The organism is Bacillus sp. AFS041924 (assembly GCF_002577195.1).
In the GTDB taxonomy this organism is placed as follows: domain Bacteria; phylum Bacillota; class Bacilli; order Bacillales; family Bacillaceae_G; genus Gottfriedia.
On record NZ_NULG01000015.1, the window covers coordinates 57,672 to 114,811 of the forward strand.

Here is a 57,140-nt window from a genome sequence, read left to right on the forward strand (position 1 = left end):
GCAAATGTTATTTCAGCAAGTTGTAGTCTTGAAAGTAGACTAAAGGCTATTCAGGAAGGTCCATATGGTCGCTGTGTATATCATTGTGACAATGATGTAGTTGACCATCAAGTAGTTAATTTATTATTTGAAAACGATGTAACAGTTGCATTCACAATGACAGCCTTTACAAACGAAACCTTCCGTAACTTTAAAATTATGGGAACAAAAGGCGAAATAATAGGAAACGATACTAAAAATGAAATTGAAATTAATTATTTTTCAGGTAAAAAGGAATTAATTAAACCTTCAACAGTAGATGGTGGCCATATGGGAGCTGATACAAGCATAATGGCTGATTTTATACAATGTGTAAATAAGAAGGATAAAGGAAGCTTAACATCAGCTATTGTATCTGCTAAAAGTCATATGATCGCTTATGCCGCGGAGGAATCAAGAGTTTCAGGAGCAATGGTTTCAATCAGCGATTATATAAAGAATTTAAAAATGACAAAAGAGGGAGTTTCGTAAAAAAATTCTGTTGCGACATAATGTGGTAACCTTTTCAATATTATGTATAATATATTTATATTAAACTGGTTATGACAAAGATACCACCTAAAGGAGCTAATCATGGTAGAAAAGGATTCCCGACTTCCTCTTTATTATCAATTAATGGATATTTTATTAGAAAAAATTGAATCAGGTGAGCTTGCTGAAAACGATCAGCTCCCATCTGAACGAGAACTATGCGATACGTATCAAGTTAGTCGAACAACGGTAAGACAGACGATGCAGGAACTTGAAAAACAAGGTTATATTTATAAAGTTCATGGTAAAGGGACATATGTTTCAGCAAGAACGTATAACCAAAGTCTTGTAAAATTTTATAGTTTTACAGAAGAAATGAAAAAAGCAGGTAAAATCCCAACTACAACGGTCGTTTCTTTTGAAAAAATCTACTGTAATAGTAAAGTAGCAAAGGTTATGGAAATCCCTGTGGAAGAAGAGGTATTTGAGATTGTTCGGTTAAGGCTCGCAGATGAGGAACCAATGTTATATGAAACATCTTATGTACCAGTAAAGGATTTTGAAAATCTTTCCAGCGAAGAATTACAACACACGCCGATGTATGAAATCTTCAAAACCCAGTACAATGTGAATATTTCTAGCGCTTTAGAAAGTTTTATGGCCGTTAGTGCAAATAAATTGGAAGCAGAAATGTTGAACATAAACGAAGGCGCACCATGTCTAATGCTTAAACGTGTTACTTATGATCAAAGTAAAGTAATTGAGTATACAATTTCAATTGCAAGAGGAGATAAATTTACTTATACAGTAGAGTTGAAATAGATTTTTTAGACTGCTAGCCAAACATCTCAATCAGTCTAAAAATCAGGTTTTTAGGGTTTTATCTACAAAATGAAATAGATACATCAGGTATCTATTTCAATTCTAACTGGTAATGATGACATTAACAGTTAATTAGGAGGAAATGGTATGGAACTATTAAAATCAAATGAATATGAAAGAATGAATGTTGGCGCTAGCCACACTGCAAAAGAAATAGCTCAGCAACCTAGACTATGGAATGAAACGAAAGATATCCTTTTATTTAATAGAGATCGAATTCTTACATTTTTAAAGAGCATTGAAAATAAACACGAGCAGTTACGAATCATTTTAACTGGTGCAGGTACATCTGCATTTGTTGGTGATACGGTCCTTCCTCATTTAAAACAAATCATTAGTAACAAAAAAATAGTAGTAGAAAGTATTGCTACGACAAATATTGTTTCAAATCCGTACTCTTATTTAAACAAGAACCTTCCAACAATTATGATTTCATTTGCTCGTTCAGGAAACAGTCCAGAAAGTTTAGCCGCTGTTCATTTAGGCGAACAAATCATTGATGATTTTTATGGGGTCATTTTTACATGTAACCAAGATGGACTATTGGCTCTAAAGAAAAAAAATGATACAAATCATTTAGTCATCTATATGCCTGAAGAAGCAAATGATCAAGGATTTGCAATGACGAGTAGCTTTACGACTATGCTGCTCTCGGCACTATTGTTTTTCAATATAGAACAAATTCATAAATGGGAGAAAAAACTGGATGAACTTATTCACGCTGGTCATTCGATTATAAATGGAAGTGAGCAAAGTATTAAACAACTGGCAAGTTCGCCTTTTCAAAAAGTTGTTTACTTAGGCTCAGGAGTTTTTGAAGGGTTAGCAAGAGAGGCCTCACTAAAGTTATTAGAGTTAACAGGAGGAACAATTCCTTCTACTTTTGATACCTCGCTAGGCTTTAGACATGGTCCTAAGTCCATTTTAGATAAAGATACCATCGTATTTGTATTTTTATCCTGTAACCCTTACACAAGGCAGTACGACATTGACATTTTAGAAGAGATTTATAAAGAAACAAATCGTGGGAAAGTAGTGGCGATTTCATCTTTAAAGGATCAAGTGGCTGAGGAGTATAGTGATTATTTCTATCATGTAGATCTTCCAAAAATTAGCGATGATATTTTTCTAACCTTTCCTTTTATCTTATATGCACAAACTTTTGCAATGTATAAATCTATTAATCTTGGCTTTTCTCCAGATAACCCATCTCCTTTAGGAGTAGTTAACAGGGTTGTCAAAGGAGTTACAATCCATTCTTTTACGAATGAGTTGAAAAACGGAGGAGATTTATCATGATAACTTCAAGAAGTTCAATTCTCTTAGATGCACAATCTAAAGGTTATGCAGTTCCCGCATTTAATATCCATAACCTAGAAACGATGAAGACAGTTTTAGAAACGGCCCAAGAATTACGTTCTCCAGTAATGATTGCAGCTACACCAAGCACGGTGAGTTATATGGGGAAAGAATTTTTAATTGGTATGATGGAGGCTTCAAAAAAAAGTTATGATATTCCAATCTGTTTTCACTTAGATCATCATGAAAATTTAGTAGATATTCGAGCTTTAATTAAAAACGGAATTCCTTCAGTTATGATTGATGCTTCTCATTATGATTTTGAGGAAAATATTCGAATCGTTCGTGAAGTTGTCGAGTATGCTTCCTCATTTGGAGTGAGCGTGGAGGCAGAACTTGGTCGACTAAGTGGAATTGAAGATGACCTAGAAGTAGATGAAAAGGATCAAATTTATACAAATCCAGCACAAGCTAAAGAGTTTGTTTCTAGAACAGGAATTGATTCATTAGCTGTTGCCATTGGAACGGCCCACGGTCTATATAAAGGAGAGCCTAAATTAGATATTGAACGATTAGCAGCGATCCAAAGAGAGGTCGATATCCCACTCGTTCTTCACGGAGCTTCAGGTTTATCAGATGAATTAGTTCAAAAAACAATTAAAAGTGGAATATGCAAAGTAAATATTGCTACCGAATTAAAAATGGCTTTTGTTAAAGGATTACGTAGGTACTTAAAAGAAAACCCAGATGCTAATGACCCTAGATATTATTTTAAAGATGCAGTAAGAGAAATGAAATTAGTAGTAGCTGATAAAATTAAAATGTGCGGTAGCATGAATCGGGGTTAAGAAATGATTGCTACAATTACATTAAACCCGGCTATTGATATACGGTATAGTCTACCTACTCTTTATTTAGATGAAGTTAATCGCGTTTCCTCCGTAGATAAAACTGCCGGTGGAAAAGGACTAAATGTTTCTCGCGTATTATCGCAACTAGGAGCTATTGTTACTTGCACTGGTTTCTTGGGAGGGAAAAGTGGTGAGTGGATAGCTGAACAGCTTCTTAATAGTAATTTAACTAATCACTTTGTAAAAATAAAAGGTGAGACTAGATTTTGTCTAGCAGTCAAATCAAAAGAAGGTCATACAGAAATTCTTGAACAAGGGCCCGAGATATTGGAGAATGAAAGAGAAGAATTTTTGAAAAATTTCGATACTATTCTAGATTCAAACAACTATATTGTCGCTTCTGGAAGTTTACCAAATGGGGTTGAATCCGATTTATATAGGCATCTAATCGAAAAAACAAATCTAAGGGGAAAGTATTTCCTTTTAGATTCAAGTGGGCAGTCTTTAGCACACAGTATAAAAGGAAAGCCCTTTCTAATCAAGCCAAATAAAGAGGAGTTTTGTAAGTTAATTGGATTAGACGAAATATCATTAGAGGATATGATTAAGTACGCCCAAGATATATGTCAGAAGGGCATTGAATACGTTTTACTTTCTTTAGGAAAAGAAGGTGCCTTATTAATAAGTAAAAATAAAATACTCCAGGCAATTATTCCGACTTTGACAGCAGTGAACCAGGTTGGATCAGGGGATAGCATGCTTGCGGGATTTACTTTTGCTCATTCGAAAGGTTATTCAATTGAAGAGGTATTCAAGTGGTCATGTGCCTGCGGTATGTCAAACGCTGCCACAGAACAGACTGGATCAATCGAGTTATCTCAGGTTCAATATTACTTTAATCTCATTAAGGTGAGGCAATTAGCAGGGGGTTAACAGGTGGAAAATATAGTTTGTTTTGACATTGGCGGTACATTTATCAAATACGGACTAATAAATCGGAGTGGACAGCTGGTCTTCAAAGATAAAGTACCTACTCCAAAGAGTGATATACAAAAGCTACTTCCTGAAGTTCTAGTTGAGAAAATAAAAGGGCTTCAAAGAGATTTTTTAATAGCGGGAATCGGAATCTCCTCTTGTGGTCTTGTAAATCATGAAACAGGCGAAATTTTATTTTCTAATAATATACCTGGTTACTCAGGAATGATGCTGGGCGATATACTCTTCAATTTATTTAACATACCGGTTAGCGTTGAAAATGATGTGAAAAGTGCTTGTATAGGTGAAATGTGGAAGGGTGCGATTCAAGGGAAGAAAAATGTAGTTTTTTTAACATTAGGAACCGGAATTGGAAGCACCATTATTATAGATGGTAACATCGTGAACGGGTCTCGTCATTTAGCTGGAGAACTAGGGCATACCGTGATTGTTAATAATGGACGTTCTTGCGGATGCGGTCGTAGAGGTTGCTTTGAAAGATACGCTGCAACTTCAGCTTTAGTGAACGATTTTATTCATGAAAAGAAAAGAAATGGCGAAGTTGTAGAAAAAATCTCTGGGGAAGAGATTTTAGCTCTAGTAAAAGAAGGAGATTCAATCGCAACAGCTGTATATAAAAAATTTATCCAATATATTAGCGTTGGTCTATCCAATATAGTGCATCTACTAAATCCAGAGGCAATAATAATTGGTGGAGGAATTGCTGAGCAGGAAGATGGGTTTATTCAGGATATAAACTGTGAGATTAATAAGGAAATCATGTCAATTTATCATCAAGAACCAATCGTACTCCCATCAATTCTAGGGAATGATGCTGGGTTGTATGGGGCATGTTATCTATCTTTAAAACAATTAAATGACTTACAGGTATAAGTTGTAAAGCTGACGGGGCGGCATCCTAGTAGGTGTTGCCTATTGTTTTTCTAAAGAAATATTCCTGCAAACAAATGAGGGGGAAGCATGATGAAGGCAATTAAGATAGAAAAAGTTTACACACCGGATAAAGTAATTGAAGCTGGTTATATACTGATTGAATACGGAAAAATAAATGAGATAACAACGAACAGACCCTCCTGTGAAATTTTGGACTTTTCAAGCTTAGTAGCCATTCCAGGTATGATTGATCTGCATGTTCATGGACTTGCGGGGAATGACACGATGGATGGGAAAATCCATTCATTGCAAGAGATGTCCATGTCGCTTGCACGCCATGGCGTTACTGGATTTTTACCAACAACATTGACTCATGATTTCGAAAAAATAAAAAAAGCTGTAACGATTGTAAGCGAATCGATTGGAAAGACGAGAGGAGCAGAAATTATTGGCTCATATGTCGAAGGTCCATACATTACAACAGAGCATCGCGGGGCACACCCGATTAAATATATTCGTGAACTAAATATGGATGAATTAATTGAGCTTATAAAAGTGTCCAATCATACGATTAAAGTAATCACAATAGCTCCTGAAAAAGAGCTTGCAGAGGAAGCTATTAAGCTTTTAACAGGAAAGGGAATTCACGTATCAATGGGACATACGAATGCAGACTATGATACAACGAATAATGCAATTGAACACGGGGCAAGGATTTCTGTTCACACTTTCAATGGTATGAGAGGATTCAATCATCGTGATCCAGGATGTCTTGGTGCTGTTCTAACGAACGATCAGTGTTACTGCGAATGTATAGCCGACTTACAGCATGTCCATCCTGGAGCGATCAAACTACTTTATAGAACCAAGGGGAATGATCGAATGATATTAATAAGCGATTCAATGGCTGCTGCTGATTTACCAGATGGATCCTATACTCTAGGTGCATTAGAAGTTAAAGTGGAAAATAAAATTGCCCGAACGGTAGAAACTGGTTCGTTAGCAGGTAGTACGACTAATTTGATGGAGTGTTTAAAAAATATAAAAGAAGTTTTAGACATACCTTTAGAAAAAATAGTACCGATGGTCAGTCTCAACCAAGCAAGATTGCTTAATATTGACAATGAAGTTGGAAGCATAGAGTGTGGAAAAAAAGCGAATATCGTCTTAATTGATCGCGAATTTAATGTTCACGCTACAATTGTTAATGGAGAATTTGTATATAGGAATGAGCATAAATAATAATTGAACATTTGGATTAAAGATGAAGTTTTAAAGAAGTAACTGATAGAAGTATATACAAAAGAAAATCATAAATAATAATGATGACCTTACTAAGTGATTCAAACATCATTTTTGGTAGGTCATTTTATTTTTAAGGTAAGAAGTTATTAATTGAGAAGAAATCAAAATGATTTTATACGAGGACTATTGCTTAAAATAAAAAAACATGATAGATTAGTACAGTATATATAATTAATTTTAATTAGAGGTCATATTTTCCCTATTTTAATTTTACTATACAAATCCTCTTGAGTCAACCCCCATTTTTATCTTTAAAAGGAGTGTATGATATGAACACCGAACTTCAAAAAGAACAAGAAAGAGTCAATGTTGTACTAGATCTAGTTAATGATAAAATCGATAAATTAACAGACGAAACAACCCAACGCAAAAACGAAGTAATCAATGTTCGTAAAAACTTTTGGGATGAGGTTAAAGTTAATACTGATAGCTTCGATGACTATTTAGAAACGATTATTAGTTTAAGACAACAGTCGCAACTTTTAGCAGTCGGCCAAATCAATCATAAGCAAGCCTCCAACCGATTGGCTGCGCTTCGTCGAATGAAAGAGGTCCCTTATTTTGGACGAATTGACTTTACAGAAGAAGGTATGACTGAATCAGAACGGATTTATGTAGGTGTTTCAACGCTAATGGATGATAGTGGAGAAAATATTTATGTCTATGATTGGAGGGCCCCGGTTTCGAGTGTTTACTATGATTATCCACCAGGTCCTGCAGAATATGATACACCTGGGGGAAAAGTGAGTGGGGTATTAGACCAAAAATGGCAATATATTATCCGCAACGGTGTGATTGAATCGATGTTTGATACTAGTCTCACAATAGGTGATGAGATTTTGCAGCATGTGCTTGGTAAAGGAACAAACAAGCATATGAGAAGCATTGTGGCTAGTATTCAAAAAGAGCAAAATCAGATTATTCGTTATGACAAAGGAAGGTTACTTATAGTTCAAGGGGCAGCTGGTAGCGGAAAGACGTCTGCTGCTTTACAAAGAATTGCATACTTACTCTATAAATATAGAAATTGGATAAAGGCAGATCAAATCATTTTATTTTCGCCTAACGCAATGTTTAACAATTACGTTTCAAGAGTTTTACCTGAACTAGGTGAAGAAAATATGCAACAAGTTACCTTTCAAGAATACTTAGTTCATAGGCTTAGCGATGCATTCCAGGTCGAGGATAATTATGAGCAATTAGAATATGTACTAACAGCAATGAAGGATACTTCCTACAAAACTAGAACCTCGAGCATTCGATTTAAAGCATCAACTAGCTTCTTCGAGACGATGAAAGAATACAGAAAATCACTGGAATTATCCGGATTGGTTTTTAGGGGATTTAAGTTTAGAGGTAAATCAGTTGTTACTGCTAAACAAATTTATGAAAGATTTTATAACACCGACACTTCACTAAAATTTAACAATAGATTAGAGAACCTGACGGAATGGCTAAACAAACAAATCGATGCAATGGAAAAGCTGGAATTGAAAAAAACATGGGTACAAGATGAAATTGAACTACTAAGCAAAGATGATTATCAAAAAGCATATAAGTTTTTACAGAAAAAAAGAGGATCGAAAGAAGACTCCTTTGATGATTACGAACAAGAAACTAAAATATTAAGTAAAATGATTGTGCGTAAAAAACTTAAACCTCTACGTGAATGGGTTCGTGAATTACGTTTCATTGATATAAAGGGAGTCTATAAACAGTTATTTTCTAGTCCGACTCAAATTGAACAGTGGATTGTAGGGGACACCCCTAAGGAGTGGGAAGAAATATGTCAGTTAACAGTTAATATGTTAGAGGAAGGTAAACTGTTTTATGAAGATGCAACGCCATATTTGCTTCTAAAAGAACTGATTCAAGGCTTTCAATCGAATGTTTCAATTAAATTTGTTCTTGTAGATGAAGCGCAAGATTATTCTCCTTTCCAATTTGAGTTTTTGAAGAACCTGTTTCCAGCTGCTAGGATGACTGTACTAGGTGACTTTAATCAAGCAATTTTTGCACATGCTAGTGAAATGATAGATTTCAATGTGCTTAAAGGATTATATGGATCAGATGAAACAATGGTGATTAATCTAACTCAAAGTTACAGATCGACAAAACCAATTGTTGAATTTACACGAAGACTCATCCCAGGAGGGAATTTAATTACTGCTTTTGAACGAGATGGGGATAAGCCTGCATTAACACAATTATCCAATCGAGAAGAATTGCACAGCCATATTGCTTCAAAAGTCGAGGATTTAAGGAAAAGTGAATTGAATACGATTGCTATTATCTGTAAATCTGCTGAGGAAAGTTTGGCAGCGTATGAAGCATTAAAAGATATCGAAGGAATTAAGCATGTGAAGAGAAGCTCGGTGGAGTATGAACAAGGCATCGTAATTATTCCTGCATACTTGGCAAAAGGTATTGAATTCGATGCAGTTATTATTTATGATGCGTCAGCAAAAGTATATGGAGATGAGCGTCTCCGAAGATTATTCTACACTGGATGTACACGAGCAATGCACCAATTACATTTATATAGTTTAGGTGAGGCGTCTCCTTTTTTGCAGGACATTACTTCAGAATTTCTACTACTAAATCCGACTATTGTTCACGATTAACTAAAAAAAGGGGTACACCATATGTCAGACCAACTGACACTTGGTTGTCCCTTTTTATTTTTCATAAACATTGTAAAGCTTAAGTTAGGGCTAGGGTATCCCTGCGCTGTTTTTCATTTGTTGGTAACTTTAACAATGGTTTTAATAGAAAATTAGCCGATTTAACCCGTTTTTTTACCTTATTAAATAATATTAATGTAATTCTGCAGTTCTTCTTTTTGAGAGTCCTTATTTTTAAGTCTTAGTACCTTAACGAGTATGGGTACTTCTTGATGTTATTTGCGATTTTTAGGGTTTTAATTGCTATTTAGCTAATATTATTTGCGATTCACAGATTTTAATTGCTGTTTGGCTATTTTTAATTGCGATTTTCTAATTTTATTTGCGGTTTGCGGCTTATTTGCAACTGTTTCTCTAATACTTGCACATATAAACGCCTTTATTGCGATTCTCTCATACTTATTTGCCATTCAACTCATCCCAAACTAGACTCACAGACTCAATTTTCCACTACGCTGCCTTTAAATTCACTTCACAGATTTTAATTTTCAACCAAGTAGACTTTAGACATACACACTTCGAAATTCGTAAATATTCGTAAAGAAAATTTTTATTTAAAGTTCATACTTAATTCATAATTTATCGATATATTCAACTTGTAATAAGTTGTAAAGGAGGAAATAAATTGGAAATTTTAAATAAAAAAATCATTACCCCTAATAATGGAGATTTGGCTGTAGAAGCACGTGGTTTAGTTAAAACATTTGGCGATAACCGTGCTGTCGATGGGGTAGATTTAGACGTTCGTGCAGGAAGTATTTACGGTGTACTTGGACCTAACGGTGCTGGGAAAACAACAACAATTAGAATGCTAGCTACATTACTTAGACAAGATGCAGGTACTGCGCGTATATTCGGACATGATGTATTAAAAGAGGCTAATATTGTACGTCAGTTAATTGGAGTCACTGGTCAGTATGCCTCTGTAGACGAATCGCTAAGTGCGACAGAGAATCTTATTATTTTCTCGAGATTATTAGGTCTAGGTAGAGTTGAAGCGCGAAAGAAATCAGCTGATTTATTAGAGGAATTTGGATTAACGGAAGCTGCAAAACGCCCTTTGAAAAATTTCTCAGGTGGGATGCGCCGTAGATTAGATTTGGCTGCAAGTTTAATTGCTCAGCCACCTCTTATTTTCTTAGATGAGCCGACGACAGGATTGGATCCTCGTACAAGAAATCAAATGTGGGATACGATTCGCCGTTTAGTAAATAGTGGATCAACAGTGTTATTAACAACACAATATCTTCAGGAGGCAGATGAATTAGCTGATCGAATTGCAGTAATAGACCGAGGTCACGTAGTTGCTGAAGGTACTGTAGATGAATTAAAAGCTTCAGTAGGTAGTTCATCATTGCAATTAAAAATCCAAGATGTTAGGGATGTTCAAAAGGCTCGTCAGACAGTTGAACATGTTCTAAAAGTAAAATCTAATATTGCGCCAGAAGAAGGTAAAATTACTGCTCCTATGGCGGATGCTGATCGAGTAACTGATCTACTAATCGCATTACGTGATGCGGGTATTCATTTAGCTGAAATGAGCGTACAAAAACCGACACTTGATGAAGTATTCCTTACTATTACCGGTAATAGCGTAGACGATGATGGTTCAAAGGAGATTGATAATTCAAAAGAAATGGAGGGAGTAAGGGCATGAGTACTTCAATAAAGGCAGCTGCTTATCGTGAGTTGAAAAATAAAACTAGTTTTAGTCAATCAGTCAGAAACTCATTTACAATGGCCTATCGTGGTCTACTGAAAATTAAACGTACACCTGAGCAACTATTTGATGTTACACTACAACCGATTATTTTTACGTTAATGTTCACTTATATCTTTGGTGGAGCAATCTCTGGGGATGTAAAGAGTTATTTGCCAGTAATCATACCAGGTATTTTAGTGCAGACAGTAATTACTACTTCGATCGTTACAGGTGTTCAATTGCGGGAGGATATGGATAAAGGGGTCTTCGATCGATTCAAGTCTCTACCGATTGCTCGTATTGCTCCATTGGCCGGAGCATTATTAGCAGATACTATTCGATATACGATTGCTACGGTACTTACTTTTTCTATGGGATATATTATGGGATATCGCCCTGACGGTGGTTTAGGTTATGTAGTGTTAGCTGGACTACTTGTTATCGTATGTTCTTGGGCTATTAGTTGGATTTTTGCCTTTTTTGGAGTCATTGCTCGTACTGCTTCAAGTGTACAAGGGATTTCAATGCTTGCACTATTTCCATTAACATTCCTTTCAAATGCCTTTGTACCGGTAGATACGATGCCAAACTGGCTTCAATGGTTTGTAAAAATAAACCCAATCTCACATTTGATAACTGCGGTAAGAAATCTAACAAACTTAGGAACTGCAGGATCAGATTTAATAATCTCACTTATTGGAGCTGCTGTAATCGTAGCAGTATTTGCTCCGCTAACTGTTAAAGCATATATGCGAAGAACATAAATAGAAGGTGCTCCATTAGCTTTTTAAAGTGGGGCACTTCTTTTTTAGTACTTTCTACTTGAAAATATTGAGTAGCCTGTGTAACATAATTTAGGTACAAATATATATGACTCATATAATCATGGGGATATGGCCCATAAGTTTCTACCGGACGACCATTATAATCGACCGACTATGAGTGAAGGCACATCTAGGGTTCCGCATATTATAGTATATATGGCTGGTCCGAGCGATGTGGGCACAACCCGTGCTACACCATTAGGGATAAAAACCCAGAAGGACAGGTTTCACTTGAGAGAAACATACTCAAGCGGAACCTGTCCTTTTTGTTTTATAAAAGGGTAAGCATTGTACGCGAATAAAAATAGATAGGCTATAGAGGGAGAGAATCAGATTGTTAAGTAAACAAAAAGCATTTACATTAGGTTTCCAGCACGTAATGGCCATGTATGCGGGGGCAGTTGTAGTTCCTCTAATTATAGGTGGAGCCTTGAAACTGACTCCAACTCAGATCGCTTATCTGATTGCAGCGGATTTATTTACTTGTGGAATAGCAACAATCCTACAAAGCATGGGAACAAAATACTTTGGTAGTAGATTACCAGTTGTTTTAGGTTGTACCTTTACAGCAGTAGGACCAATTATTGCAATAACGTCCTCATCAAATTTACCGACAGCTTATGGAGCAATTATTATATCTGGTTTTTTCGTTATTTTAGCTGCACCTTTCTATGGAAAACTTTTAAAATTTTTCCCTACAATCGTAACAGGATCAGTCGTAACGATTATCGGACTTTCATTAATACCAGTAGCTATGAATAATGCGGCAGGTGGGCAAGGGAGTACAGACTTTGGTCAAATACACAATTTATTGCTAGCACTTCTTACACTTGTAGTCATTTTAGTGATTAACCGATTTGCGAAAGGATTTTTACGTACGATTTCCGTACTTGTTGGTTTAGTAGTAGGAACAATAGCAGGTTATGCTATGGGAATGGTTCATTTCTCAAGTGTATCTGAAGCATCATGGTTTAGCATTGCTCAACCATTTTATTTCGGAGCTCCGAAAATTAACATGACCGCTATTATCACAATGATTATCGTATGTATAGTTAGTATGGTTGAATCGACTGGAGTATATTTTGCAGTCGGAAAAGCAACTAACCAAAAGGTTAATCAAGATCAGATTGTAAACGGCTTACGTTCAGAAGGTCTTGCAATTATGCTAGGTGGTATTTTTAATGCATTTCCATACACTGCATTTTCACAAAACGTCGGTTTAATCTCACTTACAAAAGTTAAATCTCGCGAAGTTATTTACGCTGCGGGAGGAATAATGATTGTCCTTGGATTGTTACCTAAATTAGCAGCGTTAACGACTGTTATTCCAAATGCAGTTCTTGGTGGAGCTATGATTGTAATGTTTGGATCTGTTGCGGCAGCCGGTATTTCAATACTTTCAGAAGTTGATTTAGGTAAGGGGGAAAACCTTCTAATTGCAGCTTGCAGTATTGCTGTAGGTTTAGGATCAGCAACACTTCCTCAAATGTTTGACCAGTTACCTGACTTTTTAAAAATGCTAATGCAAAATGGTATCGTAACAGGTTCGTTAACTGCGATTATTTTAAATTTATTTTTAACGAAGCGAAATGTAGCAAACGAAATTCACGCTGTTAAAAAAATCTCATAATTTTTGCCTAAAAATCAAATTTTTGGACTTTGTCTACACACTAGACCCCAACGGAAAATGTAGGGGTCTTTTGACATGCTAACTTAATTTGGTTTTTACAAATTATTATACTTATTACTAATAAACTTGGACTTTAACTAATGATAAATCATATACGAACTAACAACTAGCCTAGCTGTGCTTCCATAAATACTAATAAATTTGCTCTGTATTGCAGGAATTTGGAAACTAAATTGTATACGCTTCGTATATCGATCCCAACAGCCAAGCAATATGACCGTAAGAAAACCGATTTGTGGAGAGAAAACTGGCTCATCAAATACCCCTGTAAACAAAATAATTGGTAAGCCGAGTAAAAAACTGTTAAAAAAGCACTTTTGATTACGCAAAAAGAATAAATGAATACACTTTACAAAATTTATACTAACAAGTGTTATAAAAGCTAATCCGCCTAATGTTCCGTACTCTGCAAATATACCGAGCAATAAATTATGTGCATGGGCGATAAAGTGATTATATTGTATGGCATATTCTTGACCAAAGCCGATTGGAGCCACGCCAAAGTATGGGTGACTTTTCCATATAATATAGGCATTTTTCCAAATGTCCAATCTTTTTTGACCTTCCTGAATCATTGAGTCGGCCCTTGGCATTATATAGAGCAACCATTTTGAAAAGAACAATCCAGTAATTGTAAACACAAAGAAAAAAATTCGATTAAGTTTATAGATAAATAGTAAATAGATCTAAATCATAATTGCAAAGCCAGCTCTTGATTCGGTTAGAATGACTCCATAGCTTAGGAGGAACAAAATTGGAAATTGCCACGCTAAACGCATATAAGTTTTCCTTTCCATAGTAGAAAGGAGGCTAGCGAAGAGAAATGAAACAGCGATTAATAAAATAAAAACTGTAAAATTCGGATTGTACGCACAGCCAATTAGACGGTTAAAATTTTTAGGTTCAACTTCACCAAAGAGCACTGTCCCCAGTAAATAACCTACAATTTTAGGAAAGTTAACCCAAGTAGAGATCCACCCAAATACACAACTATAAATGCCTCCAAAAATAATAATCAAACGAAAATGTTGAAATAATTGACCTTTCTCTGTTACTAAAATCCTATAATACATGCCCCAGTAACCAAGAATCATGATACTGACTAATAAAAATAATACATTTCTAAATAAAAGTGCAGAACCAATTGAAGAGATAAGAAGACATAGAAAAAAGTACGAACTAAACGAATAAATGAATCGTTTTTTTATAAACCAGTGACGATAGAGTGTGTGTAGCCCAATTATTAATAGTAAAAAAAACCTAATGGAGGTAAGAGAAAACAGAGAAGTATGCTTTTTTCTACATACGAGAAATTTTTATAAAACTGTAAAAACTTTTTCATTGTATACCCTTAGTTAAGTGACATAAATATCCTTAATCATATGGAGGGTGCTTTTTTCATCTTTAGAATGAAATGTATTTTGAAATAAGTTGTGATCAAAATAACATGATTTTTTTAAATACATAGGTTTAAAATACCACATTCGTTTAATAATTATGTTTTGAAATTGTAAATTGAATCTAAACTTTTACGCCTATCAAATAAATATGTAGATAATAGATTTGTGCATATTACTTATAAAAAATAAAAAATGATGAGCACTGAATGTGACAGATCTGTTAACGGATTGTGAAAATAAATATGAAATTTCTTCCTTATAAACTTTCAGTGTTGAAATTTTATTTCAAAAATAGTTATAATATGTATGAAATAAAATTTACTTTATGAAATTACTTGAGGTGAAAGATACATGCTTGAGAATTTAACAACTGAAACAAGAAATGAAAAAACAATGAATTTAGATGAAATGTCTATAACGGAATTTTTAACAGTAATGAATGAAGAGGATGCAAAAGTTGCAGCTGCTGTTCGAAATGAAATTCCTAATATATCTAAAGCTGTTGAAAAGATTGTAACTGCTTTCAAAAGTGGGGGCCGCCTGATTTATATAGGTGCAGGAACAAGTGGACGTATAGGGTTGTTAGACGCAGTTGAATGTCCTCCTACATTTGGAACAAGCCCAGAAGAGGTAGTAGGGTTAATTGCAGGTGGAGAAAAAGCTTTTATAAAAGCTGTTGAAGGCGCAGAGGATAGTGAAGAACTTGCAGTTGAGGATTTAAAGGAGATTAAGTTGAGCAATAATGATATTGTAGTCGGAATTGCAGCAAGTGGACGTACACCTTATGTTATTGGTGGATTGAAATACGCTAAAGAAATTGGTGCCTCTACTGTAGCGGTTAGTTGTAACAAAGGTTCAAAGATTGGACAAGAGGCAGAAATAGCGATCGAAGTAGTTAATGGACCTGAAGTATTAACTGGGTCAACTAGATTAAAAGCTGGTACTTCTCAAAAGTTAATTTGCAATATGTTATCAACGGCATCCATGGTTGGTATTGGAAAAGTATATGGTAACTTAATGGTTGATGTTCAATCGACAAATGAGAAATTAGTTGAGCGTTCAAAACGTATTGTAATGGAAGCAACTTCTTGTACGTATGAAGTAGCAGAAGAGTTTTTAACGAAGTCAAACCAAAGTCCAAAAGTAGCAATCGTAATGATTCTTACAGGATTTAGTTACGAGCAAGCAATTGAGCAATTGAAAAAATCAGAAGGATTTATTCGAAAAGCGATTCTAAAATAAATTTTTGGGGGAGTAGAAGATGGATAAATATCAAAAAATGGCGTCTGAAATAGCTGATGCTATTGGCGGTAGTGGTAATGTAGTTTCGTATACGAACTGTATGACAAGACTTCGTGTCAATGTTGCTGACCGCAGTTTAATTAATGAAGAGCAAGTTAAAAAAATTAACGGAGTTCTTGGAACTGTTGACGATGAGACTTACCAAATCATTTTAGGGCCAGGTACAGTAACAAAAGTTGCTGAACAATTTGGTCTTCTAGGTGACAGTTCAAATGGAAAACAAGGAACTTCAGCGGCTTTAAAAGATAAGGGCGCAGATATGAAAGCTGAGTTAAAAAAGAAAAATAACACACCATTTAAAAATTTCTTACGTAAAGTCGGTAATATCTTTATTCCATTAATTCCGGCCTTCGTTGGAGCAGGTTTAATCGCAGGTATTGCTTCGATTTTATTAAATAATATAACGGCTCAAAATTTAGATGCAGCGACTTGGTCACAGTACGTTACAGTTTTAAACGTTATCAAAAATGCAATCTTCTCATATTTAGTAATTTACGTAGGGATCAACGCAGCGAAGGAATTCGGGGCAACACCATCCCTTGGGGGAGTAATTGGTGGTGTAACACTTTTAACAGGTATGCTCCCTGATCAACCAATTAAAAATATCTTTAATGGTGACCCGTTAGCTCCTGGTCAAGGTGGCGTTATTGGTGTTCTACTTGCAGTATATTTACTATCACTTTTAGAAAAACAATTACGTAAGATTGTTCCAGATTCTTTAGATATCATTATTACACCTATGATTGCTTTACTAGTAGTTGGTTTACTGACAATTTTCTTCATTATGCCATTCGCAGGATTTATTTCTGATAACTTAATTGGCTCGATTAACTGGATCATTGCAAAAGGCGGTATTTTTGCAGGATTTGTACTAGGTATGGGATTCTTACCATTAGTTATGTTAGGCTTACACCAAGTTTTAACACCGATTCATATCGAGTTAATTAACTCTACTGGTGCAACGCAATTATTACCAATTCTAGCAATGGCTGGTGCAGGACAAGTTGGAGCAGCTTTAGCACTTTGGTTACGTTGCAAAAAGAATAAACCTTTATCAAATATGATTAAAGGTGCTCTACCAGTAGGTATATTAGGTATTGGTGAACCATTAATTTATGGTGTTACTTTACCTCTTGGTCGACCATTTATCACTGCATGTATCGGTGGTGGTATTGGTGGTGCAGTAATTGGAATGCTTGGACACGTTGGTGCAATCGCAATTGGCCCGTCAGGAGTTGCTCTAGTTCCACTTATTGCAAACGGAATGTGGTTAAAATATGTGATTGGATTACTTGCTGGTTATGCTGGCGGTTTCGTCCTAACATATTTCTTCGGCACTCCAAAAGATGCAATGGCAGAACAAGAATAAATAATTTAAACAAAACCCGAATAATTAGACTCAGGAGTTTCACTAAGTCTATTAATCGGGTTTTTTCTTCTATTCTTTTACTTTGAATCGATATATTGGACGATTCTTTCGCAAATTTCATGTGTGATCAAGGAATCGGTTATTGAAGGATCTGGAGTTTTATTCTGCTCTATACATTCAAGAAAATGGTCTACTATTTGATAAAATCCACGTTTAAACAAGGTTGGTTCCCAATCACCAAATTTTGTTATGCTAGTCTCTTTATTATGATAATGGGTTGTTTCAACCAGGCTACTCACAACATATTTATTTTTTGGTGTCATGTATTCAATCTGTTCTTCCGTAACGCCATTGTTTCTATTCATTATTCCAATTGCCGTACATTCTTCGCCCATAAGATGTATGACTAAATGTTCAAGCAAACCATCTTTTTTAAAGAAATTTATTTTTAAATCAATTACATCGGTAGGCATTAAATATCTAAGAGTATCTACTACATGAATAAAATCCTCTACAACAAATCTCCTAGTAATATCAGGAGAATCGAATCTATTTTTTTGCATGATAATTAAGTTAGCTTTTCCATGCTTTGTAAGCTCACATACCCTTGGAATAAATCGTCTATTGAATCCAACCATAGCAATCTTTCCTTTTTCTTTCGCAAGCTTAACAATTTGTTTTGTTTCATGAAAATTCATCGAAATAGGTTTATCAATATAAACATTTATACCATTTAATAATAACTTCTCAGTTATTTCGTAATGAGCTTCAGTAGCTGTACTAACAAATGCTGCATCAATGTTCTTTTCTAATAATTTATCAACTGAGTTAACGATTTCACTGATTCGATATTTTTTTGAAATGCGTTCTAATGATTCTTGGTTTCTTGTACAAAGTACCAATTCTACATTTTCTTTTTCGGAAAGAACTGGTAAATAAGCTTTCTTTGCTATATCACCTAAACCAATTATTCCAATTCTCATATGCCAACACCTCACTTGTATTAATTGAAGCATAGAAAAGCGATAAAGCAAGCAATTGTATGTATTTTACCAAAAATTTTGGTCATTTATAGATCCAGTTTCATCATATATTGACAAATCAAATAATATTTTTTAAATTTTCAAAAAACTATTTATTCATTTAAACTTATCCGTTATAATAAGGTCTAAAGTTGGTTTTTATGAAATAATTTTCCTTTTTTGATCCCGTTCTTCTATTCCACACTTATCGTAGTAAAGCCCCCACTTTGCGATCTACTTTCAAATTAACGATTTCAAATAATCTACTAGATAATATTTAAAAAGAGTAATTTTGTAAGCGTTTTCTATAAGGGTTAAAATAACTTCTTATAAACATTCATTACCTGATTTCATTTGTTTATTACTAAAATAGCATACATACAAGAAGTAACTGAAAGTGTTAAAAATGAAGATAAAAAAGGTAAATAAGCGGAGGGGAAAAATTATGAGTTCTTCACATTTTGCGTATTGGCCAAAAAGGGTTTCAAAATCTTTAACGGTACCTGAAACAACACTCTATGATAATTTAGTCGTATCAGCAAAAAGATATCCAAATCAAGCTGCAATGGAGTATTATGGGGCTTCAAAAACATATAAGCAGCTTCTTGAAGAGGTTGATCATTTAGCAGGGTATTTAGAGCATAGGTTAAAAGTAAAGCCTGGCGAACGCGTAATGCTTTATATGCAAAACTCACCGCAATATGTCATTGCCTTTTATGCGATTTTAAGAGTAAGGGGTGTTGTAGTACCAATCAATCCGATGAACACCACTCATGAACTTGAATTTTACATAAATGATTGTGAAATGAAAACCGCAATCATTGGACAAGAACTTTCCCCTCAAATTGAACCGCTGCAAGCTACAACTGGCTTAGAGAATATTGTCGTTGCAGCTTACTCTGAATATTTACCAGAAATACCATTAGTTACTGATTTGGCTGTAGAAATAACAGAGCCAAAGAAAATTTATCAAAATGAAAATATTTTTTATTGGGAAGATGCTATGGAAACACAGTTAACCCCATCATTATATGAAGGTGAGTCAGAAGATATTGCGGTTCTCCCATATACGTCGGGAACTACGGGGTTACCAAAAGGTTGCATACACACGCATAAAACTGTACAAGCAAATGTAGTAGGATCTGCAGTATGGATGAATATTTCAGCAAATGCTGTTAGCTTTTCAACATTACCATTATTTCATGTAACAGGAATGGTCCATGGAATGCATACGCCGATTTTGACTGGATCGAGTATGGTGTTGCTAACGAGATGGAATCGAAACCATGCATGCAAACTAATTGAAAAATATCAATGTACGCACTGGGTAAATATTAGTACGATGCTAATCGATTTTTTAGCTAATCCAACCTTAAATACGGATGACATCAAATCGCTAGTAAATATTGCTGGTGGTGGAGCTCCTCTTCCACAAGCAGTAGGCGAGCAGTTATTTCAATTAACTGGCTTAAAGTTTGTTGAAGGCTATGGATTATCTGAGACTATTGCACAAACTCATTTTAATCCGCCAGATCGTCCAAAACTTCAATGTCTCGGAATTCCTTCATTTGACGTAGACGCCAGAATTATTGAACCGGTATCGATGAAACAGTTAGGAGTCGGTGAAGTTGGTGAGATAGTTGTAAATGGACCACAAGTATTTAAGGGATACTTTAATCGACCAGATGAAACGAATGCTGCCTTTATTGAAATAGACGGCAAACTATTTTTCCGTACAGGTGATATTGGCCGATTTGATGAAGAAGGGTACTATTTTATCGTTGACCGTGTAAAAAGAATGATTAACGCATCAGGTTTTAAAGTATGGCCAACCGAAGTGGAGAACCTACTATATAAGCATCCAGCTATTCAGCAGGCTTGTGTGGTCAGTAAGCCAGATGAAAAAAGAGGCGAAACGGTAAAAGCATATGTAATCTTAAATCCTATTTATTTAGACAAAGTAAGTGAGGATGACATCATCGATTGGGCAAAAGAGCATATGGCTACCTATAAATATCCGAGATATGTAGAATTTGTTGATCAATTACCTACTACAGCAAGTGGAAAAATTTTATGGAGGACTCTTCAAGAAGCGGAATGGAATAAGGTTGAACAAGTTAAAGAGTAAGAAAAGTTAACAATCACTGAATGATAATTGAAAATTAAATAATAAAATGAAAAGGGGAACCAAAACAATTATGTTTAGGTTCCCCTTTTTTATGTTGATTAAGTTTGCTGAGGAGGCCCAAGAATCTCGCCTTATCCTGTAATGAAAATCAACATCACAAGGCATCTTTTACTGTGTAAAAATTGGAAAGGTGTTTTTAATATTCAGACTAATACTAAATATAGTATGATAATTTTAGAGAAAGCCCATACATCAATTTACTACTGAAAAGGTGATGACAATCGTCAAAATTAGATTACGGTTAAAAAATTTAAACACTTTACGAAATCAAATATTAGCCGTTTTCTTGATTGTTATGATGATCGTTCTATCCATTGTTTCAATTATGGTATATAACCAAGTTGGAACGATGATGAAAGACACTACCGAAAAACAAATCAAACAAACGGCGATCGAAGCAAACGGAAGAATGGAAACCTTGTATAAGCAAATTGATACATTATCCAATCAACTCATGACAAATGGTACGGTTCAACAAATATTACTAGGCTTGAAAGATGGAGAAAGTATTGATTTCGGAAAAAGACAATCATTAATTAGAGTAATAAATAACTTTTTAGCGTACTCAGATGGAATCTCTTCATTTGAACTCTATTCTTCGGAAGGAAAGCGAATATTTCCATTCGGTGAGAAAAATTTATCAAGTGTAATCGATGAGAAATGGGTAAAGGAAGCGGAAGCAGAAAAAGGCAGATTAGTATGGGTAGGTAAAGACCCTAATAATAGTAACTATTCATATGCAGTAAGAAGAGTAAGCTTAATGGATCGATGGTTTTCCAATGGTGGCTACCTAGTAGTAAGAATTCTTAATAGTTATTTTCAAGTTGAGGAAAGCAATGTATCTCCAGGTGAGAAGGACTATATGATGCTTCTTGACAGAGATTTAACGCCAATAACGAATAATTATGATATTGATATTCAAAAATTTTTATTAGACGGTTACGAAACGATTAAAATCAATAAAAAGCAATATATGATCGTTAAACAATCTTCAACAAAAACAGGCTGGACTCTTGTTATTTTAAAGCCTACAAGCTTTTTAAATGAGCGGGTAACACCAGTAAGAAAAGCGACTCTTTTTTCAGGAGCAATTGGATTTATTATTTTTGTTGTCTCTTCAATTATCCTAGCCACGATGATAACAAGACCAATAAAAAAACTTACAAATACGATGAAGAATGCAAAAATGGACGAGTTAAAGGTTAACAAGGAAAGTGCAGCCTCGTTAGAAATTATTGAATTGAATAGAACTTATAATCAGATGGTAGAAAATACAAATCACTTAATTCAAGTAGTTTATGAAAAAGAATTACTCCGTAGTCAAACCGAATTAAAGGCTTTACAGGCTCAAATAGACCCACATTTCCTTTATAATACGTTAAATGCACTGTACTGGTCCTTAGATGAAAAAGGTGAGGATGAATTAGCAGAAATAGTTATTGCGATGTCAGGATTATTTCGCTATACAATCGGTAATCAGAACAGTAGTGAATGGGTCACAATACAAGCCGCTTTAGAGCAAATTGAACGTTATTTACAGATCATGAAAATGAGGTTAGGAGATCGTTTATTATGGGAGATCTTTGTTGAACCTGATCTATTAAATATTAAAATACCTAAACTATTAATCCAACCTTTAGTGGAGAATGCCATAATGCATGGTATTGAAAGTAGTCGGGAGCAGGGAATTATTTTAGTGAAGATTGAAAGAATTAATCAATCATCTAATTTATTAGTAACTGTTAAGGACAATGGACCTGGAATTGATAAAGAAGCACTTAATGCTCTAAACTTAGCAATTAAAAACAATAATGTATCATCCTTTAAAGGAATGGGAATGGCACTTATTAACGTAAATAAAAGAATTAAATTATATTACGAAGAGTATAACTTAAATGGTCTTCGTTTAGAAAGTGAGATTGGTAAAGGGACAGCTGTACTATTCGAAGTTCCGGACAAAGGTGGGGAATAATAGTGGATACAAAAACGATTCTAATTGTTGATGATGAACAAGTGACAAGACAAGGTCTAAAAAAAACATTGGAGAAGTGGTCAAACGGTAAGTTTGAAATTCTCAGCGCTGCCAATGGACAAGAGACATTTGAACAGATGAGTAAGACAAAAATACATCTATTAGTTACGGATATATGTATGCCTAAAATGGATGGTTTGGAGCTTTTAAAAAGTTTACAAGATAAAGGTTATAAATTTGTTTCCATTATTATTTCAGGACACCCTGACTTTGAATATGCCCAGGAGGCCATTCGTCTAGGCGTTGTAAACTATTTATTAAAACCGGTAAGTAAGCAAAAACTAATTGAGGCAATTGAACAAGCGTTAGAAAAGGAAGCAAGTATTGAACGTATTGAACATATGGAAAAGGTAGCTGACAAAAAGTTATTAAAGCTAGACCAGGTTAATAGTAGATCTAATTCAATTAGGGAAGCAAAAAACTTTATTAATGAAAATATAAGCAAGCAAATTTCGTTAAAAGAAGTCGCGGAAGCTGTGCATCTAAATGCAAGTTATTTTAGTGTGTTGTTTAAAGAACGAGTCGGGCTAACATTTAGCGAGTATTTAACTAGAAAGAGGATACAAATTGCGAAAAATAGTCTTTTAACGACTGATTTGCAAATAGAAGAAATAGCTCTAGAAGTAGGTTATCAAACAGCTAAATATTTCATTAAGATTTTTAAGGATTACGAGGGGATCACTCCGAGTAAGTATAGAAAGATTTCAGAACTTGAAGAATCCTTAATCCAAAAATAGTGGAATTTTATCCAATCGTGGTTACCTTACCGCGATTTTTTTTTAATGCTAGAATTTACTTATAACTAAAAATTCAAAAAAATGGGGGTTTGACATGTTTAAGAAAGCGTCTTCATTAATACTAGCACTAGTTCTTATACTGATGGTTGCTTTAACTGGCTGTGGTAAATCTAATAACGCCTCAACTGAAAGCGGTTCCAAAAAAGTAGTTAAATTTATGCATCTTTGGCCAGCTGGAAGTTCTAAGCAACAAAATTTAATTGTAACTGACATTATTAAGCAATACGAGGCTAAACACAAAGATGTAAAAATTGAAGTAGAAGTTCTTGAAAATGAGCAATACAAGAATAAAATTAAAGTTCTTTCTTCTTCTAACGAACTTCCTGATGTTGGCTTTACATGGGCAGCAGGATATATGACTCCTTTTGTAAAAGGCGGTTTATTTGCAGACTTAGATGATGTGTTAAACAGTGGATTAAAAGATTCTTTCGTAAGCGGAACGACAGAAGCATATGCAATTGATGGTAAAACCTATGGATTACCTCTAGAGCTTAACATCGCTCCAATTTATTACAATAAAGCAATTTTCGAAAAATATAATCTTCAAGTACCACAAACTTATAGCGAGTTCCAAAATGTTGTTAAAACACTTGCTAAAAACGGAGTTGCTCCAATCGCTCTAGGAAATAAGGATCGTTGGACAGGTTCACTTTGGTATATGTACTTAGCAGATCGAATTGGTGGTTCTGAAGTATTGAATAAAGCAATTAATCGTACAGGCTCATTTGAAGACTCTTCGCTTGTGACAGCAGCACAAGATGTTCAAAGTCTAGTTAAAGAAAAAGCATTTAATAAAGGCTTTAATGGATTATCAAATGATGAAGGAAAATCTGAATTCTTAAATGGAAATGCAGCTATGTACTTAATGGGAACATGGGAGCTTCCAAACTTTACAACAAATGAAGAAATACCAAAAGATTTCCGCGACAATGTAGGCTTCTTTAAATTCCCTACTTACGAGGGCGGAAAAGGGAATGTAAATAGTTGGGTTGGTGGACCTGGAGTAGGTTTATTCGTATCAGAACATTCAAAAGTAAAAGCTGAAGCTAAAGATTTTGTTAAATTCTTTGTAGAGAAATGGGGAGAGCAATCTGTTGAAAAAGCAGGTGTTATTCCAGCTACTAAGGTTGATACTTCAAAAGTAAATTTACCACCGTTATATATCGATGTATTAAACGAATTAAATAACGCGACTAACTTAACACTGTTTGCTGATGTTCAAATGAGTGCTTCCGTTGCAGAAACACACTTAAATCTAATTCAATCTTTATTTGGAAATGAAGTAAAACCAAAAGACTTTGCTAAACAACATGAAGAAGCATTAAAAGCTGAAGATAAATAATTCTTGAAGTACTAAATAGGGGCATAAAGATTCATTCTTATGCCCTTGATCTTTAATTATGGGGGAAGGAGTTGAAACGAAATGAATAAAACGATGTCAAATAAAAAAATTATTGCCCTGTATATTACACCAGCTCTTTTTCTAATCCTTGCTTTGATTTACGTTCCAATCGTACAAACTGGATACTTTGGCTTAATGAAATGGAATGGGATCGGGGAAAAGGAGTTCATAGGTTTAAAGAATTACTCCCACTTATTACATGATCCTCTATTTTGGAAGAGTGCTTTCCACTCCTTTTTATTAGCAGTATTTTCGGCAGTTAGTTTAATTGGTTACTTGTTCATCTCATTTATACTAGCCGGAAAGGTTAAAGGTGCAGACCTTCTCAGAAAAATATATCTTATTCCAATGCTACTTGCTTCCGTTGCAATTGCTCAGCTTTGGCTTAAAATTTATCACCCAACTAATGGTATTCTAAATAGCTTACTTGTTTCTCTTGGAGTTGATAATCCACCTGCTTGGTTAGCAGAAACTAATTTAGCGTTATATGCGATTATAATACCGATTATTTGGCAGTACGCCGGTTTTTATATTCTGATTTACTATGCAGCTCTTAAAAATATACCGGACTCACTAATCGAGGCTGCAAGAATCGATGGGGCTACTCCGTTACAAATCGCAATAAAAATAAAACTACCATTAATAATGAATGTCGTTAAAGTAACGATTGTTCTTGCGGTTGTTGGATCACTTAAATATTTTGATTTAATTTATGTCATGACAGGCGGAGGTCCAAATGGTTCAAGCGAAGTAATGGCTTCCTATATGTATCAAAAAGCATTCAAAGGATTTGACTTTGGATATGCAAGTGCAATTGGCTTTTTCTTATTAATTATTTGTTTAGTGGTTACTTGGATTATTCGTAAGTTTACTGAATCAAATAATGACATTTACTAAGTAGAAAGGGGGATTTTAGGTGGATACGGTAAAAGCTACAGGATCTCAAGCGATTGTAACCGGACAGAAAACGGACCGTAGTATAAATAGTGTATTAAGTAAAATTGCTTACGGATTTATGTACCTTTTCCTTATAATCGTAGCGATTTTTCAAATTTTTCCGATCATCTGGCTATTTCTTTTCTCGTTAAAAAATAACCAAGAAGTTTTCAATATGTCTCCTTTTTCTTTACCTGAAAGCCCTAAATGGGAGAATTATACGAAGGTTTGGACCGAAGGAAACATTAGTCAGTATTTCTTTAACAGTGTAACCTATACGGTCGTTGCCGTAATTTTGACGGTCATATTAGCTAGTATGGTAACGTTTGCGATTACAAGAATGAATTGGAAAGCAAGTAAATGGGTATTGGGATTATTTATGGTAGGCCTAATGATTCCAGTCCACTCAACACTAATTCCATTATTTAATACGTTTACAAAAATAAATTTAATTGATAATCCACTATCAGTAATTCTTACTTACACAGCTTTTAATCTGCCAATTACAATTATGATCTTAATAGGGTTTTATGAAGCTCTACCTAGAGAGGTAGAAGAAGCTGCGATTATGGATGGGGCATCAATTAACCACATATTTTTTAAGATTACTTTACCTATGACATCACCAGTAATTGCTACAGCTGCAATTATTAATATGATATACAACTGGAATGAGTTTGTCTTCGTTAATACATTTATTAGCTCAGATCAATTTAAAACACTCACAGTTGGTATTCAAAACTTTATTGGCCAGTATACGACTGATTGGGGTGCAATTGGCGCTACGTTAGTCATTAGTATTTTACCAATCCTAATTGCTTTCTTTATATTAAGTAATCGAATTGTTGAAGGAATTGCATCTGGGTCGGTAAAAGGTTAATCGCCGTAGATAAAGGAATAAATGTTTTCATAAAGGACAGTGATTAGATGATACTCGGAAAAACAATGGGAAAACTGTTTACGGTTTGTGAATGGATTATGAAATTGGCATACGTCAATTTACTATGGTTCCTCTTTTCAATCGCTGGACTAATTATATTCGGTTTTTTCCCTGCTACTGTAGCCCTTTTTACCATTATTCGAAAATGGATTTTAAAAGAAACGGATTTACCGATTTGGAGAACATTTAAAACTGTCTTTCTTAAGGAATTTAAAAACTCCAACAAACTAGGTTTGGTATTTATTTTTAGCGGAATTTTCCTCGTATTTGATGTGTTTTACATTCGAACGGTAGAAGGGGTGTTCCAGTTCATACTAATCATTCCTTTACTAATCATAGCAGCTATTTATTTAATGGTTTTACTTTATATTTTTCCAATCTATGTACATTACGAATTTAAATTAAAGGATTATGTAAAAAACGCATTTTTCTTAAGTATATTTCATTTTCATATTACTTTGCTAATGCTAATTAGTTTAGTCTCTATTTCAATTTTAATGCTGTATCAGCCAGGACTAATTCCATTCTTTAGTGTCGTATCAATTGCTTGGATTTTTATGTTCTGTGGTATGTACAGCTTTAATCGAATTGACGAAAGACAAGGCAAGATTAGTAAAGTCTAGGTGTAGAAAATATGACAGAACGGGGAATCTAGATGAATACTTATGCTGAGGAAATCTCTTTTTTAGATGAACCGGCGATAAAAGCAGGTAATAGTGAATTAGAGATTATCATTATTCCTGGATGGGGATCAAACTTGATTTCCATGGTTCATAAAAAATCAAATACTGAGCTTTTAAGAGTCCCGGGCTCAACTGAGGAGTATTTGGCTAATCCAGTTCTCTACGGTACCCCAATTTTGTTCCCACCAAATCGGATCGATCAAGGTAAGTTTCGATTTGGCGAGAGAACGTATCAATTTGAAATGAATGAAATGGACAAGCAGAATCACATTCATGGTTTTGTTCACACAAGAAAGTGGACTATCTCCAGTGTAGAAGTTAATGAGCAAACAGTGAAAATTACTACTGAGTTTGATTCAAGTAAGCATGAAGACGTAATGGACCAATTCCCGCATCATTTTGTGATCAGGATGAGCTTTATTCTGAATGATAATTTATTCGCTAAAAGAGCAGAAATTATGAATAAAAGTAATGAAGTTTTACCGTTTGGCTTTGGTTATCATACTAGTTTCGTATTTCCGGAAGAAACTTCAATCTTCAAGCTTCTAGTCGATAAACGCTGGAAACTAAATAATCGATTTTTACCAACGGGAGAATTAGAAGATATAGAGTACAAGTATGAGCTAGGTGAAGGAATGAGTTTGTACGGGTTAGAGTTAGATGATGTTTTTTTGGCTAGTCCCAATAACAGTGCTCTACAGACGGCACAAATAACGAACAAATCAACAGGAATTGAGATTAATTATACAGTTGACCAAAGTTTTAAGCATTGGGTTGTTTATAACAAAGATGGGAGAAGTGGCTTTTTATGCCCAGAGCCCTACACGTGGGTAACTAACGCCCCTAATCTTGAAGTAAATAGAGAATTGACTGGATTACAAGGAATTGAGTCAGGTGATATGAAAGTATTGCGCACATGGATTGTCGTTTCACACAAGTCATAAAATATAAAACTACTATTTTTAGGAGGAATTAAACATGAGTTACTTTACTAATATTAACAAAATTAAATTTGAAGGTCCTAAATCAAAAAATCCACTTTCATTTAAATACTATGATCCTCAAAGAATCATTAACGGACAAAAAATGGAAGATTTACTACGTTTCTCAGTTGCATACTGGCATACATTTACTGCCGATGGTGCAGATCCATTTGGAGCAGGAACAATGCAACGCCCTTGGAACCACTTAACAGGAATGGATCTTGCTAAGGCACGTGTAGAAGCTTCATTTGAGTTTTATGAAAAATTAGATGTTCCTTTCTTCTGTTTCCATGATTCAGATGTGGCCCCAGAAGGAAATACATTAAGTGAAACGTACAAAAACTTAGATGTTATTGTTGAAATGATCAAAGAATATATGAAAACAAGTAAAACAAAATTGCTTTGGAATACAGCAAATATGTTTACTCATCCTCGCTATGTAAATGGTGCTGCTACATCTAATAATGCAGATGTATTTGCATATTCAGCAGCAAAAGTAAAAAAAGGATTAGAAATTGCGAAAGAGCTTGGTGCAATTAACTATGTATTCTGGGGTGGACGTGAAGGTTATGACACGCTTATGAATACAGATATGAAGCTTGAGCAAGACAACCTTGCACGTTTCTTCCATATGGCTGTAGATTATGCAAAAGAAATCGGATTCGATGGTCAGTTCTTAATTGAACCAAAGCCAAAAGAACCAACGAAGCATCAATATGACTTTGATGTGGCAACTGGACTAGCTTTCTTACAAGCTAATGGTTTAGACAAACAGTTTAAATTCAATATTGAAGCGAATCATGCAACGCTTGCGGGACATACTTTTGAACATGAATTGCGTGTTGCTCGAATGAATGGAATGCTTGGTTCGGTCGATGCAAACCAAGGAGATAAGTTAATTGGTTGGGACACAGATGAATTCCCTACGGATCTTTACTCGACTACATTAGCAATGTATGAAATTCTTAAAAATGGTGGTTTAGGAAAAGGTGGCTTAAACTTTGATGCTAAGGTAAGACGAGGCTCATTTGATATTGAAGATTTATTCCATGCCCATATTGCTGGAATGGATAGCTTTGCAATTGGTACATTAGTTGCAAATAAACTAATTGAAGATAAAGTGTTTGAAAGCTTTGTTGAAGATCGTTATAGCAGCTTTACTTATGGAATTGGTAAGGAAATCGTAGATAATAAAGCAAATTTCCATACACTTGAAGCATATGCATTAAATTTAGGTGAAATCCAAAATAAATCTGGTCGTGAAGAACGTCTGAAAGCAGTATTAAACCAATATTTATTGGAAGCAATTTCTGAATTCGCAACTGTATAAAACACTCTTGACCATTAAGTGTGCTGGGAATTTCATTATTTCCAGCACATTTTTCACATACGGTGAGATTAAAAATGACAAAGGATGATTGTTATGAAATATGTAGTAGGTATTGATTTAGGTACAAGTGCAGTAAAAATATTGTTAGTTAACCAGTACGGAGCGGTATGCCAAGAAATCTCTCGTTCCTATCCATTAATACAAGAGAAATCTGGTTATAGTGAGCAAAATCCTGAAGAATGGGTAGAAAAAACAATTGATGGACTAGTTGAATTAATCAGAGGTTTTAATGGCAATCCGAATGATATTGAAGGGATTAGTTTTTCTGGTCAAATGCATGGTCTAGTGTTATTGGATAAAGAAAAAAATAGTCTTCGTCATGCGATTTTATGGAATGACACGAGAACGACAAAGCAATGTGAGTATATAAATGAGGTAGGAAAAGAACGGTTACTTGAAATAACGAAAAATCCTGCTCTTGAAGGATTTACTTTACCAAAGCTTTTATGGGTTAAAGAATTTGAACCTGAAATTTTTAATCAAGCAGCGGTTTTTATGTTGCCTAAAGATTATCTTCGTTATCGTCTAACTGGGGAAATTCACACTGAATTTTCTGATGCTGCGGGTACTTTGCTTTTAAACGTAAAGGAAAAGCAGTGGAGTGAAGAATTATGTAGTCAATTTGATATTCCATTACATCTATGCCCAACAATTGTTGAGTCCCATGATTGTGTAGGAACAATTACAAAAGAGGTTTCTAACCTGACGGGACTTAGCTGTGATGTAAAAGTATTTGCAGGTGGAGCGGATAATGCTTGTGGTGCAATCGGCTCAGGTATTTTAAAAGAGGGAAATACGTTATGTAGTATTGGTACTTCGGGAGTTGTGCTTTCATATGAAGAAGATGGTGATCTTGACTTCAAAGGGAAAGTTCACTATTTTAACCATGGCAAAGAAGATGCTTACTATTCTATGGGTGTAACGCTAGCGGCAGGTTATTCGTTAAGCTGGTTTAAAAATACGTTTGCGGAGCAAGAGAATTTCGAACAACTACTAGAGGATGTTGGTCACATTTCAATTGGGTCTAATGGTTTAATGTTTACTCCGTACTTGGTTGGTGAAAGAACGCCGCATGCAGATTCAGTCATAAGAGGCTGTTTTATAGGTATGGATGCAGCACATAAGAGAAGTGATTTTGCACGGGCTGTCATGGAAGGCATTACTTTTTCATTAAATGAGTCAATTGAAATTTTCCGTAGCAATGGTAAAAAGATTGATTCAATAATTTCAATTGGTGGCGGCGCAAAGAATCCTATATGGCTTCAGATGCAAGCAGATATCTTTAATGCGACGATTATTAAGCTTTCAAGCGAGCAGGGTCCTGGTATGGGTGCGGCAATGCTTGCTGCGTATGGTTGCGGTTGGTTTGAATCATTAGAGGTTTGTGCAGAAGAATTTATTAAACCAATAACTTCATATAAGCCTGTTAGTGAAAATGTTAAACGATATGAAAAGCTTTTTTCGATCTATAAACAGGTTTATACCCAAACGAAAGAACTAAATAGGATGTTATCAGAATTTAGAAGGTAATTTTAGAAGATATAGATTGCACTAATGGAGGGATTTCCTTGAATTATCGTGAACTTGGCAGTACAGGATTAATGATTAGTGAGGTAAGCTTTGGCACTTGGGCTATTGGTGGAGCATGGGGAAAAACAGACGATAATGAAGCATTAAAATCCTTGCAGTACGCTATAGATCAAGGTGTAAATTTTTTTGATACGGCAGATGTTTATGGTGATGGGCATAGTGAAGAGCTACTAGCTAAAGCAACAAAAGGAATTGAAGATAAAATTTATATTGGAACAAAATTTTGCCGAAAAGGTGACATCTTTTCACCAGAAAATTACTCATATGAAGCGGTTAGATCCTATTGTGAGGATAGTCTGAAACGATTAAATCGTGATGTGATTGATTTATACCAAGTGCATTGCCCGGCAACTGACATTTTAAGGGATGGAGAAGTATTTGATGTACTTGACCGTTTAAAAGCTGAAGGGAAAATCCGCCATTACGGGGTAAGTGTAGAAACAGTTGAAGAAGGAATAATTTGTTTAGAAAACCCTAATGTGAAAAGTTTACAGGTTATCTTTAATCTGTTTAGACAAAAGCCGCTAGAAGTATTACTACCTGAAGCTTATAAGCGTGGGGTTGGGATTCTAGTAAGATTACCCCTAGCTAGCGGACTCTTGTCTGGTAAGTATGAGGCTGATCATAATTTTGAAGAAGATGATCACAGAAACTTTAACGAAAATGGAGCAGCCTTTAATATCGGGGAAACATTTGCTGGCTTAGGTTTTAAAAAAGGAGTGGAATTGGCGAATCGAATTAACTGGATTGCCGAGGAAAGGTCATCTATGGCTAGTGCGGCGCTTAGATGGATTTTAGATCAAAAAGAAATTACATGTGTAATTCCCGGATTTAGAAATCAAAGCCAAGTGAATGACAATTTAGAAGCAATGAATATACGGTCTTTTTCGAAAGCAGAATTGGATCAAATAGAGCTATTCTATCAAAAAAATGTATCTGAATATATCAAAGGTGCTTATTAAATAAATTTGTAATGAATTATAAAAATGCATATGGAGGAGTTTAAAATGGCTAAAATTAGCAATCCAATTTTACCGGGATTTAATCCGGACCCAAGTATTTGCCGAGTTGGAGAAGATTATTATATTGCGGTTTCAACATTTGAATGGTTTCCAGGGGTTGGAATCTATCATTCAAAGGATTTAAAGAATTGGCGCTTAGCATCAAGACCTTTAAACCGTTTAAGTCAACTAAACATGACAGGTAATCCTGATTCTGGTGGAATATGGGCTCCTGCATTATCTTATCATGATGGACAGTTTTGGTTAATTTACACGGATGTAAAGGTAGTCGAAGGTCAATGGAAGGATTGCCACAATTATCTTGCAACATGTGACACGATTGATGGAAAATGGTCAGATCCAGTTTACTTGAATAGCACCGGTTTTGATCCATCTCTATTCCATGATGAGGATGGAAAGAAATATTTAGTCAATATGGTTTGGGATCACCGTATAAGCAATCATAGCTTTTATGGCATTTCACTACAAGAGTACAGCATAGAAGAAAAGAAACTGATTGGAAAAGCAGAGGTTATCTTTAAAGGAACAGATATTAAACTGACGGAAGCACCACATTTATATAAAATAAATGATTACTATTACTTATTAACAGCAGAAGGTGGTACGAAATACGATCACCAAGCGACTATTGCCAGATCAAAACAATTAGAGGGTCCATATGAAGTACACCCTGAAAATCCGTTAATTTCGTCATTCCATACACCAAGAATTCCTCTTCAAAAAGCAGGACATGCATCAATTGTTCAAACGCACACGGATGAATGGTTTCTTGTCCATTTAACGGGAAGACCATTACCAAGAGAAGGTCAGCCATTATTAGATCCAAGAGGATTCTGCCCACTAGGTAGAGAAACGGCCATCCAAAGGCTAGAGTGGAAAAATGATTGGCCGTATGTTGTGGGAGGAAATAGTCCTTCACTTGAAATAGAAGGTCCGAAGATTGATGAAGTAAAATGGGAAAGTGATTATCCTCAGAAGGATGACTTTAATTCAGAAACCTTAAATCCTCATTTTCAAAATTTGAGAATTCCGTTAGGAGAAAATATCGTTTCATTAAAAGACAATCCAGGGCATTTGCGTCTTTATGGAAGAGAATCACTAACATCTAAGTTTACTCAATCCTTTGTAGCAAGACGTTGGCAGCACTTTAATTTTACTGCAGAAACAAAGATGGCATTTAATCCAAGCACATTCCATCAATCGGCCGGTTTAGTAAATTACTATAATACTCAAAATTGGACTTCATGCCAAATCACATGGCATGAAGAGAAGGGCAGAATTCTTGAATTAGTATCGTGTGATAATTTTAAGTTCGATCAACCTCTTCAAGGCAACGAAATTATCATTCCAGAACATGTTGACTATGTCTATCTTCGAGTAGACGTGAAAACGAATGTTTATGAGTACTCTTACTCATTTGATGGAGAGGAGTGGACAGCAATCCCTGTAACACTTTATTCATATAAACTGTCTGATGATTATATTCAAGGCGGTGGATTCTTTACAGGTGCGTTCGTTGGAATGCAATGTCAGGATACGACTGGTCAAGGGCTCCATGCGGATTTTGATTATTTTATTTACAAAAACTAATAAAAAAGTTCAACCATAATTAGCTATGTAATTGATAAAAAGGCTATGCCGTTTTAATGAGATGATTTCTGTATTGAACAGGATCATCTTTTTTTCGTTTAAACTGTTTGTCCTTTTTTCGCCATAAAAAAATTACCTCTTAGTTATACGGTATACAGTCTACCTGTAGGGGATAATATTATATTTGAAAACTAATGCATTTGAAAACTTTAGATATTTTTAGCTGATCGTTCAAAACATATATGACTGAATGGACCAAACTGTCAACCTATGAATAATACAAAATGCACCTCCGAATATTAGATATGTCTAATATTTGAGGTGCATTATAAATGATGGTAGATTGATAAAACAATTTGATTTCGTTTATTTTTTAATTATTTTGTATAGTTTGTTGAACCCCATAATGAATAGGTTCAACAAAATTAGATCTTAGAAACCATAGTTTACTATGCGCAAAAAAGTTTTTTCTCGCGACCCCCACTTAGAGTTCATGATTAAATTGCTTATCTTTTTTTATCGATTAGTATACACCTACAGAAGTATATGCATCCATGACAGCTTGTGTTTCTGCTGAAGTAACACCATTTTTATCATATAAGTCACGTGCAGCTTGGATTGCAGCTTCTCGCATCTCTTTAAAACCAGAAGATTGAGTTAAATAGAGAGTAAGTGCACGGTAATAGATTTTTTCTGCCTTTTTATTTCCAATTCCTTTAATTGTAATACCATTATTCGTTCCACCTTGAGTTAATAAATAAGCAGCTTTGTTATTGATTCCACTGTTAATGTGTACGCCACCATTATCTTCAGTACCTAAGTAACGATCTTGGTATGTATCAGGATAGTGACCTGATGGCATTAAACTTTGAGCCTTGCCTGCAGGGTTACTCATTGAACGAAGTCCGCCGTCTCCATTGATGTTAGGAGTAAAGATTTCTTCTCCAAGTTCCCACTCAGTTGTTCCAGTAGTGTAAATTTGAGCGAAATTACCTAAAATATCTGCTAACGATTCATCTATAGCTCCAGATTCATTTTTATAAATTAGATCAGCAGAATTTGTAACCACACCATGCGTCATTTCATGGCCCGCAACATCTAAACCGCCAGCTAATGAGCTATATTTAACTCCGTCGCCATCTCCGTATACCATTTGTTTTCCATTCCAGCCGGCATTATTCCATTTAACGCCAACGTGAACAGTGTTAATTAGTTTCATACCATTATTATCTAAACTATTACGTTTATGAATATGTTGATAGTATTGGTTGACTTTATCTGAGTTAAATTGGGCTGAAATGGCTGCAGGATCAGCGAAGAAATTACTTGAGCTATTAGTTGTAATATCATAACCACTAAAACCAAAAGCAGAAACAATTTGAAAGGCTGTTTCATTAGCACGTTTTGCAGTAAAAGTTGCAATAGGAACACTATTAGTTCCGTAAACTGATGCACCGTATAAATAACTAGTTCCAGTTGCAAGATCCTTTCCGACAGGGAAAGATTGCATCTTACCGTGAAGGTCTAATCCCCTTCCAGTTACTGGTGAAAGTGTTGTTGGATCAATTGCAGTATCTAATGCATTATAGCTATCAATCACTTCTCCGCTATTTGCATCTACAAAATAGTGGAAGAAGCCTGGGGCTGGTGTTGAAGTTGAAGCTTTAACTAGATAAGTTAAATAATATTTTCCGTTAAAAGGATAGATTGTTAATTGAGAGTCAATTTGATCATAACGTTCAACTGTTCCAATTTTTGATTCAACTTTGTCTTTTGCGATCTCAACAGCATCCTCCTCTGAAATTGTTGCTTCAGTCGTTATTAGTGAACGCGATAGATCTTGAGTTACTTTCCCGATAGATGAATAAACATTATTGTTTGCATCTAGTGCAACAGTTTGACCTGATCCATAAATAGGTATTCCTTTATACTGCTCAACTGTACGTACATGATAAGTACCAGTTAAAGGATCCGTTTCTTCGCTCACAATTTTAAATTGTTCACCAATATTGACTAGTCTTGTTTTTTGATTTTCTACTTTTGAATGTAGAAACGCTTTGATTATCTCATCCTTATTTACTACATCTGAAACGGTTTGGGCACTTGCTTTTCCAGATCCAACTATTGTAGCTGGAATTAAGCCACCCATTGCAACGGATAAAGATAATACTGCTGGAATAACGGTCTTACTTCTTGTACTTTTCGAATTTCTCTTTTTCACTGTTTACACCCCTAAATTTGAATTTTGGAACAATTACAATTATTGAAAAAAAACCAAACTAAATCAATGGATTTTCGATTATTTAATCTTGAGAGATATTTTAGTAGATAAATAGATTTTTCATACAAATAATTCAAAATTCGACAAAATTCTACCATGATTTTAATAGAAAATATCTCGGTAACAATTTTCAGCAAATTCTGTATAATAAAAATCAATTGAGTTTGATTACTTCACAAGAGGGGGGGGAACACATGAGAAATTCAATTCATAAGATGATAATTTTTCCTTGCTTATGCTGTATTTCATTTTACGTTGGGGAGAAAATCGTTGGAGAAACAGAAGCTTCCTTTACAACTAAAGAAACGTTAACGCCAATCGAAGCATCAACGGCTTTTGTATTTCCATCAACAATAAATCAGCTAGTGTACCAATCACAAGAAATTGCTAAGACGATCAACAATGAATATGAAACGATTGATCTTCCTTCGACAGATGTTTCTTATCAAGACCTGAAGGTAAGTGAAGATAAAATCAAAGAAACTGACCAAAAGATTCGTCTTCTATACAAAACTTTAGAACGTAATGTAGATGAACTATCTCAATTCAATAGTCAAATAGTAAATCAAAAAAATACAGACCCTAGGACATTCGATTATGTAAGTAAAGGATACAATGACGGACTTAACATCTTAAAAAATGTTCAAGCCACTGTTGACTTTGAATATATAGAAGAAGTTCATTCACTTATCTCATCTCAAATAAAAAAACTAGAAAGTGAAACAAAAAATGTTCAGAAGCAAAATGGAGAACTTAAATAATTTTATGTAGGTGAAGAAGTTGAAGAAGAAACTATTAACGATATTAAGTAATTTCATCAAAGTAATGTTTGGAGGAATAGTCTGTACTTTGGCATTTGTTGTTATTTCTTCAAGATTATCTGGACATGAACCTTCGATGTTTGGTTACCAAGTAAAATCAGTATTATCTGGGTCAATGGAACCGACTTTTCAAACAGGATCGATTATCTCAATAAAAATACACACAAATCAAACTAGCTATCAAAAAAATGATGTCGTCACTTTCCGGGTTAAAGAAAAGTTAGTAACTCATAGAATCATAGAAATAAAAAATAAGAATGGCGTCATCACATATAAAACAAAAGGTGATAACAATAATAGCCCAGATTTATGGACAGTCACTAAGCAAGACATAGTAGGAAAATATACTGGTTTTACGATTCCTTATTTAGGTTACGCGTTAAACTATGCGAATTCAAAAATTGGATCATCGCTTTTATTAATAATACCAGGGATATTCCTTATTATTTCTGCTATTTATTCAATTGGAAGTGCAAAAAAAGAGCTAGAGCAAACAGCAAAAGCTTGATTAAGTTGATTAGATCTCATATGTATCACCTATAGAATACATAAGAGTTTAATATATTATACCTAAGGGGGAAATAAAATGAGTTTTACGAAGAAAGTAAGTCAAGGAGTCATGAGTGCTGCATTAGGATTATCTTTAATTGGAGGAGGAACATTTGCATATTTTAGTGACTCAGTTGAGACACATAATACTTTTGCTGCAGGAACATTAGACTTAGCATTGAATCCTAAAGCTGTTGTAAATATTAGCAACATCAAACCTGGAGATGAAATTTTCCGTGAATTTACATTGGAAAACAATGGATCATTAAATATCAGTAAAGTATTATTAGACACAAAATATAATGTGAAAGATGCTAATTCAAATAATAATGGTGATGATTTAGCTAAACATATTAAAGTGACAATTATGTATAACACTAGTAGTGCAACAAATCCAATTGTTGAAACAACACTATATGACTTACAAAATCAACAACCAGATATCACTCAAATTGATACTTTAAATGGTCCTATCCCAGATGGCATTTTAGCAGGCAATAAGGAAAAAATCTTCGTATTATTCGAGTTTGTAGATAATGGACAAGACCAAAACCATTTCCAAGGAGACAAGCTACAAGTAAACTGGACATTTAATGCACAGCAAGAAGCAGGGACATATCATGATGATACAGATGAAAACAGTAACTAATCACAAGCTCATAGAAGAAGAGGTTTCATTCTGATTTTTAGATAAATAGTAATCCGATCCTCCATTAATAAATATATCCAAAACATCTCAAACAGATTGCTTTATAAAGAGCGTCATGTTGGAGATGTTTTATTTTTATAATGATTAGTTAATCAAATATTTTACTGTGGTTCCAAAAACATTTTTCCATATACTAGTAATTAGATTTGACGAATTGTCAACTCTTTGCAAGTAGTGATATATTAAGATAAAGTTAAATTTATTAAAATTTTATTTCATTAAATAGGTGGAGTGTGAAGGAGTAGAGTAAATTGTCAGTTGGGCAAATCATCAGATTTTATCGGCAAAAAATAGGGTTAACACAGGAAGAATTAGGGAGGGGCATTTGTACACTTTCCTATATTAGTAAAATTGAATTAGAGCAAACAGCCTATTCCCACGATATTATTAAGGTTATTTCAGACCGGTTGAATATTGATATCGAAAAAGAAGTTGCTCTTCTTGAAAATATGGAAAATCAACTTAATCGTTGGCATAAGTTCATCATTATGCAAAAGATGGATTTTGTAGAGGCGATGTATAAAGAATTTGAAAGAATTCCATTTCTAAACTCTACTGAGTACGCAGCGTACTATACCTTGTTAAAGGCGAGATATTATATCTTAAAAAAAGATTATGTTAAGACATACTCTATTTTACAAAGTGTAAAAAAAATCTATCAAAATCTTCCCCCTTTCGAAAAGAATCTCCAATTGCATGTGTGGGGAATCTATTACATCGAGACAAATGAAATTTCATTAGAAAAAGATACACGACAGGCGATCAATATCCTAAAAGAAATTGATATAGATAAATATAGAAATGATGAATACTACTACCACATAGCGAGAGCTAATCACTTAATTCAAAACAAAACAATGGCATATGCACAAGCTGAAAAAGCTCTGCGTCATTTTAAAGATACGAAAAACTTTAAAATGGCTTTAGAGACTGAAGCTTTTATGCTTGCACAAATTCACAATGATAAAAATACAGATATTAAACAAATAGAGGAAAGCTATTATAATTTAATTCAAGAATGTGATTTATTGAATGCAGTTGAAATTAAAGAAATATTATTAGGTAATTTATCTTTCGTATACTGGAGAAGAAAGGATTACATAAAAGCACAAAGATTATGTATAGAAGCTCTTAATTTAGTTGAAAAACCTTCAGCTCCATATCTCAAAACTCTACGTAATTATTTGATTCTTTGCCAAGACGGTAAATTAATAAAAAAAACAGAAGCGTTAAGAATGGCTCACAAAGGTAGATCAGTCGCAAAACAAATGAACAATATGTTATATCAAATTTTATTTAAAATAATTACTTTTCGTATAGAAGATAAAAAAAAGCAATATTACGAATATATAGAGGTAAAAGCTCTTCCATATTTCCAATCAGCGAACCACTTATCTTTATTAAAAAAATATGCTATGGAATTATATGAATACTATCTAGAAACAGCGCAATATGAAAATGCCGCTAAAATTTCGAATATTTTAGTAGAATTATAAGAATTAGCAATGATCAATTAAGGAATATCCATTTCTATAAAAAATAGACGTATACAAAAAAACTAAACCATTGTTTCCATGTAATCTACGGGTAACAATGGTTTAGTTTTTTAGTGTCTATTTTAGATGGGTACATCTTAAACTTGGTTGTATTTTTTTAGTTTGAGCCTTTTAATTCTCCGCTAACTTTTTCTTAAAGTTTGTACTAGTAGTTGTTTCTTTCACTACAGGTTCCTCTGCAGTTGTTGCACGTTTGATAAAGAATGCAAGTACCAGTGCTACTGCTGCAACGAAAACAGTCACATAAAATGAAAAGTTAATACCTTCTAGCATTGCTTTCATTGTAATTTCTTGCTTGATTTGAGCAAGCATTTCAGGTGTAGGTTTACTAGTCACATGCTTCATCGCTTCGGCAGCTAATTCTTTAGCTTTTGATTCTGTACGATTCGACATGACCGTTACTAATAAAGCTGTACCGATCGCACCAGATACTTGCTGTAATGTATTATTCATAGCCGTACCATGTGGGTAAAATCGTTTTGGTAATTGATTTAATCCATTTGTTGATACTGGCATCATTACCATCGACATACCGAACATACGTAATGAGTATAAAACAATGAGATGTGTGTAAGTTGTATCCATTGTTAACTTGCTTAAAAAGTAAGTAGTAACTGTCATGATTGTTAAACCAGTTACTGCAAGTATTCTTCCGCCAATTTTATCAAATAATTTTCCAGTGATTGGCGACATAATTGCCATTAATAGAGCTCCTGGTAATAGCATTAAACCTGCATCAAAAGGTTTAATACCTCGAAGTGTTTGAGTATAAATCGGTAAAAGCATCATTGCAGAGAACATCGCCATCGTAACAACGATTGAAATAGCTGATGATAAAGCAAACATTGGATATCGATAAATTCTAAAGTTTAACATTGGTGTATCAAGTTTTAATTGACGTACGATAAATAGTATTAATGAAATAACACCTACAATTAAAGTAACGTATGCTTCTGGACTATCCCATCCTTTAGTTCCAGCAGTACTAAAACCATATAATAAACCACCAAAACCTAAACTAGATAAAAGAACTGAGAAAAGGTCAATTGTCGTATTTGATTTCTCTTTTTTATCTTTCAGTAAGAAAAAGCCGATAATTAAAATAGTTAATGCGATCGGTGAAACGACATGGAAAAGCATTCTCCAGTCATAGTGCTCAATGATCCAACCAGATAATGTTGGTCCAATTGCTGGTGCACCCATCATGACTAAACCGAAGAAGCCCATTGCAGTTCCTCGTTTTTCAACAGGGAAGCTTGTTAGCATAACATTCATTAATAATGGCATTAAAATAGCCGAACCAGATGCTTGGATCATGCGGCCCGCCAATAAAAAAGGAAAAATATGTGCAAAACCTGCGGCAAGAGTACCGATATTAAATAAAAGTAGTGCAGCTAAAAATAAGTGTCTGACAGAATATTTTTGGATTAAAAAGGCTGTAGTTGGAATTAAGATCCCGTTAACTAGCATATATCCAGTAGAAAGCCATTGAACAGTCGAAGGTTCAACGTCTAAATCCTTCATGATAGAAGGTAAAGCAATATTAAGTAATGTATTGTTTAAGAAAGCAATAAACGCCCCAATCATCAGGATTGTAAGAATCCCATATGGTGGGCGAACCGAATTATTCATGGAATGATCCATGATTTCCCCTCCTTTGTACATCTAGTTCATTTTTTTGAACTGCGTTTCCATCTTCTATATAAGATAATATGATATACCATTCATTCATCAGATGCAATTATAATAACCATTAGAAATCTTTAATAATCTAATAAGATATTTACTAGTTTTAACTGTCAAAATAATGTACTATGTTTTTTAAGCAGTAATTAACTAAAACCAAGGTGATTATATGAATAATCGTAAACAGCATGTCGTAAAAATAGCCCATGAATTGTTTATTGAAAAAGGATATCAAGCAACGTCTATCCAAGACATATTAGACTATAGTGGTATTTCAAAAGGTACATTTTATAATTATTTTTCATCTAAAAGTGATTTAGTAGTCGCACTATTTAATATGATTTATAAAAAACTTGAACATGAAAGAAATGAGTTATTAATCGGTCAGAGTCCTTCTGATATTGAAATTTTCATTAAACAAATAACTTTATTAATGGAGGCAAATAGAGATAATAAATTGATTTCTCTGTTTGAAGAAGTAATTTATATAAATGACTTAGATATTAAGCAATTCATAAGAGAGGGTAATTTCAAAACATTACACTGGGTGTATACACGGTTTTTAGACATTTTTGGTAGTGATAAGAAAGCTTTTTTATTAGACAGTGCCATCATGTTTTTAGGAATTATTCACCATAATGTGAGATATTATGACCTTGCCAAAGATATCGGTATTAGTATGGAACAAGTCGTCCGTTATAGTGTAAAACGTATAATTAAAATCGCCCAGGATGTTGAGGAAACAGGTGAGCAATTATTCGATTTGGGACTATTAGATAGATGGTTACCAGCAAGAAAGACTGAAGAAAATCTTCAACAAAAGCTTTGTAGTATTATTTGTATTATGAAAAAGTCTGTGTTAAATAGTAATGAACAACAAAAATATAATGAGTTACTAGACTTTTTACAAAATGAATTGTTGCAGTCAAAAACACCACGTAAATATTTAATTGAAAGCGCCCTAGTAACTTTAAACGATGGGAAATCGTTAATAGGTGAACAAGAATTACAAAAGCTGAACGAACTGATTGACATTAATTTTATTCAAAATGATAAATAGCCTGTTAAATAGGAAAGAAAACCATCCTGGCTTTTTAATGCTAGGATGGTTTTTTTATGTAAATTAGTAATTCAAATTACCCGATGGTAAAAGTTGCATTATCCCTTGAAAATCTTCATTTATGAAAGTTCAATGCAACTTTCGTCTATTTTTTATGGAACAAACTTAGCATAAAATCAGTAAAAATGTCGTTATTATACTTTTTTTTCCATTAATTGACAAAAAATTCTGAATTAATGATATACTTTCTTTTATAAATGAAGAAGGAGGTTCTGTTAGTGAAATCTTTAAAATCAATAGTAATTTGGGGATTAATTTCAATACTTGGGGCTTTCTGTTTTTCTGTATTAGCATTAGAAAGAGGGGAGACAATTAATGCGATTTGGCTCCTTACAGCGGCTGTTTGTACATATGCGGTAGCTTATCGATTTTATAGTAAGTTTATTGCAGAAAAAGTATTTAAACTTGATGAAAATCGTAAAACACCTGCAGAAATCAACAATGATGGGAAAGATTATGTACCAACGAACAAGTGGGTATTATTTGGTCATCATTTTGCAGCTATTGCTGGAGCTGGACCACTAGTAGGACCAATTTTAGCAGCGCAAATGGGTTATTTACCTGGTACAATTTGGATTATTGTAGGAGTTGTACTTGCTGGAGCAGTACAGGATTTTGTTATTCTAGCTGCTTCAACACGTAGAAATGGTAAATCACTTGGAGAAATGATTAAAGAAGAGATTGGTCCAATAACTGGGGTCATTGCTTTAATAGGTATTTTAGGAATTATGGTCATTCTATTGGCTGTATTAGCATTAGTAGTTGTTAAAGCACTTGCAGGCAGTCCGTGGGGAATGTTTACAATCGCAGCAACGATTCCAATCGCACTCTTCATGGGTATTTATATGCGATATATTCGTCCAGGACGAGTAGGGGAAGGATCATTTATTGGTGTAATTTTACTACTACTTTCATTAGTTGCTGGACAATATGTTGCAGAAAATCCAACGCTAGCAGCAATGTTTACGTTTAACGGTGAAACAATTGCACTTATGTTAATTGGTTATGGATTTATTGCATCCGTTCTACCAGTGTGGCTTTTATTAGCTCCACGTGATTATTTAAGTACGTTCTTGAAGGTTGGTACGATTTTAGCTTTAGCAGTTGGAATTATTATTGTGGCACCAGATTTACAAATGCCAGCTGTAACAAAATTTATTGACGGCTCAGGTCCTGTATTCGCCGGAAATCTATTTCCATTTTTATTTATAACAATTGCGTGTGGATCTGTTTCTGGATTCCATGCATTAGTTGCTTCTGGTACTACACCAAAAATGATTGAGCGTGAGACACATGCCCGTGCCATTGGTTATGGTGCGATGTTAACAGAATCATTCGTTGCAGTAATGGCTATGATTGCGGCATGTTTATTAACTCCTGGTGCATACTTTGCTATCAATAGTCCACCTGCCCTCATTGGAACAGATGTGAATCAAGTGGCACAAGTAGTTTCGAGTTGGGGATTTACAATTACTCCTAATGAGCTATCCACGTTAGCAAAAGACGTTGGAGAGCAAACAATCCTTTCGCGTACTGGCGGTGCCCCGACTTTAGCAATTGGTATGGCGGCACTCTTTTCTAAAGTAATCGGTGGGAAGGCATTGATGGCTTTTTGGTACCATTTTGCTATTCTATTTGAAGCGTTATTTATATTAACAACAATTGATGCGGGAACGCGTATTGGGAGATATATGACACAGGACATCTTGGGTAATGTATACAAGCCATTTGGCAAGACGGAATCTCTTCCTGCTAATCTAATTGCAACGGCTATTTGTGTATTCGGGTGGGGTTATTTCCTTTACCAAGGAGTTATTGACCCACTTGGTGGTATTAATACTTTATGGCCGTTATTCGGTATTGCGAATCAAATGCTTGCTGCAATTGCATTATTACTCGGTACAACGATATTGTTGAAAATGGGGAAAAAAGCATATGCTTGGATCACGCTATTACCGACAATTTGGATATTAGTTATTACGATGACTGCAGGATGGCAAAAGTTGTTTCATGCATTACCTAAAATAGGATTTTTATCTCATGCTAAAGTTTTTAAAGAAGGTTTAGAAGCTGGCAAAATCATTGCTCCAGCAACTAGTAATGCACAAATGAATCAAATTATTTTAAATGACTATATTGATGCAACGATTTGTGGATTATTTATGATTATCGTACTTCTAGTTCTAATTGCTTCAATACGTAATTGGATTAATATATTGTCAAATAAACCGATAAAATTACATGAAACTCCTTATATAAAACGAGAAGAAAGTGAACCGAAAAATTATGCGTTATAAAATAGCGGAGTTCAAAAAATATTACAAACAGTTCATTAGCTTACTAGTAGGGGTACCAAGCTATGAAAAGTACGTTGAACATATGAAAACTCGTCATCCCAATCAACCAATTCAGTCGAGAAAGGAGTTTTTTATCGAAGCACAAGAATCGCGCTTTAACTCTAAAGGTGGTAAGGTCACTCGTTGTTGCTAAAGAAGATAGTCAATATGAAGAAAATCCACAAGGAATTCCTTGTGGATTTTTGGCCTTTATAACCTTATTTTTTATCTCTGCGATATAGATCCATTGTTTTATAGCCAGCACCTAAGACCATTTTCATTTCTTCACGTCTTTTAGCTTTCGTTGCTTCTTGCTTAGCGCTATATATATGGCGGGCCCAATCTTTACGATATCCAGGAGTAAGAGATTTATATAAAACAAGCAATTCAGGATTATCCTCTAAATCCTTTTCAACGTTTGGAATCAAATCGATATAATCATCTACACATTGACTAGCTTTTGAAGAGTTCGTGGCTTTTGTTTTCGATTCATCTTTTAATCCAACAACTGTAAAGACATCATCTAGTCCAACCATACGTGCAAACTTAATTGTACTTGATCCGATATAGCCACTCTCATCTGCACCTAGTCCTTCAAATAAATCATCACGGTGAATATAGGTTGGATATACTTTGTTTCCTTTTTTCGGATAGGCAATAAAAATGTAGCCATTTTTATCTAAATAATGATTATGTATGATCTGCGGTACTAACTCTTTAAGTGAGTCCATATCAAGTGCGAAGGCAAATATAAGATCGTAAGGATGGTTTAATAGGTCCGTATCAAAATGGGGTAAGTCTGTAAAATAATTTGCATCACTTGGCTGATTTAATACGGTGGCCTTTTTATATTTTTTTAAGTTTAACTTTTCAACGATTGTTTTCGTCATCGCGCTCCACCTTTAAAGTAGTATTCATAAAACTATTATAAATCAAAAGAAACAAAAAAATAATAGAAGCTCAAATTAAGCTTCTATTATTTTTGTTAGATTAGGGAAACGAAGAACAGATAATATTGTTTCAAAAAATGCTTTCCGTATCCCTTAGCCAGTCTGTTAAAGTGCCTCTTTAATTACTTTCTTATAATAAAGAACGGATAATATGCCAAACACTGAGTATAAAACGGCATATAAAACCATAACGATGATCATTGGTGTCCAAACTTCAGTACCAAATAAGAACCATCCTGATTGGACAGCGAAATAACTATGCACCAATCCGATTACTAATGGAATTCCGAAGTTAAATAGCTGCTTAGAACGAATTCCTCGTAATAAATCACTATGAGAAAAACCAAGTTTACGTAAAATTGTATAATTAGGCTTTTCATCAACACTTTCATCCATTTGTTTAAAATATAAAATACATCCAGATGTCATTAAGAATGTTAATCCTAAAAATCCGACGATGAACATAATAAGCCCCATATTTGCATTCTGACTATTAACGTTTTCAAGTCGAGAAGCATTAGGATAATTTTTATCAAATTGATGGTCCATATAAATGTCATTTGCCTTTTCGATAAATTTCTTATCACTTATATTAATACCATTATATTCAGTAGATGTTTTTTGAATAGATGAATCGAGATTCTGTTTTAAACTTTTAAAAACTTGATCATCTACAATAACTGTAGGAAATCCTCCATTTGTGAAGTATGAAGGGATAATTTTTTCACGTTTTAAACCTAAATAGTTTAGCTTAAATTTTTTCTTTGTACTAGATAATTCAATTTTCCCTGAATCTTTCAATGTCATAAATTTTTGAAGCATATCATCATAACCGGTAAATAGCACTTCATTTGAAGAAAGATTCAATTTAACGGATTTTTCACTTACGATCGCTAGAGGGAACTGATCAGCATCCTTCATCAATCCTTCTAACTCTTTTTCTAGTATATTCTTTATATTTGCATTAACTTGAATAACCTCGATGTGTTTTTCAGTGTAGTTAATACCATTTTCATTTAGAGCAGATGTAAAGGTTTGTAAATCCTTCTTATTACCTAAGAAAAAATTAGCAGGAACATTACTCTTCGCTGTTTTTTCAGCAGAATAGTATGATATATAACTTAAAGATAATAAGCCAATAGCTAGACCTGATACGGTTGTAATAATCGTTAATAATAGAGCATTAGACTTCATTCTAAACATGATTGAAGATAATGATAGGACATCATTTATATTTAAATAGCCATTTTTCTTTTTGCGAATGATATTCAAAATAAAACGAACTGAACTTTTGTACACTAAATAAGTTCCAATAATGACTGATGCCAAAATATAGATCATTGCCGAAAATAACTCTGTCATTGTAGTGAAATCACCATCAAATAGTTTTGATGATAAAAAGTAGCCGGAGATGATTAATAAAATACCTAAAATTCCAATAGAAATCTCAAAAATAGACATTTTTTTAAGTTTTCCTTCAGTCGATGAGACTACTCGGAATAAAGATAAAATCGTTTGTCTTTTAATAAAACCATAATTCATTAACATAATAAATGCATAAATGACAACAAACACGATTAATGTCTGAACTAATGCTTGTGTAGAAAAATGTAAAGTAGCGATCGCTTTAACCCCTGTAATTTTATACAAAATCATAATGATTAGTCTAGAAATTGAAAAACCTAATAAAATCCCAATAACCAATGAAATAAAATAAAGAATAAAGTTTTCAATTGTTAGAATTCGAAAAATCCTGTCTTTAGTCATTCCAATTAATTGAAATAAACCAATTTCTTTACTTCTTCTTTTTATAAAAATCATATTTGCGTATAAAAGGAAAATCGAAACGATTGCGACAAGCAAAATTGCAGCTGAGCGAATTGCAGCCGCCCCTTTAATTGAACCCTTAGTGGCGTCCATTGATGGATCGTACTGTAGGGTAACAAATGAGAAGTACAAGGCAGCGCTAAAAACTAAAGCAAAAATATAAAGATAATAGTTCTTTATATTCTTTTTTAAATTTCGGAAAATCAATTGATTAATGCTCATGGTGAACACCACCTAATACACCTTGAGTTTTCATGATATCTTTAAAGAAATTCTGTCTTGTTTCATCGCCTTTATGAAGCTGTGAGTAAATTTGTCCATCTTTAATAAAGACAACTCGATTACAAAAACTTGCTGCTACAGGATCATGTGTAACCATGATGATTGTTGCATTTCTTCTTTCATTTAGATCACTTAATTTATTTAATAAATCCGATGCAGACTTTGAATCTAAAGCACCTGTAGGTTCATCCGCGAAAATGATACTAGGTTCATGAATAAATGCTCTAGCAGCCGAAGTACGCTGTTTTTGGCCCCCAGAAATTTCGTTCGGATACTTATCTTTTAATTCAAAAATTCCAAGCTCTTTAGCAATCACATCAAATTTTTGGTTAGCCTCACTTGGTGACGTTTTTGTGATTGATAAAGGAAGAAGAATATTTTCTTTTACAGTTAAGGTGTCTAATAAGTTGTATTCCTGGAAGATAAAGCCTAAATAGTTTTTACGAAATTCTGCTAGCTGCTTTTCTTTCATAACCGTAATATCTTTACCTTCAATTGCGATTCCTCCACTATTAATCTTATCAATCGAGGAAAGAACGTTTAATAAAGTTGTTTTACCCGATCCAGATGCACCCATAATACTAACAAATTCACCTTTTTCGATGTTTATATCAATGCCACTTAAAACTTCTTGTTTATTAAATTTATTTCCGTAACTTTTATGAATTTTCTTTGCTTCTAAAATATTCATTCCGTACACCCCTTTATTTTCATTTGATAAAGTAAGTATAAAAGGTTCCTTAGATTGTTTCCTTTGATTAAGCGAACAATAAACAAAAGCATGTGACAATTTTGTCACATGCTTGTTATTTTTACAAATTCATTTCGTTTAGGGAAGGTTAACGTGAAAATTGAGCCTTTATCTAGTTCAGACTTTACTTGAAACGTAATATGTAGGGACAGTGCAGCCTTTTGTGCTAAATACAAACCCATTCCTGTTGAGGCATTATCTTGGTGTTGGGTGGTAGAAGTAAATCCTTTTTCGAAAATACGCGGCAAATCCTTTGAATGTATACCGCGACCAAAGTCTTCAATTTCAAGAATTACTTGCTCATTTCTTTGTTTACTTGTGATTAGAATATCAGAGGAGGTACTGTATTTAACTGCATTTGTTAGAAGCTGTCTTATGATATACGAAAGCCATTTTGCATCACTATATACTTCTAATGCTTCAAGTTCGAGATCAAATCCGATTCCTTTATGTATACACCATGACTGTAATGTTTTAATTTCTGGAAATATGACATCTTCAAGCTGAATTTTTTCGATATAAAGATCGTTTTCAATAAAAGGTATTCTTTTTTGATGGAGTTGTTGATCTAGTAATAAGTGGATACGCAACCATTCAAATGTTAAGTTAGATTTTAACTTTTCATCCTTCATTCGATCAATCATTAAGTTCATTGCAGTTAAAGGTGTTTTGACCTCATGGATCCATGATAGGAGATCGTCTTTTTCCTCTTCTAAATTGGTTTGATTCTGTATCGCTACTTTTTTTAATAAGATTGTTTGATTCGTTAAGCTGTTTTCAACTATTTCTTCAAACGGACTATTGGAATCTTCAATTCCTGTCAAATCAAGGTCATCTTCACGATCGATAAGACTCTTATAGAATCTAGTTTCTTTAGGATACCGTACGACTAAAAAAATGATAAACAATAATAGTGATAAAAAGACAATATAAAGTAGTGATGTTAAAGGTATTGAAGAATCAATAAATGAAACAAAAAGAATGAATATCTGTGTTAGTAGAAAAAAAAGAATCCAACTAAATCGCTCAATTAGAAAGGTTTTAATCATCAGAATTCCTCTTCTAGAGCAATATATCCTTGCCCTACTTTTGTCTCAATAAATTGTCCCAATCCAATTTCATCTAGTCTTTTACGTAAACGATTTACATTAACTGTTAGCGTATTATCACTAATAAAACGCTTATCTTCCCAAAGTCCAGTTATTAATTCCTCACGACTGACAATTTTATTCTTTTGTTCAATTAACAACTTTAAAATATAAATCTCATTCTTTGTGAGTTCAATTGCGCCACTTTCATTTGATACAGTATTTTTTTCATAATCGACAGTCGCACCACACCAAGTTTTAAGTGCAATTTTTTCAGTATTATAGTTATAAACTCGACGTAAAGTAGCCTGGATTTTAGCAATTAGAACGTCAAAATGAAACGGCTTTTGAACAAAATCATCTGCTCCAAGCTGCATCGACATAACCATATCAGACGGATGGTCCCTTGAAGATAAGAAGATAATCGGCACGTTTGAATGAGAGCGAATCATGCGACACCAATGAAAACCATCGTATTTTGGTAGTTGGATATCTATGATAACCAAATCTGGTTTAATCTCTGTAAACTCTTGAATTACTTTACTAAAGTCTGTTATTCCATAAACCTCATATGACCATCCAGTTAGGCGATCTTCAATCTCGGAGAAGAGAGAAGAATCATCCTCAATTAGTAATAGTTTAAACAAATGTATTCACCACTCTTTTTTGCTTTTTCCATTAATTGTAAAGTAAAACAAATTGGAATACCATTGTCTTATTATAGAATATAGTTACTATTTCTCATTATTTGCGTTAGGTAGGATGAAAGTAGTGTAATAATAAATTTCGTAGACACTGTTATTACTGAGAATGGAATAGCAGTTTTTCTTTGTTTATAAAGATATGAGAAGTATTTAACTATTTGATAGAGAAGAGGTATCATACTATTTACCTATTAAATACATCATCAATCGACAAATTAAATCAAAACCATCTAAAATCCTGTATTGTTAATGTTTCAGAATACTCCTAATATTAAATCATTGAGTGCTCAATCCATTATGTTATCTAAAAATCCAATCGATTGTAAGTTTAGTATTTCCAAGAAATACTAGTAATTTGTTATGAACAACGCTTTAATTTCTACTTGATTTGAAAAATTAGGAGGACGACAAATGAGGTTTCATAGCCTTAATCGGTTTTTTGCATTTACAATCGTTTTTTCGTTATTTATCTCTTTATTTAGTCATTTGACTTATGCAGCAACAAAAACAGAATCAAAGGTCACTAAGGATAAAAAGATAGTAAAAATTATCCCTAGTGAATCGACGGTTTCTTTTGCACTTTCTGACGATAACTATAAAATATCAATTTGGGCAGTGTACAACGATGGTACAAAAAAGAATGTTACAAAAGAAGGTCAATGGGCTTCCGCCAATACAAAAGTTGTAACAGTGAAAAATGGGATACTAAAGCCTGTTTCAGTGGGATCAACAAAAGTACAATTTAAACATGGATCAACCGTGTCAAAAATTGATGTTTCAATAACTAAAAAGAAGGATAAGCCTAAAACTCCAAAAAAACCGAAAATAGTAACACTCATGCTATCCACATATCGCACAACGTTTATAAACCAAGGTGAAAAGAAATTAATTGAATTGAAGGCACTTTATAGTGATGGTTCGGTAAAAAATGTAACAAAATCAGCTACTTGGAAGTCAAGGGATACTTCAATTGTAAAAGTTTCTAAAGGTGAAATTAATGGGGTATCAGTAGGCGATGCTTCATTAAATGTAAAATATTCGTCATTCCCTGAGATTAACTTCTTTGTTTCAGTTCAAGAGGTTTATGTTGAAACAACAGGACTTGAACTTTCTGTTAATCAGTTAAGATTGGAAACAACTGATCAGCCTGTCCAAGTGGAAGCTCAAACTAGAAGTACACAAAATGTAATTAAAGAAGTAACATCTCGAGGCAACTGGGATTCATCAAATTCTGAGGTCGTGACTGTAAGTAATAGCGGGTTGGTTACGCCGGTTGGTGTGGGTGAAGCATATATTTACTTTAAATACGAAAAGTTCGTAGATGCAGTACGTGTTAAGGTTGTTCAGCCTAAAAAGCTTGTAACGGATACACCTAATATTGAAATTTTACCAAATGCATCATTCGAGGCTACATTAAATGAAGTATTCAATGATGGCAAATCTGAGGATGTTAGAGATAAAGCAACTTGGACAAGTGATAATCCTAACATCGCGAAAGTAACAAATAATGGCTTAATCATTGCTGGAGGTAAAACAGGTAAAACAAAAATTAGAGCTTCTTATCGCTCAAATCTACATGCTCCAATTGAAATAAATGTCAACATTACAAATAAGCTAACTAAGCCAAGATCAATTGCTTTATCTGCCACACCATCTAATTTCTTTTTAAAAACTGGTAAGGAAGAAAAGGTTTCTATTAAAGCAATTTATAGTAATGGAATGACAAAAGATGTAACTGATTCTGTTGAGTGGAATAATAGTGAGCCTACTGTTGCGTCAATTAATATTGATACGGTGAAGGGGCATTCTAATGGTACAACTGTATTTACTGCTATTTATGAACGTAAAACGGTTAATATTCCAGTAGTCGTAACGAATAAAAATGCGACTACATTGCCAGAAAAAATGACAGTTACACCTAATGTGACAAATATGATTGTAAACGAACAACAGCAATTAAATGTGAAAGTAGACTATACAGATGGATCTGAACTGGATACAACCTCTTTATCGCTCTACAATTCTTCTAATCCAAATGTCGTTTCAGTCGATGAAAAAGGTCTCATTACAGCTCATAGTAAAGGTACTGCAAAAGTTAGTGTATATAGTATGGACTACACAAAACGATTTGAAATCATTGTATCAGATAAAAAAACAATCAGTAGAGTAATTGATTTAGAACCTAGTGAAAAGAACATTAAATTTAAATTAAATGAACGTACTCATTCGTTTAAATTAAAAGCAAAATATCAAGATGGTTCAATAGCGGATGCTACATCAATTGGAAGATGTACTTCATTGAATCCAGATATTGTTACAGTTGAAAATGGTGTGCTCACAGCGATTTCACCTGGTACTACTCAAGTTTTAGTCAACGACGGTACAAATACAGAAATAATTGATGTGACAATTCAACCAGATAAGCAACAACCAAAAAAGGAATTAAAAATAGATTCACTACTAGTTAATACCTTTGATGTTGTTGTTCAGAGAGGAAAGCTTTATCCTTTTAAAATTTCAGCACAATATAATGATGGTGCCATAAGAGAGATTAAGGATTTGGTAAAATGGAAATCAAAAAATCCATCAATTGCCGCCGTTTCAGAAGGGAAAATTATCGGTAAAAAGAATGGGAAAACTACCATTACTGGAACAATAGATGGTTTGAAATTTGAAATTCCCGTTAATGTAATGGAAACACGTGGGCCAGTTAATTTAGAAGAACTAACTCTAAGTCAGGGCTATCTACTAATGCAACCTGGTGATCAGCCAGTAAATATTACTGCGTTCGCAAAATATACAGGCAATTATGATGTGGAAGTTGATCAAGAAGGGAAATGGGAGTCTACAAATGAGAGCGTAGCTACCGTTGATCAAAATGGAGTTATTACGGCAGTAGGTACTGGCTCAGCTTATGTCTACTTCCGTTATCACAATGGCTTTACGGATGCAGTTTGGGTAAGAACATTTAAGCCCGAACTAATGACAAGTGTAGAGGAAGTAGTTTTAGAACCAAAAGAACTCTCTTTAGTATCTGTCCTTGCAATTTATGGTAGAGGTCTGGCTAGCGCATTTGACGTAACCGATAATGTAGAATGGAGTATAGCAGATGAATCAGTTGCAACAATTTCTGACACAGGACGAATTACTGCCCGCTCAGCTGGTAAAACGACAATTACCGCAACTTATTGGGGTGTGACAAAGGAAATAACTGTTGAAGTAGTTGATAAAAAAGCTGCTCAAGTTATCGGTATACTTGCTACTCCAGACAATTTTGTTCAGTCAGTTGGAACGAAATCAAAGTTAAAAATTAATGCATTATATAGCGATGGCACACAAAAGGACATTACAGCTGACGTTTCTTGGAGAATGTCAAACTCAGATGTTGCATATGTTTCGAAGGATAATTATGTATATGCAGCTGCTGAAGGAGCAGCAGTTGTGATGGCAGAGTATGCCGGATTTAGATACATTATCCCAATAGTGGTGATAAAATAAAAAAAATAGTTCCCCCCTTAATTAAGTTAATATAAAAAAATCCCATTTCTCTGTTATGAGAAATGGGATTTTTTATTCACCTAAAATATTAATTCAGTTTTTAAGATTAACGGTTATCAATCTTTTCAGGATATAAATCGTGGTTCATCATACGGTGTTCAGCCATTTTTTCGTATTTTGTACCTGGGCGACCATAGTTGCAATATGGATCGATTGAGATTCCTCCACGTGGAGTGAATTTCCCCCAAACTTCGATATAACGAGGATCCATTAATTTGATTAAGTCATCCATAATGATGTTCATGCAATCTTCATGGAAGTCACCATGATTACGGAAGCTAAAGAAGTATAGCTTTAATGATTTACTTTCAACCATTTTTTGCTCAGGAATATAGCTAATATAAATTGTCGCAAAATCAGGTTGACCAGTTTTTGGACAAAGTGAAGTAAATTCAGGGAAATTAAACTTTACGAAATAATCGCGATCAGGATGAGTATTATCAAATGTTTCTAAAATTCCTGGATCATATTCAAATAAATATTTTGTGTTGTTGCTGCCAAGTAATGATACTTCTTCAAGTGAACCTTTTGATCTTCCTACCATGTTGCTTAAACTCCTCTCTTATTTCCCCATACAAATGCATGTAATTGAGGTAAAACTTTTACATTTTTAAAGATTTTTGATTTCATTGCTTCATCTATAAGCCATTCGTATCGTTTTAACATGTATTGTAATAAAGTTTCATCATCCGCATTTAGCCAGCTATTTCCGACTTGTAAAAAGAACGGAACATGTGGAAACTTTTGATGAACGGTTTCTGCATAGGCTAAATCTTTTTCATCAAAAATAACAACTTTTAAACAAAACTTTGGATGGTGTTCTAAATTTTGAATAATGCTTCCTAGTATATCGAAATCAGTATTCATGCCACTACTTGGTGGTTTAGGCGATAAAGTTACTTCGTCAATTGAAGGTAACCATGATTGCCACTTACTACCTTGCGTTTCAAGAGCTAAAGTCATATTTTTTTCCTTTAAAAACTCTACTACAGGTCCTAATGAAGGAAGTAGGGCAGGGTTTCCACCAGAAATTGTGATATGAGAGAATGTATCGCCACCTAAATTCACTAAATTCTCCCAAACTTCTTCAGCGGTCATCCAGTTTATATTTTCTTTTTCACTACCATCCCATGTGAAAGATGAATCGCACCAGCTACATGAATAATCGCAACCTGCAGTACGAATAAACATCGTTTTTTGACCGATTGCCATACCTTCACCTTGTACAGTGGGTCCGAATAGTTCAAGTACAGGAATTTTACTCATTTATCATCCACTCCCTACGAGCTTCTGCGTAGCAAGTAGGTGTTTCAAATAAACGAACAAACTCTACTCGAATATCTTGTGCAGGATTTGTATGAGCCTTAAGTGCATTTTCCATCTGCTCATAAATCCAAACAACCATATTTTCCGCAGTTGTATTCATCGGCGGAAGCATCTCATTTAAATAACGGTGATCTAAATAAATTTCAATCTTTTCTTTCCAAATCTGTTTAATATCTCCAAAATCAATCACTAAACCGATTTCATCAACAAAGCCACTAATTCCAAAAATGACTTTATATGTGTGACCATGTAAATTCTTACACTTGCCTTCATAGCAATGTAAGTGATGTGCAGCATCAAAGGTAAATTCCTTATTAATAAGAACACGTTTATGGTGGTATTTTAAGTCTTCTTTTTTGATATGCTCATCAATCTTATGAAGTCTCTCTACGATGCGAAAATCAAACATGCTTAGTGGCTCCTTTCGATTGTAGATAACGGTCTAAACCAGCTTGACGAAGCTTACATGCAGGACATTCTCCACAGCCATCAGAAATGATGCCATTATAGCAAGTTAACGTTTTATTTTTAACGAATTCAAATGCGTTTAAATCATCAGCTAATTTCCATGTATCAGCTTTATCAATCCACATAAGTGGAGTATGAATAACAAATGGATAATCCATTGATAGATTAAGAGTTACGTTTAATGATTTAACAAAAATATCTCGGCAGTCAGGGTATCCGCTAAAATCGGTCTCGCAAACACCAGTAATAATGTGTTTCGCGCCTTTTTGTTTAGCGAGAACTGCTGCAAAAGATAAGAATAATAAGTTACGTCCATCGACGAATGTAGAAGGTAATTCGCCTTCTTCATGCGTTATCTCAATATCTGATCTTGTTAAAGCATTTGGTGCAAGTTGATTTAACAAGGACATATCAAGTATATGGTGAGGAATATTTAATTCCTTACAAATATCTGCAGCTACATCTAGTTCTAGTTTATGACGCTGATTGTAGTTGAACGTAACAGCCTCAACTTCACCAAATTGTTCCATAGCCCAGAATAAACAAGTAGTACTATCTTGGCCACCGCTAAATACAACGATTGCTTTTTCATTTTTCATATTTCTTCTCTCCTTCACATGTTTAAAAAGAAGAGGGCATCCCGAATAACAAAAATAAAAACAATACGACAAATATTGTTTTTCGCCTTATTTTTTTGTAGAGGGGAGTTTGCGACCTCTACCATAAGTAAATACAACTTATGGATTTTTTTATTAAATTTTCTATCTATTAAATTGTACTAGAAAAGTACAATCATAATTCCCATTATAATCGTTTCGTGAAAAAAGAACAAAAACTTTTGTAAGAGAATTAATTTCATAAATACC

Annotated in this window: 48 protein-coding genes and 1 riboswitch (1 of these 49 only partly in view); of the genes, 33 read left to right on the forward strand and 15 right to left on the reverse strand. The window is 34.2% G+C overall.

The window, feature by feature from the left end; genetic code table 11:
- From COC46_RS05060 to helD, 8 genes are all read left to right on the forward strand, one after another.
- Window positions 1–510, forward strand: the final stretch of a protein-coding gene (locus tag COC46_RS05060) for a Gfo/Idh/MocA family protein (RefSeq protein WP_098808652.1). It extends 750 nt beyond the left edge of the window; 510 of the gene's 1,260 nt are visible here — the last part of the coding sequence; its start codon lies off the left edge, out of view; the stop codon is at window positions 508–510.
- A 102-nt stretch (window positions 511–612) separates the two neighbouring features.
- Window positions 613–1,332, forward strand: a complete 720-nt coding sequence (locus COC46_RS05065; RefSeq protein WP_098808653.1) for a GntR family transcriptional regulator — start codon at window positions 613–615, stop codon at window positions 1,330–1,332.
- 147 nt (window positions 1,333–1,479) lie between these two features.
- Window positions 1,480–2,691 (forward strand): SIS domain-containing protein, encoded by a 1,212-nt coding sequence (locus COC46_RS05070; protein ID WP_098808654.1) that lies wholly within the window; start codon window positions 1,480–1,482, stop codon window positions 2,689–2,691.
- Entirely contained in the window at window positions 2,688–3,539 is an 852-nt protein-coding gene (gene gatY, locus COC46_RS05075) for a tagatose-bisphosphate aldolase subunit GatY (protein ID WP_098808655.1), read from the forward strand. The genes COC46_RS05070 and gatY overlap by 4 nt, the downstream gene beginning before the upstream one ends.
- A gap of 3 nt (window positions 3,540–3,542) precedes the next feature.
- Window positions 3,543–4,475: a 1-phosphofructokinase gene (gene pfkB / locus COC46_RS05080; RefSeq protein WP_098808656.1), complete on the forward strand. Its 933-nt coding sequence runs from the start codon at window positions 3,543–3,545 to the stop codon at window positions 4,473–4,475.
- Between the two features lie 3 nt (window positions 4,476–4,478).
- Window positions 4,479–5,411: an ROK family protein gene (locus COC46_RS05085; protein WP_098808657.1), complete on the forward strand. Its 933-nt coding sequence runs from the start codon at window positions 4,479–4,481 to the stop codon at window positions 5,409–5,411.
- 90 nt (window positions 5,412–5,501) lie between these two features.
- A complete protein-coding gene (nagA, locus tag COC46_RS05090) occupies window positions 5,502–6,653 on the forward strand; it encodes an N-acetylglucosamine-6-phosphate deacetylase (RefSeq protein WP_098808658.1) in 1,152 nt (383 codons plus the stop codon).
- A 332-nt stretch (window positions 6,654–6,985) separates the two neighbouring features.
- Window positions 6,986–9,340 (forward strand): RNA polymerase recycling motor HelD, encoded by a 2,355-nt coding sequence (gene helD, locus COC46_RS05095; protein WP_098808659.1) that lies wholly within the window; start codon window positions 6,986–6,988, stop codon window positions 9,338–9,340.
- 317 nt (window positions 9,341–9,657) lie between these two features.
- Here helD and COC46_RS22110 read toward each other — a convergent pair whose 3' ends face one another.
- Entirely contained in the window at window positions 9,658–9,810 is a 153-nt protein-coding gene (locus COC46_RS22110) for a hypothetical protein (protein WP_176545062.1), read from the reverse strand.
- A gap of 215 nt (window positions 9,811–10,025) precedes the next feature.
- Here COC46_RS22110 and COC46_RS05100 point away from each other — a divergent pair, with 215 nt between their 5' ends.
- The 3 genes from COC46_RS05100 to COC46_RS05110 all read left to right on the forward strand — a co-directional run bounded on the left by COC46_RS05100 (window position 10,026) and on the right by COC46_RS05110 (window position 13,556).
- On the forward strand, window positions 10,026–11,057 hold the full coding sequence (locus COC46_RS05100; protein WP_098808660.1) for an ATP-binding cassette domain-containing protein: 1,032 nt from the start codon (window positions 10,026–10,028) through the stop codon (window positions 11,055–11,057).
- Window positions 11,054–11,866, forward strand: a complete 813-nt coding sequence (locus tag COC46_RS05105; protein WP_098808661.1) for an ABC transporter permease — start codon at window positions 11,054–11,056, stop codon at window positions 11,864–11,866. The genes COC46_RS05100 and COC46_RS05105 overlap by 4 nt, the downstream gene beginning before the upstream one ends.
- 91 nt (window positions 11,867–11,957) lie before the next feature.
- A riboswitch (purine riboswitch) is annotated at window positions 11,958–12,061 on the forward strand.
- Between the two features lie 199 nt (window positions 12,062–12,260).
- Window positions 12,261–13,556, forward strand: coding sequence for a nucleobase:cation symporter-2 family protein (locus COC46_RS05110; RefSeq protein WP_098808662.1), 1,296 nt, complete (start codon window positions 12,261–12,263; stop codon window positions 13,554–13,556).
- A 137-nt stretch (window positions 13,557–13,693) separates the two neighbouring features.
- Here the strand turns inward: COC46_RS05110 and COC46_RS22590 are convergent, their stop codons facing one another.
- Together COC46_RS22590 and COC46_RS22595 are read right to left on the reverse strand one after the other, a co-directional pair.
- Window positions 13,694–14,209: an O-antigen ligase family protein gene (locus COC46_RS22590; RefSeq protein ID WP_369700018.1), complete on the reverse strand. Its 516-nt coding sequence runs from the start codon at window positions 14,207–14,209 to the stop codon at window positions 13,694–13,696.
- A 93-nt stretch (window positions 14,210–14,302) separates the two neighbouring features.
- Window positions 14,303–14,689 carry a hypothetical protein gene (locus COC46_RS22595; RefSeq protein ID WP_255294815.1) on the reverse strand — a complete coding sequence of 129 codons (387 nt, stop codon included), beginning with the start codon at window positions 14,687–14,689 and terminating at the stop codon, window positions 14,303–14,305.
- A 678-nt stretch (window positions 14,690–15,367) separates the two neighbouring features.
- Between COC46_RS22595 and murQ the strand changes: the two genes are divergently transcribed.
- Window positions 15,368–16,258 carry an N-acetylmuramic acid 6-phosphate etherase gene (gene murQ, locus COC46_RS05120; protein WP_098808663.1) on the forward strand — a complete coding sequence of 297 codons (891 nt, stop codon included), beginning with the start codon at window positions 15,368–15,370 and terminating at the stop codon, window positions 16,256–16,258.
- A gap of 19 nt (window positions 16,259–16,277) precedes the next feature.
- Entirely contained in the window at window positions 16,278–17,687 is a 1,410-nt protein-coding gene (locus COC46_RS05125) for a PTS transporter subunit EIIC (protein WP_098808664.1), read from the forward strand.
- A 77-nt stretch (window positions 17,688–17,764) separates the two neighbouring features.
- Here the strand turns inward: COC46_RS05125 and COC46_RS05130 are convergent, their stop codons facing one another.
- Window positions 17,765–18,670 carry a Gfo/Idh/MocA family protein gene (locus COC46_RS05130; RefSeq protein ID WP_098808665.1) on the reverse strand — a complete coding sequence of 302 codons (906 nt, stop codon included), beginning with the start codon at window positions 18,668–18,670 and terminating at the stop codon, window positions 17,765–17,767.
- Window positions 18,671–19,154: 484 nt separating this feature from the next.
- Here COC46_RS05130 and COC46_RS05135 point away from each other — a divergent pair, with 484 nt between their 5' ends.
- The 12 genes from COC46_RS05135 (at window position 19,155) to COC46_RS05190 (ending at window position 34,262) form a co-directional block, all read left to right on the forward strand.
- Window positions 19,155–20,837, forward strand: coding sequence for a long-chain fatty acid--CoA ligase (locus COC46_RS05135; protein ID WP_098808666.1), 1,683 nt, complete (start codon window positions 19,155–19,157; stop codon window positions 20,835–20,837).
- Between the two features lie 274 nt (window positions 20,838–21,111).
- On the forward strand, window positions 21,112–22,869 hold the full coding sequence (locus COC46_RS05140; protein WP_098808667.1) for a cache domain-containing sensor histidine kinase: 1,758 nt from the start codon (window positions 21,112–21,114) through the stop codon (window positions 22,867–22,869).
- A 2-nt stretch (window positions 22,870–22,871) separates the two neighbouring features.
- Window positions 22,872–23,666, forward strand: a complete 795-nt coding sequence (locus tag COC46_RS05145; RefSeq protein ID WP_098808668.1) for a response regulator transcription factor — start codon at window positions 22,872–22,874, stop codon at window positions 23,664–23,666.
- A gap of 94 nt (window positions 23,667–23,760) precedes the next feature.
- Window positions 23,761–25,068, forward strand: a complete 1,308-nt coding sequence (locus COC46_RS05150; protein WP_098808669.1) for an extracellular solute-binding protein — start codon at window positions 23,761–23,763, stop codon at window positions 25,066–25,068.
- A gap of 81 nt (window positions 25,069–25,149) precedes the next feature.
- Complete coding sequence (locus COC46_RS05155) at window positions 25,150–26,025, forward strand: carbohydrate ABC transporter permease (protein ID WP_098808670.1); 876 nt, start codon at window positions 25,150–25,152, stop codon at window positions 26,023–26,025.
- A 19-nt stretch (window positions 26,026–26,044) separates the two neighbouring features.
- Window positions 26,045–26,944 carry a carbohydrate ABC transporter permease gene (locus COC46_RS05160; RefSeq protein WP_369700019.1) on the forward strand — a complete coding sequence of 300 codons (900 nt, stop codon included), beginning with the start codon at window positions 26,045–26,047 and terminating at the stop codon, window positions 26,942–26,944.
- Window positions 26,945–26,991: 47 nt separating this feature from the next.
- Complete coding sequence (locus tag COC46_RS05165; RefSeq protein WP_098808671.1) at window positions 26,992–27,627, forward strand: YesL family protein; 636 nt, start codon at window positions 26,992–26,994, stop codon at window positions 27,625–27,627.
- A 32-nt stretch (window positions 27,628–27,659) separates the two neighbouring features.
- Window positions 27,660–28,631, forward strand: coding sequence for an aldose 1-epimerase (locus COC46_RS05170; RefSeq protein ID WP_098808672.1), 972 nt, complete (start codon window positions 27,660–27,662; stop codon window positions 28,629–28,631).
- A 34-nt stretch (window positions 28,632–28,665) separates the two neighbouring features.
- The gene (xylA, locus tag COC46_RS05175; RefSeq protein ID WP_098808673.1) at window positions 28,666–30,000 is read left to right on the forward strand and encodes a xylose isomerase; all 1,335 of its coding nucleotides are present in this window, start codon (window positions 28,666–28,668) and stop codon (window positions 29,998–30,000) included.
- 93 nt (window positions 30,001–30,093) lie between these two features.
- The gene (xylB, locus tag COC46_RS05180) at window positions 30,094–31,590 is read left to right on the forward strand and encodes a xylulokinase (RefSeq protein WP_098808674.1); all 1,497 of its coding nucleotides are present in this window, start codon (window positions 30,094–30,096) and stop codon (window positions 31,588–31,590) included.
- 38 nt (window positions 31,591–31,628) lie between these two features.
- Entirely contained in the window at window positions 31,629–32,612 is a 984-nt protein-coding gene (locus COC46_RS05185; protein WP_098808675.1) for an aldo/keto reductase, read from the forward strand.
- Window positions 32,613–32,657: 45 nt separating this feature from the next.
- Complete coding sequence (locus COC46_RS05190) at window positions 32,658–34,262, forward strand: glycoside hydrolase family 43 protein (protein WP_098808676.1); 1,605 nt, start codon at window positions 32,658–32,660, stop codon at window positions 34,260–34,262.
- Between the two features lie 523 nt (window positions 34,263–34,785).
- On the opposite strand, the gene COC46_RS05195 is transcribed toward COC46_RS05190, so the two are convergent.
- A complete protein-coding gene (locus COC46_RS05195; RefSeq protein WP_255294816.1) occupies window positions 34,786–36,483 on the reverse strand; it encodes a M4 family metallopeptidase in 1,698 nt (565 codons plus the stop codon).
- A gap of 254 nt (window positions 36,484–36,737) precedes the next feature.
- Here COC46_RS05195 and COC46_RS05200 point away from each other — a divergent pair, with 254 nt between their 5' ends.
- The 4 genes from COC46_RS05200 to COC46_RS05215 all read left to right on the forward strand — a co-directional run bounded on the left by COC46_RS05200 (window position 36,738) and on the right by COC46_RS05215 (window position 40,118).
- Window positions 36,738–37,304, forward strand: a complete 567-nt coding sequence (locus COC46_RS05200) for a DUF4047 domain-containing protein (protein ID WP_098808677.1) — start codon at window positions 36,738–36,740, stop codon at window positions 37,302–37,304.
- A gap of 19 nt (window positions 37,305–37,323) precedes the next feature.
- Window positions 37,324–37,872, forward strand: a complete 549-nt coding sequence (gene sipW, locus COC46_RS05205) for a signal peptidase I SipW (RefSeq protein WP_098808678.1) — start codon at window positions 37,324–37,326, stop codon at window positions 37,870–37,872.
- A gap of 78 nt (window positions 37,873–37,950) precedes the next feature.
- Window positions 37,951–38,562, forward strand: a complete 612-nt coding sequence (locus COC46_RS05210; protein WP_098808679.1) for a TasA family protein — start codon at window positions 37,951–37,953, stop codon at window positions 38,560–38,562.
- 311 nt (window positions 38,563–38,873) lie between these two features.
- Window positions 38,874–40,118, forward strand: coding sequence for a helix-turn-helix domain-containing protein (locus COC46_RS05215; protein ID WP_098808680.1), 1,245 nt, complete (start codon window positions 38,874–38,876; stop codon window positions 40,116–40,118).
- Between the two features lie 171 nt (window positions 40,119–40,289).
- On the opposite strand, the gene COC46_RS05220 is transcribed toward COC46_RS05215, so the two are convergent.
- Window positions 40,290–41,822, reverse strand: coding sequence for a DHA2 family efflux MFS transporter permease subunit (locus COC46_RS05220; RefSeq protein ID WP_098808681.1), 1,533 nt, complete (start codon window positions 41,820–41,822; stop codon window positions 40,290–40,292).
- 211 nt (window positions 41,823–42,033) lie between these two features.
- Here COC46_RS05220 and COC46_RS05225 point away from each other — a divergent pair, with 211 nt between their 5' ends.
- From COC46_RS05225 to COC46_RS05235, 3 genes are all read left to right on the forward strand, one after another.
- Window positions 42,034–42,924: a TetR/AcrR family transcriptional regulator gene (locus COC46_RS05225; protein WP_098808682.1), complete on the forward strand. Its 891-nt coding sequence runs from the start codon at window positions 42,034–42,036 to the stop codon at window positions 42,922–42,924.
- Between the two features lie 278 nt (window positions 42,925–43,202).
- Window positions 43,203–45,281, forward strand: a complete 2,079-nt coding sequence (locus COC46_RS05230; RefSeq protein ID WP_098808683.1) for a carbon starvation CstA family protein — start codon at window positions 43,203–43,205, stop codon at window positions 45,279–45,281.
- On the forward strand, window positions 45,271–45,474 hold the full coding sequence (locus COC46_RS05235; protein WP_098808684.1) for a YbdD/YjiX family protein: 204 nt from the start codon (window positions 45,271–45,273) through the stop codon (window positions 45,472–45,474). The genes COC46_RS05230 and COC46_RS05235 overlap by 11 nt, the downstream gene beginning before the upstream one ends.
- A gap of 64 nt (window positions 45,475–45,538) precedes the next feature.
- Here COC46_RS05235 and COC46_RS05240 read toward each other — a convergent pair whose 3' ends face one another.
- The 5 genes from COC46_RS05240 to COC46_RS05260 all read right to left on the reverse strand — a co-directional run bounded on the left by COC46_RS05240 (window position 45,539) and on the right by COC46_RS05260 (window position 50,865).
- Window positions 45,539–46,210, reverse strand: coding sequence for a YdeI/OmpD-associated family protein (locus COC46_RS05240; RefSeq protein ID WP_098808685.1), 672 nt, complete (start codon window positions 46,208–46,210; stop codon window positions 45,539–45,541).
- A gap of 165 nt (window positions 46,211–46,375) precedes the next feature.
- Window positions 46,376–48,319: an FtsX-like permease family protein gene (locus COC46_RS05245; RefSeq protein ID WP_098808686.1), complete on the reverse strand. Its 1,944-nt coding sequence runs from the start codon at window positions 48,317–48,319 to the stop codon at window positions 46,376–46,378.
- On the reverse strand, window positions 48,309–49,070 hold the full coding sequence (locus tag COC46_RS05250) for an ABC transporter ATP-binding protein (protein ID WP_098808687.1): 762 nt from the start codon (window positions 49,068–49,070) through the stop codon (window positions 48,309–48,311). Before COC46_RS05250 ends, COC46_RS05245 begins: the two co-directional genes overlap by 11 nt.
- A 104-nt stretch (window positions 49,071–49,174) precedes the next feature.
- Window positions 49,175–50,179: a sensor histidine kinase gene (locus COC46_RS05255; protein WP_098808688.1), complete on the reverse strand. Its 1,005-nt coding sequence runs from the start codon at window positions 50,177–50,179 to the stop codon at window positions 49,175–49,177.
- A complete protein-coding gene (locus COC46_RS05260; RefSeq protein ID WP_098808689.1) occupies window positions 50,179–50,865 on the reverse strand; it encodes a response regulator transcription factor in 687 nt (228 codons plus the stop codon). The genes COC46_RS05255 and COC46_RS05260 overlap by 1 nt, the downstream gene beginning before the upstream one ends.
- A 468-nt stretch (window positions 50,866–51,333) precedes the next feature.
- Here COC46_RS05260 and COC46_RS05265 point away from each other — a divergent pair, with 468 nt between their 5' ends.
- Entirely contained in the window at window positions 51,334–54,420 is a 3,087-nt protein-coding gene (locus COC46_RS05265) for an Ig-like domain-containing protein (protein ID WP_098808690.1), read from the forward strand.
- 106 nt (window positions 54,421–54,526) lie between these two features.
- Here COC46_RS05265 and queF read toward each other — a convergent pair whose 3' ends face one another.
- Genes queF through queC form a run of 4 tightly spaced genes read right to left on the reverse strand, consistent with a single transcriptional unit; the run spans window position 54,527 to window position 56,873 of the window.
- The gene (gene queF, locus COC46_RS05270; protein WP_025568326.1) at window positions 54,527–55,024 is read right to left on the reverse strand and encodes a preQ(1) synthase; all 498 of its coding nucleotides are present in this window, start codon (window positions 55,022–55,024) and stop codon (window positions 54,527–54,529) included.
- Window positions 55,025–55,029: 5 nt separating this feature from the next.
- The gene (gene queE, locus COC46_RS05275; RefSeq protein ID WP_098808691.1) at window positions 55,030–55,746 is read right to left on the reverse strand and encodes a 7-carboxy-7-deazaguanine synthase QueE; all 717 of its coding nucleotides are present in this window, start codon (window positions 55,744–55,746) and stop codon (window positions 55,030–55,032) included.
- On the reverse strand, window positions 55,739–56,215 hold the full coding sequence (gene queD / locus COC46_RS05280; RefSeq protein WP_098808692.1) for a 6-carboxytetrahydropterin synthase QueD: 477 nt from the start codon (window positions 56,213–56,215) through the stop codon (window positions 55,739–55,741). The genes queE and queD overlap by 8 nt, the downstream gene beginning before the upstream one ends.
- The gene (queC, locus tag COC46_RS05285; protein WP_098808693.1) at window positions 56,208–56,873 is read right to left on the reverse strand and encodes a 7-cyano-7-deazaguanine synthase QueC; all 666 of its coding nucleotides are present in this window, start codon (window positions 56,871–56,873) and stop codon (window positions 56,208–56,210) included. Before queC ends, queD begins: the two co-directional genes overlap by 8 nt.
- Window positions 56,874–57,140: the final 267 nt, after the last annotated feature.

Coding starts and splice junctions, on each gene's coding strand:
- COC46_RS05065 (WP_098808653.1), top strand. CDS start 613: ATGGTAGAAAAGGATTCCCGACTTCCTCTTTATTATCAATTAATGGAT.
- COC46_RS05070 (WP_098808654.1), top strand. CDS start 1,480: ATGGAACTATTAAAATCAAATGAATATGAAAGAATGAATGTTGGCGCT.
- gatY (WP_098808655.1), top strand. CDS start 2,688: ATGATAACTTCAAGAAGTTCAATTCTCTTAGATGCACAATCTAAAGGT.
- pfkB (WP_098808656.1), top strand. CDS start 3,543: ATGATTGCTACAATTACATTAAACCCGGCTATTGATATACGGTATAGT.
- nagA (WP_098808658.1), top strand. CDS start 5,502: ATGAAGGCAATTAAGATAGAAAAAGTTTACACACCGGATAAAGTAATT.
- helD (WP_098808659.1), top strand. CDS start 6,986: ATGAACACCGAACTTCAAAAAGAACAAGAAAGAGTCAATGTTGTACTA.
- COC46_RS22110 (WP_176545062.1), bottom strand. CDS start 9,810: ATGGCAAATAAGTATGAGAGAATCGCAATAAAGGCGTTTATATGTGCA.
- COC46_RS05105 (WP_098808661.1), top strand. CDS start 11,054: ATGAGTACTTCAATAAAGGCAGCTGCTTATCGTGAGTTGAAAAATAAA.
- COC46_RS22590 (WP_369700018.1), bottom strand. CDS start 14,209: ATGCCAAGGGCCGACTCAATGATTCAGGAAGGTCAAAAAAGATTGGAC.
- COC46_RS22595 (WP_255294815.1), bottom strand. CDS start 14,689: ATGTATTATAGGATTTTAGTAACAGAGAAAGGTCAATTATTTCAACAT.
- murQ (WP_098808663.1), top strand. CDS start 15,368: ATGCTTGAGAATTTAACAACTGAAACAAGAAATGAAAAAACAATGAAT.
- COC46_RS05125 (WP_098808664.1), top strand. CDS start 16,278: ATGGATAAATATCAAAAAATGGCGTCTGAAATAGCTGATGCTATTGGC.
- COC46_RS05130 (WP_098808665.1), bottom strand. CDS start 18,670: ATGAGAATTGGAATAATTGGTTTAGGTGATATAGCAAAGAAAGCTTAT.
- COC46_RS05135 (WP_098808666.1), top strand. CDS start 19,155: ATGAGTTCTTCACATTTTGCGTATTGGCCAAAAAGGGTTTCAAAATCT.
- COC46_RS05140 (WP_098808667.1), top strand. CDS start 21,112: ATGACAATCGTCAAAATTAGATTACGGTTAAAAAATTTAAACACTTTA.
- COC46_RS05150 (WP_098808669.1), top strand. CDS start 23,761: ATGTTTAAGAAAGCGTCTTCATTAATACTAGCACTAGTTCTTATACTG.
- COC46_RS05155 (WP_098808670.1), top strand. CDS start 25,150: ATGAATAAAACGATGTCAAATAAAAAAATTATTGCCCTGTATATTACA.
- COC46_RS05165 (WP_098808671.1), top strand. CDS start 26,992: ATGATACTCGGAAAAACAATGGGAAAACTGTTTACGGTTTGTGAATGG.
- COC46_RS05170 (WP_098808672.1), top strand. CDS start 27,660: ATGAATACTTATGCTGAGGAAATCTCTTTTTTAGATGAACCGGCGATA.
- xylA (WP_098808673.1), top strand. CDS start 28,666: ATGAGTTACTTTACTAATATTAACAAAATTAAATTTGAAGGTCCTAAA.
- xylB (WP_098808674.1), top strand. CDS start 30,094: ATGAAATATGTAGTAGGTATTGATTTAGGTACAAGTGCAGTAAAAATA.
- COC46_RS05190 (WP_098808676.1), top strand. CDS start 32,658: ATGGCTAAAATTAGCAATCCAATTTTACCGGGATTTAATCCGGACCCA.
- COC46_RS05200 (WP_098808677.1), top strand. CDS start 36,738: ATGAGAAATTCAATTCATAAGATGATAATTTTTCCTTGCTTATGCTGT.
- COC46_RS05210 (WP_098808679.1), top strand. CDS start 37,951: ATGAGTTTTACGAAGAAAGTAAGTCAAGGAGTCATGAGTGCTGCATTA.
- COC46_RS05220 (WP_098808681.1), bottom strand. CDS start 41,822: ATGGATCATTCCATGAATAATTCGGTTCGCCCACCATATGGGATTCTT.
- COC46_RS05225 (WP_098808682.1), top strand. CDS start 42,034: ATGAATAATCGTAAACAGCATGTCGTAAAAATAGCCCATGAATTGTTT.
- COC46_RS05235 (WP_098808684.1), top strand. CDS start 45,271: ATGCGTTATAAAATAGCGGAGTTCAAAAAATATTACAAACAGTTCATT.
- COC46_RS05240 (WP_098808685.1), bottom strand. CDS start 46,210: ATGACGAAAACAATCGTTGAAAAGTTAAACTTAAAAAAATATAAAAAG.
- COC46_RS05245 (WP_098808686.1), bottom strand. CDS start 48,319: ATGAGCATTAATCAATTGATTTTCCGAAATTTAAAAAAGAATATAAAG.
- COC46_RS05250 (WP_098808687.1), bottom strand. CDS start 49,070: ATGAATATTTTAGAAGCAAAGAAAATTCATAAAAGTTACGGAAATAAA.
- COC46_RS05255 (WP_098808688.1), bottom strand. CDS start 50,179: ATGATTAAAACCTTTCTAATTGAGCGATTTAGTTGGATTCTTTTTTTT.
- COC46_RS05265 (WP_098808690.1), top strand. CDS start 51,334: ATGAGGTTTCATAGCCTTAATCGGTTTTTTGCATTTACAATCGTTTTT.
- queF (WP_025568326.1), bottom strand. CDS start 55,024: ATGGTAGGAAGATCAAAAGGTTCACTTGAAGAAGTATCATTACTTGGC.
- queE (WP_098808691.1), bottom strand. CDS start 55,746: ATGAGTAAAATTCCTGTACTTGAACTATTCGGACCCACTGTACAAGGT.
- queD (WP_098808692.1), bottom strand. CDS start 56,215: ATGTTTGATTTTCGCATCGTAGAGAGACTTCATAAGATTGATGAGCAT.
- queC (WP_098808693.1), bottom strand. CDS start 56,873: ATGAAAAATGAAAAAGCAATCGTTGTATTTAGCGGTGGCCAAGATAGT.